General features: G+C 36.2%; 58 protein-coding genes (2 of these 58 only partly in view). 18 read left to right on the top strand and 40 right to left on the bottom strand.

Annotated elements, in window-relative coordinates:
- Positions 1-115: the beginning of a hypothetical protein gene (locus G6Q10_RS02565; RefSeq protein ID WP_163652531.1), read on the bottom strand. Its footprint begins 689 nt before the window's first position; the window shows 115 of its 804 coding nt (coding positions 1-115); it begins with the start codon at positions 113-115; the stop codon falls past the left edge of the window.
- Positions 116-223: 108 nt separating this feature from the next.
- Between G6Q10_RS02565 and G6Q10_RS02560 the strand changes: the two genes are divergently transcribed.
- From G6Q10_RS02560 to G6Q10_RS02545, 4 genes are all read left to right on the top strand, one after another.
- Complete coding sequence (locus tag G6Q10_RS02560) at positions 224-793, top strand: DUF5067 domain-containing protein (RefSeq protein ID WP_163652530.1); 570 nt, start codon at positions 224-226, stop codon at positions 791-793.
- Between the two features lie 285 nt (positions 794-1,078).
- Positions 1,079-1,375: an amino acid ABC transporter gene (locus G6Q10_RS02555; protein ID WP_163652528.1), complete on the top strand. Its 297-nt coding sequence runs from the start codon at positions 1,079-1,081 to the stop codon at positions 1,373-1,375.
- A gap of 26 nt (positions 1,376-1,401) precedes the next feature.
- Positions 1,402-1,815, top strand: coding sequence for a hypothetical protein (locus G6Q10_RS02550; RefSeq protein ID WP_163652526.1), 414 nt, complete (start codon positions 1,402-1,404; stop codon positions 1,813-1,815).
- A gap of 32 nt (positions 1,816-1,847) precedes the next feature.
- Positions 1,848-2,246 (top strand): hypothetical protein, encoded by a 399-nt coding sequence (locus G6Q10_RS02545; RefSeq protein WP_163652524.1) that lies wholly within the window; start codon positions 1,848-1,850, stop codon positions 2,244-2,246.
- 648 nt (positions 2,247-2,894) lie between these two features.
- Here G6Q10_RS02545 and guaA read toward each other — a convergent pair.
- The 10 genes from guaA to G6Q10_RS02495 form a co-directional block, all read right to left on the bottom strand.
- The gene (guaA, locus tag G6Q10_RS02540) at positions 2,895-4,439 is read right to left on the bottom strand and encodes a glutamine-hydrolyzing GMP synthase (protein ID WP_163652522.1); all 1,545 of its coding nucleotides are present in this window, start codon (positions 4,437-4,439) and stop codon (positions 2,895-2,897) included.
- A gap of 139 nt (positions 4,440-4,578) precedes the next feature.
- On the bottom strand, positions 4,579-4,887 hold the full coding sequence (locus G6Q10_RS02535) for an antibiotic biosynthesis monooxygenase family protein (protein ID WP_163655673.1): 309 nt from the start codon (positions 4,885-4,887) through the stop codon (positions 4,579-4,581).
- Positions 4,888-4,904: 17 nt separating this feature from the next.
- A complete protein-coding gene (nadE, locus tag G6Q10_RS02530; protein WP_163652520.1) occupies positions 4,905-5,726 on the bottom strand; it encodes an ammonia-dependent NAD(+) synthetase in 822 nt (273 codons plus the stop codon).
- A gap of 32 nt (positions 5,727-5,758) precedes the next feature.
- On the bottom strand, positions 5,759-7,249 hold the full coding sequence (locus G6Q10_RS02525) for a nicotinate phosphoribosyltransferase (RefSeq protein ID WP_163652518.1): 1,491 nt from the start codon (positions 7,247-7,249) through the stop codon (positions 5,759-5,761).
- Positions 7,250-7,319: 70 nt separating this feature from the next.
- The gene (gene tagD / locus G6Q10_RS02520) at positions 7,320-7,703 is read right to left on the bottom strand and encodes a glycerol-3-phosphate cytidylyltransferase (RefSeq protein WP_163652516.1); all 384 of its coding nucleotides are present in this window, start codon (positions 7,701-7,703) and stop codon (positions 7,320-7,322) included.
- Between the two features lie 6 nt (positions 7,704-7,709).
- Positions 7,710-8,831 (bottom strand): CDP-glycerol glycerophosphotransferase family protein, encoded by a 1,122-nt coding sequence (locus tag G6Q10_RS02515; RefSeq protein WP_255464958.1) that lies wholly within the window; start codon positions 8,829-8,831, stop codon positions 7,710-7,712.
- 97 nt (positions 8,832-8,928) lie between these two features.
- On the bottom strand, positions 8,929-9,954 hold the full coding sequence (locus G6Q10_RS02510) for a ribitol-5-phosphate dehydrogenase (protein WP_163652512.1): 1,026 nt from the start codon (positions 9,952-9,954) through the stop codon (positions 8,929-8,931).
- Positions 9,947-10,660 carry an IspD/TarI family cytidylyltransferase gene (locus G6Q10_RS02505; RefSeq protein ID WP_163652510.1) on the bottom strand — a complete coding sequence of 238 codons (714 nt, stop codon included), beginning with the start codon at positions 10,658-10,660 and terminating at the stop codon, positions 9,947-9,949. The genes G6Q10_RS02510 and G6Q10_RS02505 overlap by 8 nt, the downstream gene beginning before the upstream one ends.
- 78 nt (positions 10,661-10,738) lie before the next feature.
- Positions 10,739-11,743, bottom strand: coding sequence for a hypothetical protein (locus tag G6Q10_RS02500; protein ID WP_163652508.1), 1,005 nt, complete (start codon positions 11,741-11,743; stop codon positions 10,739-10,741).
- Positions 11,743-14,043 (bottom strand): bifunctional glycosyltransferase/CDP-glycerol:glycerophosphate glycerophosphotransferase, encoded by a 2,301-nt coding sequence (locus tag G6Q10_RS02495; RefSeq protein WP_163652506.1) that lies wholly within the window; start codon positions 14,041-14,043, stop codon positions 11,743-11,745. Before G6Q10_RS02495 ends, G6Q10_RS02500 begins: the two co-directional genes overlap by 1 nt.
- A gap of 178 nt (positions 14,044-14,221) precedes the next feature.
- On the opposite strand from G6Q10_RS02495, the gene galU reads away from it, so the two are divergent.
- On the top strand, positions 14,222-15,118 hold the full coding sequence (galU, locus tag G6Q10_RS02490) for a UTP--glucose-1-phosphate uridylyltransferase GalU (RefSeq protein WP_163652504.1): 897 nt from the start codon (positions 14,222-14,224) through the stop codon (positions 15,116-15,118).
- 137 nt (positions 15,119-15,255) lie between these two features.
- Here the strand turns inward: galU and G6Q10_RS02485 are convergent, their stop codons facing one another.
- The 4 genes from G6Q10_RS02485 to G6Q10_RS02470 form a co-directional block, all read right to left on the bottom strand.
- Entirely contained in the window at positions 15,256-17,289 is a 2,034-nt protein-coding gene (locus G6Q10_RS02485) for an SH3 domain-containing protein (RefSeq protein WP_163652501.1), read from the bottom strand.
- Between the two features lie 149 nt (positions 17,290-17,438).
- Positions 17,439-17,762, bottom strand: coding sequence for an EamA family transporter (locus G6Q10_RS02480; RefSeq protein WP_163652499.1), 324 nt, complete (start codon positions 17,760-17,762; stop codon positions 17,439-17,441).
- Complete coding sequence (locus tag G6Q10_RS02475; protein WP_232057777.1) at positions 17,759-18,115, bottom strand: EamA family transporter; 357 nt, start codon at positions 18,113-18,115, stop codon at positions 17,759-17,761. Before G6Q10_RS02475 ends, G6Q10_RS02480 begins: the two co-directional genes overlap by 4 nt.
- Positions 18,116-18,120: 5 nt before the next feature.
- Positions 18,121-19,062 (bottom strand): glycosyltransferase family 2 protein, encoded by a 942-nt coding sequence (locus G6Q10_RS02470; RefSeq protein ID WP_163652497.1) that lies wholly within the window; start codon positions 19,060-19,062, stop codon positions 18,121-18,123.
- A 211-nt stretch (positions 19,063-19,273) separates the two neighbouring features.
- On the opposite strand from G6Q10_RS02470, the gene G6Q10_RS02465 reads away from it, so the two are divergent.
- The gene (locus tag G6Q10_RS02465) at positions 19,274-21,259 is read left to right on the top strand and encodes a DUF6270 domain-containing protein (protein ID WP_163652495.1); all 1,986 of its coding nucleotides are present in this window, start codon (positions 19,274-19,276) and stop codon (positions 21,257-21,259) included.
- Positions 21,260-21,429: 170 nt separating this feature from the next.
- Here G6Q10_RS02465 and G6Q10_RS02460 read toward each other — a convergent pair whose 3' ends face one another.
- A complete protein-coding gene (locus G6Q10_RS02460; RefSeq protein WP_163652493.1) occupies positions 21,430-22,134 on the bottom strand; it encodes an SDR family NAD(P)-dependent oxidoreductase in 705 nt (234 codons plus the stop codon).
- Positions 22,135-22,267: 133 nt separating this feature from the next.
- On the opposite strand from G6Q10_RS02460, the gene G6Q10_RS02455 reads away from it, so the two are divergent.
- Positions 22,268-22,897, top strand: a complete 630-nt coding sequence (locus G6Q10_RS02455) for a TetR/AcrR family transcriptional regulator (protein WP_163652490.1) — start codon at positions 22,268-22,270, stop codon at positions 22,895-22,897.
- 170 nt (positions 22,898-23,067) lie between these two features.
- On the opposite strand, the gene G6Q10_RS02450 is transcribed toward G6Q10_RS02455, so the two are convergent.
- From G6Q10_RS02450 to G6Q10_RS02430, 5 genes are all read right to left on the bottom strand, one after another.
- Positions 23,068-24,009: an ABC transporter ATP-binding protein gene (locus G6Q10_RS02450; protein WP_163652488.1), complete on the bottom strand. Its 942-nt coding sequence runs from the start codon at positions 24,007-24,009 to the stop codon at positions 23,068-23,070.
- A gap of 12 nt (positions 24,010-24,021) precedes the next feature.
- Positions 24,022-24,831 (bottom strand): ABC transporter permease, encoded by an 810-nt coding sequence (locus G6Q10_RS02445; RefSeq protein ID WP_163652486.1) that lies wholly within the window; start codon positions 24,829-24,831, stop codon positions 24,022-24,024.
- 285 nt (positions 24,832-25,116) lie between these two features.
- Positions 25,117-28,557: a pyruvate carboxylase gene (gene pyc / locus G6Q10_RS02440; RefSeq protein WP_163652484.1), complete on the bottom strand. Its 3,441-nt coding sequence runs from the start codon at positions 28,555-28,557 to the stop codon at positions 25,117-25,119.
- 159 nt (positions 28,558-28,716) lie between these two features.
- On the bottom strand, positions 28,717-29,886 hold the full coding sequence (gene ftsW, locus G6Q10_RS02435) for a putative lipid II flippase FtsW (protein WP_163652482.1): 1,170 nt from the start codon (positions 29,884-29,886) through the stop codon (positions 28,717-28,719).
- Positions 29,887-29,979: 93 nt separating this feature from the next.
- The gene (locus G6Q10_RS02430; RefSeq protein WP_163652480.1) at positions 29,980-30,258 is read right to left on the bottom strand and encodes an Fpa/YlaN family protein; all 279 of its coding nucleotides are present in this window, start codon (positions 30,256-30,258) and stop codon (positions 29,980-29,982) included.
- Between the two features lie 161 nt (positions 30,259-30,419).
- Here G6Q10_RS02430 and G6Q10_RS02425 point away from each other — a divergent pair, with 161 nt between their 5' ends.
- Complete coding sequence (locus tag G6Q10_RS02425; protein WP_163652478.1) at positions 30,420-30,647, top strand: YlaI family protein; 228 nt, start codon at positions 30,420-30,422, stop codon at positions 30,645-30,647.
- A gap of 53 nt (positions 30,648-30,700) precedes the next feature.
- On the opposite strand, the gene G6Q10_RS02420 is transcribed toward G6Q10_RS02425, so the two are convergent.
- From G6Q10_RS02420 to G6Q10_RS02410, 3 genes are all read right to left on the bottom strand, one after another.
- Entirely contained in the window at positions 30,701-31,561 is an 861-nt protein-coding gene (locus G6Q10_RS02420; RefSeq protein WP_163652476.1) for a DUF5068 domain-containing protein, read from the bottom strand.
- Between the two features lie 93 nt (positions 31,562-31,654).
- On the bottom strand, positions 31,655-33,493 hold the full coding sequence (gene typA / locus G6Q10_RS02415; protein ID WP_163652474.1) for a translational GTPase TypA: 1,839 nt from the start codon (positions 33,491-33,493) through the stop codon (positions 31,655-31,657).
- Between the two features lie 267 nt (positions 33,494-33,760).
- Positions 33,761-34,543, bottom strand: coding sequence for an inositol monophosphatase family protein (locus G6Q10_RS02410; RefSeq protein WP_163652473.1), 783 nt, complete (start codon positions 34,541-34,543; stop codon positions 33,761-33,763).
- Between the two features lie 131 nt (positions 34,544-34,674).
- Here G6Q10_RS02410 and G6Q10_RS02405 point away from each other — a divergent pair, with 131 nt between their 5' ends.
- Both G6Q10_RS02405 and G6Q10_RS02400 read left to right on the top strand, forming a co-directional pair.
- Positions 34,675-35,289 (top strand): YktB family protein, encoded by a 615-nt coding sequence (locus tag G6Q10_RS02405; protein WP_163652472.1) that lies wholly within the window; start codon positions 34,675-34,677, stop codon positions 35,287-35,289.
- A 203-nt stretch (positions 35,290-35,492) separates the two neighbouring features.
- Positions 35,493-36,437 (top strand): magnesium transporter CorA family protein, encoded by a 945-nt coding sequence (locus G6Q10_RS02400; RefSeq protein WP_163652471.1) that lies wholly within the window; start codon positions 35,493-35,495, stop codon positions 36,435-36,437.
- A 107-nt stretch (positions 36,438-36,544) separates the two neighbouring features.
- Here G6Q10_RS02400 and G6Q10_RS02395 read toward each other — a convergent pair whose 3' ends face one another.
- From G6Q10_RS02395 to pdhA, 6 genes are all read right to left on the bottom strand, one after another.
- Entirely contained in the window at positions 36,545-37,075 is a 531-nt protein-coding gene (locus G6Q10_RS02395) for a DsbA family protein (protein ID WP_163652470.1), read from the bottom strand.
- 21 nt (positions 37,076-37,096) lie between these two features.
- On the bottom strand, positions 37,097-37,369 hold the full coding sequence (locus tag G6Q10_RS02390) for a UPF0223 family protein (RefSeq protein WP_163652469.1): 273 nt from the start codon (positions 37,367-37,369) through the stop codon (positions 37,097-37,099).
- Positions 37,370-37,579: 210 nt separating this feature from the next.
- Positions 37,580-38,983 (bottom strand): dihydrolipoyl dehydrogenase, encoded by a 1,404-nt coding sequence (gene lpdA / locus G6Q10_RS02385; protein WP_163652468.1) that lies wholly within the window; start codon positions 38,981-38,983, stop codon positions 37,580-37,582.
- A 4-nt stretch (positions 38,984-38,987) separates the two neighbouring features.
- Positions 38,988-40,610, bottom strand: coding sequence for a dihydrolipoyllysine-residue acetyltransferase (locus tag G6Q10_RS02380; protein WP_163652466.1), 1,623 nt, complete (start codon positions 40,608-40,610; stop codon positions 38,988-38,990).
- 80 nt (positions 40,611-40,690) lie between these two features.
- Positions 40,691-41,668 (bottom strand): alpha-ketoacid dehydrogenase subunit beta, encoded by a 978-nt coding sequence (locus tag G6Q10_RS02375; protein ID WP_163652465.1) that lies wholly within the window; start codon positions 41,666-41,668, stop codon positions 40,691-40,693.
- 2 nt (positions 41,669-41,670) lie between these two features.
- Positions 41,671-42,786 carry a pyruvate dehydrogenase (acetyl-transferring) E1 component subunit alpha gene (gene pdhA, locus G6Q10_RS02370; RefSeq protein WP_163652464.1) on the bottom strand — a complete coding sequence of 372 codons (1,116 nt, stop codon included), beginning with the start codon at positions 42,784-42,786 and terminating at the stop codon, positions 41,671-41,673.
- 698 nt (positions 42,787-43,484) lie between these two features.
- Between pdhA and def the strand changes: the two genes are divergently transcribed.
- The 3 genes from def to G6Q10_RS02355 are packed head-to-tail and all read left to right on the top strand — an operon-like array spanning position 43,485 to position 45,558.
- The gene (def, locus tag G6Q10_RS02365; protein ID WP_163652463.1) at positions 43,485-44,036 is read left to right on the top strand and encodes a peptide deformylase; all 552 of its coding nucleotides are present in this window, start codon (positions 43,485-43,487) and stop codon (positions 44,034-44,036) included.
- Between the two features lie 16 nt (positions 44,037-44,052).
- Entirely contained in the window at positions 44,053-45,057 is a 1,005-nt protein-coding gene (locus G6Q10_RS02360; RefSeq protein ID WP_163652462.1) for a ThiF family adenylyltransferase, read from the top strand.
- Between the two features lie 12 nt (positions 45,058-45,069).
- Entirely contained in the window at positions 45,070-45,558 is a 489-nt protein-coding gene (locus G6Q10_RS02355) for a MogA/MoaB family molybdenum cofactor biosynthesis protein (protein WP_163652461.1), read from the top strand.
- A gap of 138 nt (positions 45,559-45,696) precedes the next feature.
- Here G6Q10_RS02355 and moaA read toward each other — a convergent pair whose 3' ends face one another.
- The 7 genes from moaA to modA form a co-directional block, all read right to left on the bottom strand.
- Positions 45,697-46,698 (bottom strand): GTP 3',8-cyclase MoaA, encoded by a 1,002-nt coding sequence (moaA, locus tag G6Q10_RS02350; protein WP_163652460.1) that lies wholly within the window; start codon positions 46,696-46,698, stop codon positions 45,697-45,699.
- A gap of 29 nt (positions 46,699-46,727) precedes the next feature.
- Positions 46,728-47,201, bottom strand: coding sequence for a cyclic pyranopterin monophosphate synthase MoaC (gene moaC, locus G6Q10_RS02345; RefSeq protein ID WP_163652458.1), 474 nt, complete (start codon positions 47,199-47,201; stop codon positions 46,728-46,730).
- Between the two features lie 22 nt (positions 47,202-47,223).
- Positions 47,224-47,466: a molybdopterin converting factor subunit 1 gene (gene moaD, locus G6Q10_RS02340; protein WP_163652457.1), complete on the bottom strand. Its 243-nt coding sequence runs from the start codon at positions 47,464-47,466 to the stop codon at positions 47,224-47,226.
- Positions 47,453-47,875 carry a molybdenum cofactor biosynthesis protein MoaE gene (locus G6Q10_RS02335; RefSeq protein WP_163652456.1) on the bottom strand — a complete coding sequence of 141 codons (423 nt, stop codon included), beginning with the start codon at positions 47,873-47,875 and terminating at the stop codon, positions 47,453-47,455. Before G6Q10_RS02335 ends, moaD begins: the two co-directional genes overlap by 14 nt.
- Positions 47,872-48,360 (bottom strand): molybdopterin-guanine dinucleotide biosynthesis protein B, encoded by a 489-nt coding sequence (mobB, locus tag G6Q10_RS02330; protein WP_163652455.1) that lies wholly within the window; start codon positions 48,358-48,360, stop codon positions 47,872-47,874. Before mobB ends, G6Q10_RS02335 begins: the two co-directional genes overlap by 4 nt.
- Positions 48,339-49,556 (bottom strand): molybdopterin molybdotransferase MoeA, encoded by a 1,218-nt coding sequence (locus G6Q10_RS02325; protein WP_163652454.1) that lies wholly within the window; start codon positions 49,554-49,556, stop codon positions 48,339-48,341. Before G6Q10_RS02325 ends, mobB begins: the two co-directional genes overlap by 22 nt.
- Before the next feature lie 82 nt (positions 49,557-49,638).
- Complete coding sequence (gene modA / locus G6Q10_RS02320; protein WP_163652453.1) at positions 49,639-50,421, bottom strand: molybdate ABC transporter substrate-binding protein; 783 nt, start codon at positions 50,419-50,421, stop codon at positions 49,639-49,641.
- Positions 50,422-50,612: 191 nt separating this feature from the next.
- On the opposite strand from modA, the gene G6Q10_RS02315 reads away from it, so the two are divergent.
- The 3 genes from G6Q10_RS02315 to G6Q10_RS02305 are packed head-to-tail and all read left to right on the top strand — an operon-like array spanning position 50,613 to position 52,493.
- The gene (locus G6Q10_RS02315) at positions 50,613-51,284 is read left to right on the top strand and encodes a molybdate ABC transporter permease subunit (RefSeq protein WP_163652452.1); all 672 of its coding nucleotides are present in this window, start codon (positions 50,613-50,615) and stop codon (positions 51,282-51,284) included.
- A gap of 5 nt (positions 51,285-51,289) precedes the next feature.
- Positions 51,290-51,940, top strand: a complete 651-nt coding sequence (locus G6Q10_RS02310) for an ATP-binding cassette domain-containing protein (protein ID WP_163652450.1) — start codon at positions 51,290-51,292, stop codon at positions 51,938-51,940.
- The gene (locus G6Q10_RS02305) at positions 51,927-52,493 is read left to right on the top strand and encodes a molybdenum cofactor guanylyltransferase (protein WP_163652448.1); all 567 of its coding nucleotides are present in this window, start codon (positions 51,927-51,929) and stop codon (positions 52,491-52,493) included. Before G6Q10_RS02310 ends, G6Q10_RS02305 begins: the two co-directional genes overlap by 14 nt.
- A gap of 47 nt (positions 52,494-52,540) precedes the next feature.
- Here the strand turns inward: G6Q10_RS02305 and G6Q10_RS02300 are convergent, their stop codons facing one another.
- The 3 genes from G6Q10_RS02300 to G6Q10_RS02290 all read right to left on the bottom strand — a co-directional run bounded on the left by G6Q10_RS02300 (position 52,541) and on the right by G6Q10_RS02290 (position 55,774).
- Positions 52,541-52,882 (bottom strand): PqqD family peptide modification chaperone, encoded by a 342-nt coding sequence (locus tag G6Q10_RS02300; protein WP_163652446.1) that lies wholly within the window; start codon positions 52,880-52,882, stop codon positions 52,541-52,543.
- 11 nt (positions 52,883-52,893) lie between these two features.
- Positions 52,894-54,798 carry an OPT family oligopeptide transporter gene (locus tag G6Q10_RS02295; RefSeq protein ID WP_163652444.1) on the bottom strand — a complete coding sequence of 635 codons (1,905 nt, stop codon included), beginning with the start codon at positions 54,796-54,798 and terminating at the stop codon, positions 52,894-52,896.
- 205 nt (positions 54,799-55,003) lie between these two features.
- Complete coding sequence (locus tag G6Q10_RS02290) at positions 55,004-55,774, bottom strand: Cof-type HAD-IIB family hydrolase (protein ID WP_163652442.1); 771 nt, start codon at positions 55,772-55,774, stop codon at positions 55,004-55,006.
- A gap of 399 nt (positions 55,775-56,173) precedes the next feature.
- Between G6Q10_RS02290 and G6Q10_RS02285 the strand changes: the two genes are divergently transcribed.
- Together G6Q10_RS02285 and rnjA are read left to right on the top strand one after the other, a co-directional pair.
- The gene (locus tag G6Q10_RS02285; protein WP_163652441.1) at positions 56,174-56,383 is read left to right on the top strand and encodes a DNA-dependent RNA polymerase subunit epsilon; all 210 of its coding nucleotides are present in this window, start codon (positions 56,174-56,176) and stop codon (positions 56,381-56,383) included.
- A gap of 6 nt (positions 56,384-56,389) precedes the next feature.
- Positions 56,390-57,671, top strand: partial view of a ribonuclease J1 gene (gene rnjA / locus G6Q10_RS02280; protein WP_163652439.1) — the 5' portion only. It continues 386 nt past the right edge of the window; only the first 1,282 of its 1,668 coding nucleotides appear in the window; its start codon is at positions 56,390-56,392; its stop codon lies beyond the right edge, outside the window.

Genomic DNA, 57,671 nt, shown 5'->3' with positions numbered 1-57,671 from the left:
CTTTACTCTCCGTCTTAACTGTCAAATTTAATTCTCTTGCTGCTACAATTGATGGGCTTGAAATTAAACTGCACATAATTATCAAGATAAATACCACTCTTACATATTTTTTCATTTCTATTTTCTCCCTTCTCCACTTTTTTACCCGCTTCCATTTTATCCTAAAATAAGGTAAAATACCATTGTATACTATAAATAAAGAATATAAGGGAGTTGTCTCAAGATGAATGGGAAATTATTAGTTACAGTGGGAAGTATTGCTTTTTTAAGCGTGGGATTAGTAGCATGTGGCAATAGTGAGACAAAAAAACAAAATCAAGATGATAAAACAGAAACAGTCGCTGCTCCAAAAGCCGAAGCAAAAGACGAAGTTCAATTTAAGAATGATGTATTAAAAATTAGTCTGGCAACCATCAAATTGACTGGCTCTGAAGTCTTACCTCCTAACAAAGATTATGGCGAAGATAAGTCTTCTCTCGTTATTACATATGAGTTTACAAATACTAGCAAAAAACCGCTTGAACCTTCCACTGTTTTTATTGCTTGCTTTAAGGCAACCCAAAAAACAGATGCAACAATCGAGGACTTAGGGCTTGCAGTGGCACCTCAAGAAGTTAAATATGAAAAAATGAATGCTATGGCTAACATAGAAGTCCAACCTGGAAAAACAGTACAAGCTGTCATTTCATACTCGATAAACGATACCAAAAAACCCGTTAAATTAAATGCTACGCAAGGTATTGGTGGCAAGAAATTAGGCAGTAAAACTTATAAAAAAAGCGCTGCGCATTAACGTACAGCGCTTTTTCTACTCGACAAACAATCTGTTTCTATTCTCATGTATGCAATTACTTAAAAACGTATTAGGATCATGCTATTTTCACTACTGATATAGTCTGCAAATAATAAATACGCTTTTAAAACTATTTTCTTATTTCTTGGTACCACAACTAACTCTTAACATATGATATTAATAATTTCTTAGCAATATACTAAATTAAAATTGACTTTCACATAAGTGTACATTAAAATTTTAGTGAACGGATACAAAATATTATACAAAGATAGGAGGTTCGCAATGAAAAAAATATTAATCATAACTTATATATTGTTTATCATTTCTTTAATTTTAGGATTTCTTGGAATGAATGGTCAGTTTGATATCTTTTTCAATTCTTTTTTAGCTAGTGATTGGATAATTTTGATTATTTACGCAGGAATTCCACTTATGACATGTCTCTTATTTATCTATCTTTTACGTTTTAAAAAAAGGGGGGGTTTACATATTCTCTGCCTGACTATATCTTTTCTTATCTTCTTTACAAATACCCTCTCCATTTTAATCGGGATTGCCTCTACCAATATACACGCTTAATACTTTAGTCAAGGAGGACAAGATCTATGAAGAAATTAGAAGTATTTTTTATTTTGCTAATATTTTCTATTCTATTATCCGCAAATGTAGCGAAAGCAAATGATAACAAAAATTTAGATCTATATAATGAAGGCGTTAAGAATAACATTATAAATAAAGAAAAATATACTTATACTGTATGGAAAAAAACTATTTTATCTGAATTGAGTACAAATTATAATGAGATACCAACTAATGAAAGCGCTACTTTTAATGATTGGGTTAAATTAAATAATTATGGTATAGTTCCTAGAACTGATGACAATATTGTCAATACCCAAAAAAACACAGTTATGTTAAGGAGCGCTACAACCAATATTAACGCGTTTGTTAAATCTATAAAAGCAGGAGATATTATTTTTACAACAAAATATACGTTTTCCGGTTTTATTGGCCATTAGCTATAGCTAATGGAGATGGGCATATTTTAGAGATGCCTGGTGGAGGAAACTGGAAACGTGGTATCCCCGACAATAATCGTCAAGTAACTACAAAAAAGTACATTCAAGATCATATTTCCTATTGGAATTATGTATATAGGGTACCAAATAGTAGTTTAGCAAAAAAAGTAGCACAATATGCTGATAGGACCTTCTATTCATCAAAAGGCACTTCGAAAAAAGATAGACACATTGATTACGCTATTGATTTATATATGAAGCGAAAAGATCCAAATTATTGTTCTAAATTAGTTTACCAAGCATATTACTATGGTAGTGGTAGTCTACCTGTCATGAACCCTTATCCATCAATCAATGCACCTATACCTCCACAACAAGTTATTAATACTTTTTCTAACAGATACTTACCATATTGTATAGGAAAATATTGACCTTATAACTACTTTAACTTCATATTGCCCATTCAAAAAGATTCAATTGATATTGAGTCTTTTTTTATTTTAAAAACTTTACTATCGTAGTCTGAAAGTAAAGTTAGTCCCTATTCTGTTTTATCGCTAACCAAAATAGTCTCTATTTGCATTATCAATATCCAAAGATTTTGCAGATGTACAAGAAAATTAGCTAATAAAATGGATCTATATCATGATATAATGGAGTTCGTGAAAGTGGTTTATCCTCTTAATGAACGGAGGTGAGCCCATGACAGTTTCAGAAATCGTTTCATTTACAGCAATGCTTTTTACCGATGGACTTTTCATGCTGGTGCTGTTAACATTTTAACCGCCAGTGTTAGCGTACTGGTGACTTTTTTAATCGTCCAGTTCAGGAAAATAAACTTCTTCAAAAAAAGAGATGCGTTTATATTGTTCCCGCTCAAGCATTATGGATAGCTTTATCTCACAATCATTTAAAGTAAATAATACATTAAATAACAAATAAATTATAGAAATATCATTTTCTCAGCATGATTTTTAAATTTACTTCGACAAAAATTTAAAGTTTAATCCCATAATTTATATCATCCTATAAAAAAGCTTCGAAAATTCTATCAAAAAGTATTTCCGAAGCTTTGCTCTTTATTCCCACTCCACAGTCGCCGGCGGTTTGCTCGTCACATCATAAACTACCCGGTTCACGTGCTTCACTTCATTTACAATTCGTACCGAAATTTTCTCAAGTATCTCCCATGGGATTCTGGCCCAATCAGCTGTCATTCCATCGATGCTTGTTACTGCACGCACGACAACAGTATGATCATATGTTCGACCATCTCCCATCACACCAACGCTTCGAATGTTTGGTAGCGCAGTGAAATACTGCCAAATTTCTCGTTCAAGTCCTGCTGCTTTTATCTCCTCGCGTAAAATGTAATCAGAATTACGGACAATCTCAAGTTTTTCTTCCGTTACTTCACCTAAAATACGGATACCAAGACCTGGGCCTGGGAAAGGTTGACGCCATACAATGCTATCTGGCATACCAAGCTCTGTACCAAGCGCACGGACTTCATCTTTAAACAATGTATTTAATGGTTCAATTAGCTTAAACTGCATGTCTTCCGGTAATCCGCCAACATTATGATGCGATTTAATCGTTTGTGCAGTGGCCGTTCCGCTTTCAATAATATCTGTATAAAGTGTTCCTTGAGCTAGAAACTCTACGCCATCAAGCTTGCTTGCTTCATCATCAAAGACATAAATAAATTCATTCCCAATGATTTTACGTTTTTGCTCAGGGTCAGAAACACCTGCTAGTTTAGATAAGAAACGCTCTTTAGCATCTACTTTAATAATGTTCATTTGAAACTCACCTTGTAAGGTCGCCATGACTTGATCAGCTTCGCCTTTTCTTAACAAGCCGTGATCAACAAAAATACAAGTTAATTGATCGCCAATGGCTTGATGAATCAAGACGCCGACAACAGAAGAATCCACGCCACCAGAAAGAGCAAGTAATACCTTTTTGTTGCCTACTGTTTCTTTGATTTTAGCGATTTCTACATCAATGAAATTCTCCATTGACCAGTCGCCTTTGCAACCACAAATATTTAAAGTGAAATTTTTTAATAAATCATTTCCGTATTCAGAATGGCGGACTTCTGGATGAAACTGAACACCATATAGCTTACGTTCTTCATCTACAATTGAAGCAAAAGGGCAATGTTTGCTTGTTGCGACAACGTCAAAATGGTCTGGGGCTTCTACAACTAAATCTCCGTGACTCATCCAGACTGTTTGATCATGCGGGATCCCAGCAAATAGATGGTTTGGGATTTCCAGGTGAACGTTTGCTTTACCATATTCTCGGTCTTTTGCTGGCTCTACTTTTCCACCAAAATGAAGTGTCATAAGCTGCATACCATAGCAAATTCCTAAAATTGGAATCCCCAGTTCAAATAGATCCTCATCGCAGCGAAACGCGCCTTCGTCATAAACGCTGTTTGGACCGCCTGAAAAGATAATTCCCGTTGGATTTAGTGCCTTTAATTCACTGGCTGTAATTGTATGGGGGTGAAGCTCGCTATACACGCCAAATTCGCGAATTCTTCTTGTAATCATCTGGTTGTACTGGCTACCAAAATCAAGAACGATAATTTTTTCTTGCTCAATAAAATCTTCCATCTTTGCCCAAAACCACCTTAATCTATAAAATTAAGCCGAAATTGTTCGGCTCATGTATTTTCTATAAAGGTCCGAAGCTCCTTCAGACGTATTCTTCTTACATTTTAACTTCTTAAGCAGAAAGTTGCAACCTGCATTTTTATAATCCTTTGCCACCGATGAGTTGTAATTCTTGGTCTTTCTTCATTTCCCTGATGAGTGGTTTTGCTCTTTCAATAATTGTTTTGATATTTTCGTTATCCAATGAAGCAAGCTGATGCCCTTTATCTGCCCATACTTCTAGCACAGTTACTGATTCGCTATTTTCTTCAGAAGTTCCTACGACATATTCAATACAAGATGGTATATCTTCCAAAATAGTTGCTGCTTCAAATAAAATGTTAGCTAGCTCTGTTTGTTGGTCTTGATGTGCATAGAAAGTCGTAATTAAACCGTATCCTACGTTCATTTTCATCAAATCCTTTCCTATTTCCAAAAATCATCAAAAATAGTAATTGCTAGGTGACGTTTATGCTGGGTCTTTAAATACCAATACTCGATTTTTTCAGCTGCACTTTGTTCTACTTGCTTTCCTTCAAGATAATCATCAATTTGATCATATGTAACGCCTAATGCTATTTCATCAGGTAGACCTGGTTTGTCATCTTCTAAATCAGCTGTCGGTTTCTTTAAATAGAGATGTTTCGGGCAGCCCAATGTTTCTAAAAGTGCCCTACCTTGGCGTTTATTCAAGCGAAAAATTGGGTTAACATCTGCACCGCCATCTCCATATTTTGTATAAAATCCAGTAACAGCTTCTGCAGAATGATCGGTACCAACCACAGCGCCATTTGTCATCGCTGCAATAGAATATTGTGCTTTCATGCGCTCACGTGCTTTTTCATTTCCTTTTGCAAAATCAGATAGTTCAATACCCGCTTGTTTTAGCGTCATTTCACTGGCATCAACAGCTGCTTTGATATTGATTGTCATTATTTTATCTGGAACGATAAATGCTAGTGCATCTTGACGATCAGCTTCATCTAATTGATTGCCATAAGGAAGACTAACCGCAATAAACTGATAATCAGTTGCCCCTGATTCTGCTCGGATTTCATCAACCGCCATTTGTGTAAGTTTCCCAGTAAGCGTGGAATCTTGTCCTCCAGAGATGCCAAGAATAAGTGTTTTTAAAAATGAATGCTTTTTGAGATACTCTTTTAGAAAATCAATACTACGCCTAATTTCTTCGTTAGGATCAATGTTTGGTTTCACTTTCATTTCTGCTAAAATTTTTTCTCGTAACATACCTATTCCTCCAATAGCACACATGTTTCACTTTAAAATGGGATATCCAAATCGACTGGGGAATGCTGTTTAACACTCTTTCGTACTTTTTCGATATTGCGCATTTTATTTTTCCAGCATTTAATACTTAAATCAACTGGATATTGTTCAGGTCTGATCGTCCGTTTATATTCATCCCAAAGCAGAGCTAAATTTTCTTCTTGATAAGATTTGATTTCAGCAAGTTCTGGCTCCTCATAAACTTGTTTGCCATCGATAAAAATGGGAATAAGCAATTCTTTTGCCTCAAAATTCGTCACGGTTTTTGTGATGTAAGTATGCACTGGATGAAACATGGTCAACTCACTCACACTCTTAAGGGTTTCATCAGCAAGAGCAATATAATCTCCTTCTGCTTTAGGTCCTTGTTCAGACGTAATGATTCGATAAACTTTTTTCTTGCCTGGTGTGGAAACTTTTTCAGTGTTACTTGATAATTTAATTGTATCTTGTAGGTCATCATTTTCATCGGCAATTGCCACCATTTTATAGACAGCGCCTAGTGCGGGCTGGTCATAAGCCGTAATTAGTTTTGTTCCTATACCCCAATTGTCGATTTTTGCTTTTTGGGCTTTTAAAGAAAGAATGGTATGCTCATCTAAATCGCTTGAAGCAAAGATTTTTGTTTCCGTAAACCCAGCTTCATCCAGCATTTGTCGTGCTTTTTTTGAAAGAAAAGCCATATCGCCGCTATCAAGTCGGATGCCGACAAAATTAATTTTATCCTGCAGTTCTTGTGCCACTTTAATCGCGTTTGGTATCCCTGATTTCAACGTGTCATATGTGTCAACAAGAAAAATAACATCGTGATGAGCCTCAGCATAGCTTTTAAATGCTGTATATTCGTCACGGTAAGCTTGAATCATCGCATGAGCCATTGTTCCAGATACTGGAATCCCAAAAACTTTACCTGCACGCACATTGCTTGTTGAATCACATCCGCCAATGTAAGCCGACCTTGCTCCCCAAAGTGCAGCATCCATTTCTTGGGCTCTGCGTGTTCCAAACTCAGCAATCTGTTCATCTGGAGCAACCATGCGGATTCTTGCTGCCTTTGTTGCGATTAATGTTTGAAAATTAATAATGTTAAGCAGTGCTGTTTCAATAAGCTGTGCTTCAGCCAAGCTCGCTTCTACTTGCAAAATTGGCTCTGTTTTGAAAACAAACTCGCCTTCACGAACAGAACGAATCGTACCTTTAAACTTAAAATGACGTAAATACTCAATAAAGGCTCCGTTAAAACCTAATTCATTTTCTAAATAAGCGATATCCGTCGCTGTGAACTGAAGCTTATTCATGTAGTTAATAATCCGCTTAAGTCCTGCAAAAACGACAAATCCTGAATCAAAAGGCATCTCTCGAAAGAAAACTTCAAAGACACTTCTGCGTTCGTGAATCCCGTCTTCAAAATAAGCTTTCATCATATTTAATTGATATAAATCTGTATGTAGCAACAAGCTATCATCATTATATTGATTATTCATTACGTACCCCTTGTATCTAAATTATAATATCAACATGATAGCATAAAACGCGCCTTGTTACTACTCCTAGTTACTTTAAATCATCTTTTATTTGTGTTGTAGAAATACCCTTTGTCCGCGGCAAATAAACAACTTCACAATAATCTTTCAAAAAATCAAACTCGCCGCGCCAATCATCACCCATAACAAAAAGATCAATCCCATATTTTTTTACATCGGTAATTTTTTGATCCCAATTTTCTTCTGGAATGACCTGGTCAACGTAACGAATGGATTCAAGAATCAATTTACGATGCGGAAAACTATGATAGGCCTCTTTATGCTTTAATTGGTTAAATTCATCGGTTGAAATGGCAACGATTAGGTAATCACCCATTTCTTTTGCCCTTTTTAACAGCTCAATATGGCCCCAATGTAGTAAATCAAATGTTCCGTAAGTAATTACTTTCTTCATATAAATTTACTCCTTTGTTAATTTTTCAGCTACTAAACGAACGATGTTTTCACTTGAATGCCCGTTTGAATATTGATTCCAAGTACGCGCAAACTGAGCAATCTTCTCAAGATCAGCTTCATGATTTAAAATACCTTTTGCAAGATCGGTGGTTGTTCGGTAAATTTTCCCAGGGATAATATTTTGAAAAGACGAAACGAGTCCACGAGATTGATCGTATTTTTCTAAATCCGGTGTAAAGAAATAAATAGGACGTTTAAGTAGTGCAAATTCAAAAGGTGATGAAGAATAATCAGTAATAAGTATATCACAAGCAGCAAGCAAGTCTTTCATCTGAAAAGTATTTGGAACCTGCTTAACAAAGTCATTTTGAGAAATAGCTAATTCTTTTGTGATGGCGGGATGAAGCTTAAGTAAAAGGATATAATCAGATGCAAGCATTTCCTCCATTTTCTTAATATCAAGTAGCACAGTGGCTTTATTTAATTCATGATCACGAAAAGTCGGTGCATACAATATGATTTTTTTGTTAGGAAATTGTTTTAAAACCTTATGCTTACTAGTTTCCATTTCATTTAGGTTAAAAAAGAAATCAGTGCTTGGTACGCCAATCTTAAGTATCCGCTTTTCATCGAGTAAAAATGAGCGCTTAAAGATCGTGGCCATCTCATCTGATCCGGTAACTACATATTGAAATGCCTGATACACGCTTTTAAAACGTTCTTGCTCTTTTTTCTTACGATACGGAACGGATTTGTCCTCCCAAGCAAATTTTTTTAACGCACCATTTGCATGCCAAATTTGCAAACAAGTTACGCCTTCGCGCCACTTTACTGCTGCAAGTTCGGGAAAATAGTTATCGATAATGACCACTTTTGCTGTGCTTAAATGATAGAGCCTAGCAAGAATCGTTGTTACTTTTATTGGAATCATCGTTGTAAACGGCTTAGTCATTATCGATGGATTTAATCTTGGATCATAATAAATCACCGTTTCTGGGGTAACACCTAATTCCTCCATTTTTTTCGTGATTTGTTCTGGATTATCAGCAAAACTTATCAACATAACCATCTTGTTCCGTAACTTGAAACAACGGAAGAATTTCGCAAAAACTTTTACAACAAACATGTAAAAAGATGCAATGACTGCTTTCATAAATGTTTGACCTCTTCTCTTATATAAAAATGCCGCGATTAAAAAACTTTAACCAGCGGCATTTTTATTCTTAAATATTCCAGGACATGACGGTTTTACCCCATGGGCTTCTTAAATCTGCTTCAAATGCTTCGATGACATCTTGAATGCTTCTCACGTCATGAAGCTCCCCAACAAGCCTTGCTAAATATTCAACAGCGCGCTTGTTATTTGCTAAAAAGTCCACCGTCTCCTCAAAATCAACTCGACCACTACGACTGCTTCCATAAACGGTCAAGCCTTTTTCAAGTACCATTCGTGTATTAAATTCAATCGGATACTCAGATACACCTAGAAGCGAGATCGTACCTTCTGGCTTAATCAAGTCAATAATTTGGCTAACTGCATACTGACTTCCTCTTCCACCAGCACACTCAAAGGCTTGATCAATGACCAGGTCTTCTGGAATGCGATCAATATTATACGCAGCATCGACAAAAGAAAAGAAATCTAATTTATACGGTGTTTTACCGAAAATATAAACTTTTGCCTCAGGATATTTATTCTTAAGAAGAAGTGACATGATAAAGCCAAGATTTCCGTCACCCCAAACACCAAAAGATGAACGATTTTGATTGGCTTTTGTTTCAAAGCGGATGAGTGCGTGCATAGCAACAGAAATCAATTCAGAAAACGCAGCTACACTCATATCAAGATCCTCAGGAAGTGTTACTAAACGATCGCGGCGCATAAAGACATTATCCTGCATCAAACCATCAAACCCACTAGAGCGAAACTTACTTGAGCGTAAATAATTTTCAGCAATGATTGGATCCTCATCAAATGGCGTGTTTGGAACCATAACTACCTTTGTGCCAACTGGAAATTCTTTTTTCGTATCATAGACAACTTCCCCAACACCTTCATGAACCAGTGCCATTGGAAGTTTTTGTGCTAAAATTTCTTTTCCACGTGAACCTGTATAATAGCGCTGATCCGCGGCACAAATAGAAAGATAGGTTGGCCGTACAACGACAACATCGTCTGTCAATGTTTCATCAATATTAGCCACTTCAAACTGTCTTTCTGAAACGAGCCGATATACTTGGTTAATCATGATTTATCCGCTCCTGTACAATTGCATTAGCAACTTGTAAATCGTAAGGGGTCGTAATTTTGATGTTAAAAATTTCACCCTTTACAAGCCTAACTTTTTCACCAGCAAGTAAGCTGATTTTACAAGCATCGGTAAGAATTTCTTTTTGTTGCGCTGTCAGCTCGCTATAGTATTGATGGATTTTTTTCATATTAAAGCTTTGTGGCGTTTGTCCTTGATACATCACATCGCGAACAGGAATATCTGTAATAAACTCATGATTTACTGACTCAACAATGGTATCAGTTGCTGTTATAACAGTATCAACCGTTCCATATTTAAGAGCTGCATCAATATTTTCTTCAATAATTCGGTGGGTTAAAAATGGTCGAACTGCATCATGCGTAATAAGTACGTCATCTTCTTGAACCCCGTAATTTTTTTCGACAAAGCGAATACCGCTCATAATCGTTTCATTACGATCCATCCCGCCTTCAATAACGATAACACGCTCATCTTTAATATATTTGTTTAAAATATCTTCTGTGTGGTTCATCCATTCTTTTGGTGAAGCTACAAAGATTTTTTCAAAACGAGCATTTAAAATGAATTTTTCAACGGTGTGAACGATGATTGGCTTATCATTTAGTGATAAATACTGCTTTGGCATACTTACATTTCCCATCCGAGTACCTTTACCCCCGGCAAGAATTTCAGCATAAATCATTTTTTTATTCTCCTTTAATTCTAGAGTTTGAAAATCTATCATCTATAGTATTGTAACATAAAACAACGAAATAAACTTTTAATACATTGCGAGCCTTTTATCATTAAAGTAAAGTTCATTGCATTTTCGTATTGGCTTTTCTGATCTAGCACGACTTGCCTTATAAAGAGCATTTGTCGCTTGACGATAAAACCTTAAATAATATTGTTTTGAATTAAAGTGCAGCTGACTAAATAAATAATCGCTAAAATCCAAATAGCACTTCATGAAAGCCTTATCGTGTTTCAACAATTGATAATTTTCAACAGGACATTGAACAAAGAAGTAACCTAATGAAACTAAATTGGTAACGATCGTTTTATCAAATGTTTGCAGTTTTTTCATTAATGATTTAAGGAAATCTGTCGCTTTTGTTGTTTCACCAGCTTCAATAAAACTTTGAAAACAAGGTCCGATCTCGGTTCGAATAAAATAATTTAATAAGTTCGTACTAAAATCATTATTTAGCAGTTCAATAGCCGAATAACGCTTTTGATATCCACTCCAAAAATCATAGCGTGAAAAAGTTTGATCAATTTGGTTGTTTATAGGTGGACAATCCGTTAATTCTTCTATCGTTTCCAAGATTCGTTGTTTGACAATCTTTTCACTTTTTGAAAATAACACAAACAATACCTCTTCGATTGATTGTTTGGAATCTACTTGTCTACAAACTTCTAGTAAACGTTCCTTTCGTACCAAAATCAAATGATAGTTTTCTTTAAAAATCAAAAACGGTTCACGCTCAAGGTATGTCGGAACAGATAATTGCACTTCATCAATAAAATGCATATCCACTTTTTGATCACTTTCAAAGAAGAGCTTTTTTGTATTTTTTAAAAATACCGGGTTTTTTTGAAAGTAATGAATATCATATTGTTCGATTGCTTCTCTAAAATGAGTAGCAAAATATTCAATTTGTCTCGTTATTTCTGTATCCTTTGCGTCACCGAGCAAAACAAAATCGGTTTGAACCGCCTCTAAAGCTAAAATAAGCTCTTGAGTTGACTCTTTTGTAGGAGCTTGAATAATTGAAAAAAGCATTATAATTCCTCCTCATTATCAATAAACTTCTTAACGAATCTTTCAGTAGAATGTCCATCTATACTGGACATAAATTTTTCTCGAAATCGTGCTAACTTTTCGTAGTCATAATCGCTTTGTTTAATGGCTGATATTAGGTTTTCAGTTGTCTTATAGATGTTTCCCGGAATCATTTCTTCATAGTTAAAATAAAATCCTCGTTCATCAAAATAATGATCTACATCATAAGCAAAGAAAAACATCGGCTTCGTCATAATGCTGTATTCAAAAATGACAGAAGAATAATCTGTAATGAGCACATCACTAATAAGCATCAAATCATTGATATCACCTAGAGGACTCATCATCATAATAAATGGATCATCATGATCAATATTTAAGCTAATATTTTTAATTAGTGGATGAAATTTCAGCATTAAAACATACTCGTTGCCTAATTCTTCCTTCATTTTTTTTACATCCATTACAACAGAATAATTTTTCCGTTCGTCTGGACCGCCTCGGAATGTCGGCGCATAAAGAATAACTTTTTTGTGACGCAAAATGGGATACTGTTTCCGATAAACTTCTGTGATATATTTTTTGTATTCGGCATCAAAAAACATATCCGTCCTAGGAACACCAACTGGTATAATCTCGGTAGCTTTTTTATTGAATGCTTCTGCATATTGAGGAATGATATTTTTTGAGCTACTTAAAACGCAACTATACGGAGAGTGTGCTCTTTCCTCAAATTCTTCTGTATTGGAGTCTCCCGCACCTAAAGCACTAAAACCAAACTTTTTAAATGCACCTGCTGCATGCCATGATTGCACGACGTTTGTTTTTCGATTAAATTTCAAACCGTAAATTTTATTATAATAATCATCTAGCACAATCGTTTTAGCACGTCCAAGAACGTAATATAATTGAAGTATTTCCACCCAATTTCTTTGTTTCCGTAAAAATACATAAATACGCTCCTTGCGCTCACGTTCAAACATATAATCATAAATCGCAAGCAAATTGCCTTCTAATGAAGTGCTTCGTTCAGTAGCCAGGATAAGATTATTTTTTCGTGGTAATAAACTTGCCGTTTTAAATAAAACTTTACGTGCAAAAAACTGAACAAGCCGCGGTGTTTTTAATTTTGAACGCACAATAAAGCGTTTGGAAACACGTTTGGCTTTTTTCCAATTATTGGCGTCAATGATATCCATTGCTGCTCGATAATGCAGTGGATATGATTTTGCAAAAGCAGCTTTTGCTTCTGGTAATTGCTTTTCCCACAGGTAAGCAATTAAAGCACGATAATCATCTCGTACATCTTTTTGAATGTATGCTGACCGCTCAATTGTACTAAAGCATAAAAAATAACGAAACGAAGGAATTAAATTTAAGAATTTATCAGATTTTGATTGGAACCATGTCAAAATCATCTGGTAACATGTCTTTTGGATGTGGCTATCCTTACTTTCTGTAGAAGCTTTTAAAGATGCCCATAATTCAACGCTTGAAACACGTTTATAATATTCTAAAGCAATATTTTCTGGTACATTACTTTTTAAAATTTCCTTTTCGCCAAAATCAAAAACATCAAAAACAGATTGTAAAATTTGGACAGGATCTTTATAAACAGATTGAGTCAATGATTCGTTTTCGCCATCACGAAAACGATAATAGTAAACGACTTTTTCAACGGTATAAATCTTTTGAGCATTAAGGAGCGCATGCAAAACAAATGGTTGATCTTCCCCATAACGAATCGTTTCTGGAAAAAAACAGCCTTCAATTAGTGTATAATGATATAATTTTGCACAAGGGCCAATCGAGTAAAAAAGTTCTGGATTTTTCAAAATATTTTTTTCGCCTGGTTTTGCAATATTATATTGAATATGGGAAGGAATGAACCATTCAGTTTCTGAATTGAAGCGCTTTGTAGCACCTGTAACTAAATCGGCTTCATTTTTAATGGCTGCTTCATACATTAATTGAAGCGCAAAATCTGGAAGAATGTCATCACTATCGACAAAACAGATATATTCCCCTTTTGCTAGTTTTAATCCGTGGTTTCTAGCAACTGCTGGGCCTCCATTTTCTTGCTTAATTAGTTTGAAATTATTACTTTTTCCAATGAAATCAGTAACAATTGTTACTGTTTCATCAGTCGAGCCATCATCAATTAAAAGCACTTCATAATCATGAAATGTTTGTTTTTCTATACTTATTAATGTTTCTAAAACAATATCTGCTACATTATAAAGAGGTACAATAACACTGATTGCACAGTCTCTTTTTTCTTTTAAATCCATGTTGTTCATCCTTTTTCTCCTTATGTTAGCCTAATCATATTGATTTTAATTTTAGCTTATTAACTGAGTTTATGTCAACAAACTATTTTATAATGATTATTTCCAAATCAATAAACAATCTTGAATTTCTTTATACCTTTCGTTTATAATAAAAAACAAGATATCAAAATTAAGTGGAGGTTTCAAAATGAAAGTTAGAAAAGCAGTTATCCCCGCAGCAGGACTTGGGACAAGATTTTTACCTGCTACAAAAGCGATGCCAAAAGAAATTTTACCCATTGTCGATAAACCTACGATTCAATTTATCGTTGAAGAGGCAATGGCTTCTGGAATTGAAGACATTTTAATAGTAACGGGTAAAGGAAAACGTGCGATTGAAGACCATTTTGATTCCGTACCTGAACTTGAAGCTACACTAAAAGAAAAAAACAAGCTTGAGCTTCTTCATTTAGTAGAAGAAACAACCAACATCAATTTACACTTTATTCGTCAATCTAAGCCAAAAGGTCTAGGTGATGCTATTTTACAAGCGAAGGGGTTTGTTGGTAATGAACCTTTTGTTGTCATGCTTGGTGATGATATTGTTAAATCAAAAGTACCTTGCGTAAAACAGCTAATTTCCCAATATGAAAAGACACATAGCTCTGTTATTGGTGTCCAAACCGTTCCTCACGAAGAAACATATCGTTATGGTATTATCGATCCTGCTGATAAGTTAAGTGACCGTCTTTTTAACGTCAAAGGCTTTGTTGAAAAACCTAATCCTGCTGAAGCGCCTTCTGATCTAGCTATCTTAGGTCGTTACTTATTAACACCCCAAATCTTTGATTACTTAGCGACACAAGAAGCCGGTGCTGGTGGTGAAATCCAGCTAACCGATGCGATTAATCGACTAAACGAAATCCAACGTGTATTCGCTTATGATTTTGAAGGTCATCGTTTTGACGTTGGTGATAAGTTTGGCTTTATTGAAACAACATTGCAATTTGCGCTTGAACATCCAGAAATAAAAGAAGAAGTTAGTCAACTAATTGACAAGCTATATCATGACATCCATAAAAAAGGTAAATCAACCAAAGCATAAATAAAAAGCAAACGAATTTGGGGCATAAACGAAATAAATCGACGACAAACACTTGCTTGTGTTGTCCCATCCTTTTTAGATCACTTTTTTCTAAAAAGGATGGCGAAATCGATTTATGCCCCTTCTCGTTTGCATTTTTATTTAGATAAATACACTTCTGGGATGTAACCCTTTATTGTATTATATGTTACATAAAGCCAACCGTTTTTTGTTTTACTTAAGTCAACAGCCACTTTTGCTTTTGCAGGGATCACTCCTACAACCCCAGAATCCCAATTGCTATCTTTTCGTAAGTTTATTGCATTAATAGCATAATAAGTTGTATAAGGATTGGTACTAGCAACATAGCCCTCAGGAAGATATCCTCCCTTGCCGTTATAAGACATATATGCCCAGTCATTTTTTTCTTTGGCTGTATTAATTTGAACTTTTTCGCCTGCTGAAACAACAACACTCACATTTGAATCCCAGTTGCTATCTGAGCGAACATTTAATAGATCCTTAGCATAAGCATAGCGAATTGGATTGGTTTCTTGTAAATAGCCCCCTGGTAAATAACCGGATACACCTTTATAGATGATATACCACCAATTATTTTTAGTTAGTGCCGTATTTACCGTCACCACTTCACCTGTTGGAACAGCAACAACTACCTTTGAATCCCAATTACTATCTGCTCTTAAGTTTAACAAATCTTTGCCATAATATTTCTTAATTGGATTAGTTTCTTGTAAATAATCTCCCGGTAAATAACCAATTTTACCATTGTACGTAATATGCCACCAGCCATTTTTAGACAAAGCTGTATTTACCGTTACTGCCTTTCCAACAGGCACTGTAACTGTAGTACTTGCATCCCATTTACTATCTGCTCTTAGATTAAGGTCATTTTTTCCGTAATAGGTTTTAAGCGGATTGGTCGTTTGGAAATAAGCAGAAGGAATATATCCTGATATGTTTCCATTGCTTGTAACATATGTGACATATGCCCAGCCATTTTTAGCTTTTGCGCCATTAGATGTAATGGCTTGACCAGCAGGCACGACACCAGAAACACTTGAATCCCATTTCGCATCTGAACGGAGATTGAGCTTATCTTTAGCATAAACTTTCTGGAAAGTATTTTCTTTTTGAATATAAGTGTATGGAATATAACCAATTGTGCCTTTGTAATTTACATAGGCCCAACCATTTTTAGCTTTCGAAGGATCAACTTTCATTGACTCACCAATATTGATTTTTGCAGCAATACTTGAAGACCAGTTAGCATCACTTCGTAGATTGATTGGTGAAGAAGCATAATAAGTTGTACTTACATCGATACGTCCATACATATACTGTACTAATTGGAAAAACTCATTAAACGTATAATTCCATCTTGCAAAATAACCAACTGGGTCCCCGTGTGTTGTACCACCTAAATACCGTGATACTGCATCATGTGACCATACAGTCCCTGACCCTGAATTATGCGCATTTGTAGGAACTAAATTATATTTTTTTAAAATATAAGCCGCGTAATAAGCGTCATTATAAATGGAATGATAAAAATTATTAGCTGTTTTTTCACGAACTAATTCAACTTGTACAAAATATGGATTTGCTTTTGGCCCAGCTCCCCAAGAAGCATAATCAGTTGGATGAATTTCAATGACTTGATTTCGATCAACAAATGTTTGCACAAAAGCATTTTGCCAATTATTTGTCATGTAATTAATTTCTGATTGGATTGTGGAATTATCATTGGCTGTTTCATGAATGACTATACCACGCGGTTTCCCAACGCCATCTGCATAAGGAAAACGATCAAAATTTTTCAGTTGTTTTTCTATCTGTGGTGTAGCAAAGTTTTTGTTTATGATGGTTTGATTCAAGTTTGATAAGCTAGTCGTACTGGGTGTACTTGAATATTCTGGAAGAGTGATTGAGGAAAAAAAAGCTCGAATAGTTGAGGCTTCTTCTGTAGTTGGTTTTGCTTGATTTTCTTTTCTTTCTTTTTCGCTTTGGATTCTAGGCGTATATACTTTTTCATCGACTTTGTTATTCAAAATCTCATTTGCATCAATTCCTTGACTATCATCTTTAGCTGACACCTGGTTGATATTTACCCAAAAGAAAATTCCAATAATCCCTAAGAAGAATGCGCATTTCAACAAATTTTTTTTAAACATACTCTATCCTTTCAATATAATGATCAAAAAATTTAACATATCAATTTTATTATAACTCGTTGCATAAAAGCAATAGGCCAAATTATTTCTTTCAATAGTCCTACAAAAATAAAAAAAGAATATCATGTTCATGGCAGATATTCTAAAAATCAACCTTGTGAAATTAAGATGGCTCCAAAAATGATGAGCATAACTCCTATTACTTTATGCCGGTTTATTGTTTCTTTCATAAAAAGATAGGATAATAGTAACGTCCAAACATAGGTAAACGCAGTTAACGGAAAAACAATCGTATAAGGTAAAAACCGCAAAATAATTACATTTACAATGGCGCCTGCTCCGTAGAAAAAGCCTCCGATTAAAAACATATACAATTTCTTCTTACGAATACTCGTCAAGCTTACCATTTTTAAAAAGAAACCGCCTAGAGCTCCAAACAAGGTCATCATTAGCAAAGCAAGTAAATACATCATACTTCTTCTTCCCCAACTTTCCTGCGTCCACTAAATCCCAAGCAAATAGCACCTGCGATGATTAAGCAGTTTCCGATTAATTGTTTTGTTGTTAAATTTTCACCTAAAACAAAAGCTCCGATAAAAATGGCAAAGACATATCCTATAGAAAGCAATGGGTGTAACACTGAAAGCTCTCCAAAGTGAAAGGCAACGATCATTAAAATGGCACCCGCACCATAAAAAACAAAGCCAATATAAAGCTCTGGTGAAGCTAAACCGTTTTCTGCTAGTTTCCAAAACGCCTGTCCACATGAAGTGCAAAAAGCGGAACAAACCATCAGTACAATACCTATTAATAATCGTTGATTCACTTTTTTCACTCCATTATATTATTTTGTGTACAATATTTTGTAAGTTCTAAATAATACATTTGCCGATTTCGATACTGTAATGTGTCTAAAATCAAACCACAAATAAATAGCATCATAGCAAGTAAAATGAATCCGACAGCAAGTAAAGCACTTGGAAATTTAGGTACTAGTCCAATTTCAGCGTATTCAATAAGCACTGGTAAACCGATTAAAAAACCAATAACAAAGATAACTAGTGCTAAACTACTAAAGAACATTAGTGGCTTACAATTTTTAAATAAACGGATAATTGTATGAATAACTTTTATACCGTCACTAAAAGTATTTAATTTCGACTCACTGCCTTCTGGGCGGTCACGATAATCAATCGGGATTTCTTTAATCAAAAAGCGGTTTTCAAGTGCATGAATTGTCATTTCCGTTTCAATTTCAAACCCTGGACTCATCACGGGCATTGTTTTAACAAAATAACGATTAAAACCCCGTAAGCCTGTCATAATATCCTCAATATTACTTTTAAAAATTCGATTAATTGTATTTTTTACAAGGCTATTTCCAAATCCATGGAAATTACGTTTATTCTCAGCAGAATAAGTCCCATTACTGAGGCGATCGCCAATGACCATATCTGCTTGGCCACTTCTAAGCGTCTCTAAAATGGCATGTGCTGATTCTGCTGGATACGTGTCATCACCATCTACCATAATATAGTAATCTGCATCAATATCCGCAAACATACTTCGCACAACATTTCCCTTACCCTGTCTAAATTCAGCTTTTACAACCGCTCCTTCACTTTCAGCAATTTCGTATGTTTTATCTACAGAGTTATTGTCGTAAACGTATACGATAGCTTGAGGAAGCTCTTTTTTAAAATCTTGAATAACTTTTTTTATTGTAATTTCTTCATTATAGCAAGGTATTAATACAGCTATCTTCTCATGCATAATCTACTTCCTCCTGAATTTTTATCTTAAAATGTAATAGCTTCATCTAATATATCAAAAACACTAGCAATTATCAACACAAGACCTTAAATATAGCAAAAAATCGGATAATGGTCACATAAAAATATCTTTTCCCCCTCAACAGCTGTTCTTTATAATAATTTATGCTAAAATATATTTAATTAATTGAAAACCTATATAAAGGAGCTTGATGATGAAAATCTATGCAACTAAAATTATTTTTGATACAGACAAAAAAGAATGGCAAATAATAATTAAAACAGATCTTCCCATCTCTGTAATCAAAGCTTATTATAATACAACGATAAATTCTCCATTACAATTAATAAATCTCCCCTTCAAGAAAAACGAGCATGGTTACATTTTTTATATGAAACACGAATTACTCGTCGCAAAATCTTTCAGTAATACAAAAACGAATTGGCATTTTGTGGCTAGCTTTGAGGATACCCACTATACGATTTCAACAGATGGACCACTTCAATACGAGCAGATTTCATCACCTAACTCTTTATTTGATTATCACTTTGAATTCCCAGAAGGCATATTGACATTTATTAGTGAACCCAAAAAAATCAATATTTGGCTAGAAACATTTGAATTAAATAATGATCAAATTTCAGGAAAAATAAGAATCGAATCCAATATAACTTTAAATGATTTACCATGCAACATTGTATTATTGCGTCGATCTCAACCTGATTTATACTTATTTCATGAAGAAAGTCTTTCTTTCCCACTACCAAATGGCTCTGAAAAACATATACCGTTTTCAATCCCAACAGCAAAAATTCTTGGGACGCTTAACATTGACTCACACAATATCCTTGATGTATTGCTCGAAATTCCTACATCAAGCAATGGAAACCGTCTTGAATATTTACAAATCAGTGACCATTTAAAGGGAAAAGTTGCCTCTAAACTGATTTTTGCCGATCCGACTTATGCCCTTTTATCATCCTATGAAACGGGTTCAAATAGGCTCTCATTGACGCTGAAAAAAGAAGTAGAACAAGTTGCATGGCTTACTGAATTGAAAGAAGAGGATGAAACGCTTCATTTGCATTTCTCGTTAAAGAAAGAATTTTCACCTACTGAAATTGTATTAAAAAAACAATATACGAAAGGTGATTTCATTGAATATTTAAATGAAAAAAATTGGTTGCTCAAAAAAAGCTGGGGTTCTTTTAACATTTCCATCAAAAAAGAAGAACTTTTCGCAATAAATCAATCGATTGAAGAGAATTGGGCCTTTTTTGTTCGTTCCAAAAACAGACCAGACATGCCAATCTTTTCCCAAGGAGAGCATACCAAATTTACTTTAAGAGAAGCAGGACATTATCTTAAATTAATAACTGACCCTCTTAAAACATTGATGTTATCTTGTATAAATTTTCCAGAGAATACGTCACAAGCTACGTCACTGGGTTTATTTGGAAGTTGTATTAGTTTAGATGCTTTTTGTACAAACAAATACTACAATTTAGATGCTAACAACTTTTTTGCCTTAAAAACCGTCACGCAAGATAGCTCACTAATTAGTCTGATGTCTAAACAGATTGATATACCCGAGCAGTCAGCAACGATTCCAGAAACCGCTAAGTCGATCATTCAAGCCGATCTCACGAAAAATTTCTTCACAAAGCTTCAACAAGAAAAACCTGATTTTCTACTTATTGATTTAGCAGCTGATGCAAATTGGCCTATCTTATGGCTTAAAGAGGATGCTGCCATTACCTATAATCCTACTTTTGAAAACAGTATGTTAATCGAGCAGCTCCCATTCGAACGTATGTTAGATCATCAAAATAATCAAGCGTATTTCAACGTATGGAAAAGCTATGCTGATCAGTTTATTGCTACCCTTTTAGAAATTATGCCAGCTGAGCGAATTATTTTAAATCGTGGTAAATTAGCCACTTCTTACTATAATAAAGAGGAAAAAATACTGCCCTTTAAAAACGCGATGGCCATCAAACATACAAATTTACTTTGGGACCAAATGAACAATTACTTTGAAGCAAAAATTCCAGCGATTAGAATCGTAAATATGTCAAAGAAAAATTATCTTGCCTCAGAAATGCACCCTAACCAATTAAGCCCAGACCACTACATCTCTAGCTACTATCAAGACTTATTAAAAGAGTTAATTTATATTAGGGAAAGTACAAATTAAAAAATAAATGCGTTTGTGGTGTCATGTATTTAGCGCTATTTTTAAGAAATAGAGCAAAAAGAGGTTTGCCAGAATCCGGAAATAGAGCGTACGACTGGTACGTTAGAACCGGAAGTCTGGCAAGCCTCTTTAAATATGAACTACGAGCACTTTTCGCTGATTTATTTTGTTTAAAAAGGAATAACTCCTTCAGAACTAGCATATACCCCATTCGGCGCGTGATCAGAAAAGTCTAGTGCATATTTAAGTGGAGCGGCTGCACCTTCTTGTGGTGTTTTCGTGCCACGATGGCCATTAAAATCTGTATCAACAAAACCTGGGGCAATCATATTAAAATGCAAATGACTATTTTTAAACTCAGAAGCATAATGAACGGTCAGCGCATTCACTGCTGTCTTGGAAGATGGATAAGATAGTGGAAGATCAGCAGATTCTTTTTGTAATTGAAGCGAAGCCACATCACTTGAAAGATTTACAATATTGGCATGCTCAGCTTTTTTTAAAAGGGGTAAAAATCGATTTGTCATACCAACGATTGAAAAAACATTTGTTTCAAATACAGTGCGCATTTCTTGAACAGTCACTTGGCTTGAAGCCGCCGCACCTAAATTCATTGCTGCATTATTTACCAAAATGTCTAAACACTTTTCATTTTTATTGATCGCTTCATAAGCAGTATCAATACTGGCTTCGTCTGTTATATCTTGCTGTATAATCTCAATTTCAGCAGCAATTTCTTTTGCAGCCACTCTTCCTCTTTCTAAATTTCTTGCGCCAAGGTATACTTTTACGCCCGCTTCATATAAACCACGGACGATTTCCTTTCCGATACCTTTATTCCCACCTGTAACAAGAGCTACTTTCTTTATCATCATTTTTCCTCCTCCAAACATTTAACGTTTACAAAATAAGTGTATGCCAGATTTAAATTGCATTCAATCATCAATTTAAGACAAAGTGTTGCATTTTAGTCGTTATATCCTTAAACTAATAGCGGAGGTGAACCAGATGACGAAATATAAAAAAACAATCCAAACAAAAAAGCGACTTATCTCTTCTTTCGCTCAACTAGTCGAGGAGAAACCGATCGCTAAAATTACAGTCGATAATATTTCAAAACAGGCTAAAGTTAATCGTTCTACTTTCTACAGGCACTTTATTGATAAGTATGAACTGATTGAGCAAGTTGAAGCAGCAATTTTTACTGAACTTGATCAAATTCACGTAGATGGTTCCGCTATTTTTGCTAAAGTTGATGCCACAAATCCAGCTCTAACACCTTATATCATTGCATCAATTGCTGTTTTGGAAAAAAATACTGCGTTTATAAATGCAATGCTAAGCATAAACGGCGACTTAGGATTTGAAACGCGCATGCAAAACCACTTAATCTCTTTAATGAAAGAGACAACGCTTTCAATGGAAAAGATAAAAAATGCGGATCCTCGGATGGTCGATCTTGCCGTCCATTATGAAGGTCTTGCGTTATTTGGTGTTTTAAAAAGCTGGTTACAAAAACCATTAGAAAGTGCCGAAGAACTTGCACATATTATCTTAGGGCTACAAGCTCACGGAAAAAAATTCATCTTTGGGTTTGGGTATACACAAAATAAATCGACGACAAACGCTCACATTTAAAAAGTTTGCCAGACTTCCGGTTCTCACACGTACAGTCGTACGCTCCGCTTCCGGGTTCTGGCAAACTTTTTAAATATAAATACTTTCGCTCGATTTGTCGTTATTCGACATGTAGCACTTACGCTTTATTTTTTATCGCATGGTGTCCCTAGATTCACCATTTTAGCCTTCTAAAATAGACTGATAAACGATTTTCCTAAAGCTACTAATGTTCCAAAAAGACCTGTTAAGCCTAGAAGAGCAATTAAAATAACTTTATCGGGAATACTAAGTTTATATCTACCTAACGCCGGGTTTTTAGAACGCTTTTTAGGTGGTGTCTTTTGTGCTTCTTTTTTTTCGATTTGGTACTCTTTTTTGAACTTACGTGGTTGGGTATTAAACCACTTAACGAATTCATCGTAAAGTACAGCTACATCTTTTGACGTGCCAATTTCACGAACTTCCCCATAATGCATCCAAATAATTCGGTCACATAAACTTTTCACCTGGTTTAATGAGTGGCTCACAAAAATAATCGTTTTTCCACGTGCTTTAAACTCTTCAATTTTATCCACACATTTTTGGTAGAAAGTTTGATCACCTACAGACAAGGCTTCATCAATAACCAAAATATCAGGATCAATATGTGCTGATACTGCAAAACCCAAGCGTGAGCGCATTCCACTAGAATAGTTTTTTACTGGCTGATTAATAAAGTCTCCAATATCAGCAAAATCGATAATGCTTGGAATAATTTGATCGATTTCACTATTTTTAAGACCATGCATCAAACATTTTAAACGAATATTTTCAAGCCCGGTAAGTGGGCCTTTAAAACCAACATTGATAGCGATCAACGAGGCTTCCCCATTAACATTAACTTCGCCTTCACTTGCAGGAATAACGCCAGAGATGATACTTGAAATAGTTGATTTGCCTGAACCATTAATACCAATTAGTCCAACCGCTTCACCTTCATAAATATCAAAACTCACATCTTTGAGCGCCCAAAAAGAAGGGATACCTTTTCCCCCTGGTTTAATTAAAGCTTTAATACTATCTGTTTTATTTTGAAATAAATCATATTCTTTTGAAACGTGTTTAAATGAGATCTTTAACGCTTTAGCCATTTGTTTTTCCTCCTATACAAAGTCAACAAAACGTTCACGGAATTTCATATGAAGTGCTGAACCCGCGAATAAGAAAAACGCAGTAAGCATCCAGAAGTATAATGCATACGAAGGCGAATGCCAAAACCAGTTTTGCATCAAGAACGTATCACGGAAACCATTAACGAGATACATAAATGGATTTAATTTTAGCAAATCTGAAGCCCAGCCTGGAAGCAACTTCGGAATGTTCCACACGATACCAGTTAAGTAAAATAACACGCGCATAACACTTTGTAAGAACATTGTATAATCTCGTACCAATATTGTAATCGTTGAGTTGAAAAGTGAAAAGCTAAATAAAAAGATCATCATCGCCAAGAAATAATAAATATATTGTAACCAATAAACTGTAATTGGAGTACCTTTCAGTATAAAGATCACGATTGTAATAATGGTCATAACGACATAACTCATTAGGTTAGAAACGATCGTAATATTAGGCAAAATACTCATTGGAAAATTCATTTTTGAAACTAAATGGATTTTATTAAGGATACTATTTGTCCCTTGCATGACGATGCTATTAATAAAAAACCAAGGAACAATCCCTGCTAACATCCATTCAAGAAAGCCAACGTGCCCACTGATCATTGCATTCCCTCTTAGTCCATATCCAAATACAAGGAAATAAATAGCAACTTGAATAAGTGGATTTAATATCTCCCAAAGCAAACCTAGATAGTGACTTTGATAATTCGCTCGATCTTCATATCTCGAGATTCGAAACATCATTGGAGTATATTTAATTTGTTCTTTCAAAACCTCAATTACTTGTCTCACACAAACACTTCTTTCTAAATTTAATAAAATTTATAAAAGCCGGCCATTTCTTATACTTATCATCCCTTGCCTGAAAGTCATACTGAACCGCTGCCTATTCAGTGAATTCTTTTGTCAAAACTTCCATTTCAGATCACTTATTTATTTTCGAAGTTTAGAAGCAACTCCTTATGTTAAGTTACATTAAAAAATGTGTTTTGTAAAGAGTTTTTACATAACCAGGTCATATACAGAAAACTAGACATAGGCTCTTTTAAAAAGAGTTTATGCCTAGTTTTTTTAGCACTATATACGTGAAACTTCAATTAATAAATCACCAGACTCAATCGTATCGCCATCTGAAACATAAATTGTTTTGATTTCACCATCAAATGGCGCTTGAATGGTTGTCTCCATTTTCATTGCTTCTGTAATGAGGAGTGGATCACCTTTTTTAACTTGATCGCCTTTTTTAACGACAACTTGGATAACAGATCCGGTCATTGTTGCACCAACATGCTCTGGATTTGTTGTATCAATTTTACGACGAGCGACTACGGTTGATTGAACGTTGAAATCCTGAATATTGATTTCGCGTGGCTGCCCATTTAATTCAAAATAAATAACACGCGTTCCATCAGCAATAGGTTCGCCAATTGAATTTAGTTTAATAACTAAGATTTTGCCACGTTCTAGTTCAACTTGAACGGTCTCACCTAAACGCATGCCTTTGTAAAATGTTGGTGTATCAAGTACGGTTATGTCACCATAAGTCGTATTCATCTCTTGATAATCAAGAAATACTTTTGGATATAAAAGATAAGCAATTACATCACGTTCAGAAGGTTCATAACCAATTCTTTCCTGCAATTCTTCTTTTACTTTAGCAAAATCAGCAGGTGACATAGAAGCTCCTGGTCGTTCTGTTAGAGGTTTTTGACCTTTCAACACAAGCTTTTGCAATTTTTCGGGAAAACCGCCATATGGTTGACCAAGCTCGCCTTTAAAGAATTCAATAACCGAATCAGGAAAATCGATCGAATTGCCTTTTTCATAAATGATTTCCTCAGTTAGATCGTTTTGCACCATAAACAAAGCCATATCGCCAACAACTTTAGAAGATGGGGTAACTTTAACGATATCTCCAAACATTTGATTCACCGTAGCATACATTTCTTTCACTTCATCAAAACGTTCACCAAGACCAACTGCTTTTGCCTGTTGTTGTAAATTCGTATATTGACCTCCTGGCATTTCGTGAATATAAACTTCTGTTTGTGGTGAGTTTAATGCGTTATCGAAGTCTTTATAATATTTACGAACATCTTCCCAGTAATGATTTAACACTTGGGAATTATGCGCATTTAAATTCGTTTGGCGGTTGCCGTTTTCAAGACCATAATAAAGTCCTGTCATACTTGGTTGGCTCGTTGCACCACTCATCGCACTTGTTGCAACGTCGACAATATCAACACCAGCACTCACTGCAGCAGCATACGTATAAATGCCATTCCCGCTTGTATCATGTGTATGCAAATGAATTGGGACATCAACGGTATCTTTTAATTCACTGATCAAACGATACGCGGCTTGTGGTTTAAGTAACCCAGCCATATCTTTAATCCCTAGAATATGTGTTCCTTGATTAACAAGTTCTTTTGCCATATTTTTATAATAATCGACCGTATATTTCGTTCTTGTTTCGTCATCAATATCACCGGTATAACAAATAGCTGCTTCAATCACTTTCCCTGTTTCACGAACGGCATCAATTGAAACTTCCATACCTTTTACCCAGTTTAAACTATCAAAAATACGAAAAACATCAATTCCTGATTGCGCCGATAATTTAACAAACTCGCGAATAACATTGTCTGGATAGTTTTTGTAACCAACTGCATTTGCTCCGCGAAGTAGCATTTGGAACATCACATTTGGAATCTGTTTACGCAATGTTTCAAGGCGTACCCATGGATCTTCATTTAAAAAGCGGTAAGCTACATCAAACGTTGCCCCTCCCCACATTTCGAATGAAAACATATTTGGTAAAAGATGCGCCATCGCTTCAGCAATTTGAAAAATATCTTTCGAGCGAACACGGGTTGCAAGTAATGATTGATGGGCATCACGAAGCGTTGTATCGGTTAGCAGCACTTCATCTTGTTGTTTTACCCAATCGACAATACCCATAGGCCCCTTTGCTTCAAGAATTTGTTTTGTTCCAGGTGGTATTTTTGCATCGTATGGAATTTTAGGGATACGCGGCGCTGCATACACTGGTTTATCATCTTGTTTTATTCCAGGAAAACCATTAACCGTTATATTACTAATATAGCGCAATGTCTTTGTTCCTCGGTCACGTTCATGTGGGAATTTAAACAATTCTGGTGTTGAATCAATGAATGATGTATTATAATTTCCGCTGATGAAGTCTGGATGACGAACAACATTTAACAGAAAAGGAATATTTGTTTTTACACCACGAATTCGAAATTCAATTAAGTTTCGTACCATTTTACGGACAGCTTGTTCGAACGTCATGCCCCAAGTTGAAAGCTTAACAAGTAATGAATCATAAAAGGGTGTGACAACCGTACCTTGAAAGCCATTACCAGCATCAAGTCGAACACCAAATCCCCCTGTTGAACGATATGTATTAATCCGTCCAGTATCAGGCATAAAACTATTTAAAGGGTCTTCTGTTGTAATTCGGCACTGAATAGCAGATCCAATAATCCGAATATCTTCTTGCTTTGGAATCGCAACAAGTTGGTCATGAAGTGCATAACCATCTGCAATAAAAAGCTGTGATTGGACAATATCAATTCCAGTAATCATTTCAGTAATGGTATGTTCTACTTGGACGCGTGGATTAACCTCGATAAAGTAGAAATCCTCTCCTTCAACAAGAAATTCCACTGTTCCAGCATTTAAATAATCAACGTTTTTCATTAACTTAACGGCTGCTGAACAAATTTTCATACGTAGTTCTGAAGTGATCGCATTACAAGGCGCTACCTCAACAACTTTTTGATGCCTTCTTTGAACGGAGCAATCCCGTTCAAACAAATGCACGATATTTCCATGAGAATCGCCTAAAATTTGGACTTCAATATGCTTTGGATTTCTCACACATTTTTCAACATACACTTCGTCATTACCAAAGGCCGCTTTAGCTTCTGAAGCCGCACGTTCAAAAGCTTCTTTCACATGTTCTTCTGATTCAACGACACGCATACCACGTCCGCCTCCACCAAGAGAAGCTTTAATCATTAATGGGTAGCCATTTTCTTTCCCAAATTGAACAACTTCGGAAATTCCAGAAACTGGACCGTGACTTCCGGGAATAACAGGGATACCTGCTAATAATGCCTGCTCTTTTGCCTTGATCTTATCACCAAACATATCAAGATGCTTTGATTTTGGACCAACAAAAATAATTCCTTCTTCCTCACAACGTCTAGCAAAATCAATGTTCTCAGAAAGAAAACCGTAGCCAGGATGGATAGCATCTACCTCTGCTTCTTTAGCAATTTCGATAATATTTTCGATATCGAGATAAGCATCAATTGGTTTCTTCCCTTCACCAACAAGATACGCTTCATCCGCTTTATATCTGTGAAATGCCCCAGTATCTTCTTGTGAATAAATCGCTACTGTTTTAATTTTCAGTTCAGTGCATGCACGCAGTACACGAATCGCAATTTCCCCGCGATTAGCAACTAATACTTTCTTGATCCGATTCATTTTGTTCCTCCTAACTGACGTGTTCGTTAATTAAATAAAAGACAAATGTCTTATTCTATTTGTGGTATGTAAATTCAATTATAATCTTACAAAAGCATTATGTAAATTCTTTTCCTTTTAAAAATCAGGAAAGTGAAAGTTCACTTCCCTGACTACTTGTTATTCTCGTCTTTCCCCGTACTTCCGCTGATAATTATTGAACATTCCAATGTTAGAAACGATCCCAACTAAGATCGATAACACCATCAATGAGGATCCGCCATAACTAATAAACGGAAGAGTAACCCCAGTAATCGGAATGATCCCTGTAGCACCGCCTAAATTGATAAATGCCTGAATCCCAAGAAGCGCAGCCGTACCATAACAAATTAACGCTCCAAATGAATTCTTAGTACGGAGCCCAATCATAATCGTTCTAAAAACAATAAAGAAAATTCCCCCAACCACAAGCATTACACCAAAAACACCCAATTCTTCAGAAATCACAGCGATAATAAAATCGGTATGCGCTTCTGGCAAATAGCCGAGTTTTTGAACACTTTGTCCAAGGCCTTGTCCAAAAAAGCCCCCTGAACCAATTGCAAAATAGGAATTAACCAGCTGATGCCCTGTTGTTCCCCTGTCCTTAAATGGATCAGTAAAGCCAGTTAAACGCCCCATACGTGTTGGTGAAATGATCTTACTTTGAATATCATCTGGCAATAAAAAAACGATGAGCGCTAAAATTAAAATAACAGCAATTCCAATACCCAATAATTTTAATATTGTCTTAAGTCGCATTCCTGAACAGATAATAATACAGCTTCCCGTCAAAAAAATGATAAAAGCTGTCCCAACGTCTGGTTGGATGATGATTAAAAAACAAACAAATGCCATAAAGAAAATAGGTGGTAAAACAGCTCGGTTAAAATCGTCAATATATTTTTGTTTTTTAGCATAAATCGCGGCCAAATAAACAATCACCGAGATTTTAACGAATTCAGCAGGTTGGAGCGATGCTGTCCCAATTCGGAACCAACTTTGCGCATTATTTGCTGTATGTCCAAGTGAAAAAATAAGAAAAAGCAGCACGACAGAAAATAACATCATTGGTATTAAAAATTTATTTCGTTGATAAAACTTATATGGAAAAAAAGTAAAGAATAAGAAAAAAACAACGCTGATAACGATATTCTTCATTTGCTTCACATAAAAATAATCGGCCGGCAGATCTTTACGATAAGCAAGCGGCCAGCTAGCGCTATACACCATAATTAAACCAAAAATAAGCAGTACAACATAAACTACAATTAAGGAATAATCATAAGATTTTATTATTTTTTTAAACATAATTCTCTTTCATTCCTATCCACTGCTTCTTTTTTACCTTGCTTATCCGAAAAAAAGGAACTCTTTAGCGTCCTTGAGCCCCTTTACTATTTATTATTTATTCATTGACATATCATGTAATGTTGATAGTTCTTTTTCTAAGGCAACAAGTAGTTTTTTGCCCTCTTCCTGCTCGATTAAACCAAGTTTTGTCGCAAAATGAATTTCACGTGATAATCCGTACATCTGTGTATCAAGAACTTCTTCATAAGCTGGACATTTTGGCAAAGTTAAATTATCCATTTGCACTTTAATAAGTTGTAAGATTCGTTTAGCGTCTTCTTTTAAAAGTAACACGGCCTCTTCCCTGTGATCTTTCTTTTTATTCGGCATCACAGAACCTCCTGTCATACGCAAAATGAGCGCTTTATTTTTTGTAATTAAAGTATAGCATAAATTATGGCTACTGCAAACAGATACTTCATTTTGCTTATCATTTGTTTACATGTCTATTATCTCTAAAAAATGCTATAATAACTTGAGAGGTGAAAAACATGAAAGCAAAATGTGTCTTATGTGATCAGACCCATGAACTTGACGATAAGAAATTCAAAACAAAACAATTACGCAATAAGCCTGTTCGTCTTTATCTTTGCGATGAATGTAATGATCGGATTTCAGCGAACACAATTCGCCGCGTTAATTCTGGAAACTTCCATTTTAATAAACCTTATACCAAGCCTTTTAGCCAACTAAAAAAAGAGCTTGAAAAAGATGGTTAAATAAAAAAGCTTTTCTCCTTCACAAATTGTGCGAAGAGGAAAAGCTTTTTTTATTAGCTAATTTTAAAATTTAAAACGGCATCTTTTGAATCTGTTGATTTAGGTGAATTGCTGTCGATGCTGTTTGGGTTTGGTAAAACAATTTTAGTCTCTTTTTTGAGTGCATTATATTTTGGTACATCAAGCATATAAGTCACTAAACCACGTGTGGATTTTCCTGCGAGAAATTGGTACGGATCTTTGCTCCCTGAAAGATGAAAAGCACTAGGTACAAAATTGTCCATGCTTCCACCTGCGCTTTGTGTCGCACTCTTGATGTTGATCATATCAGGTTTATACATTATATTTTTTGATGTTTTATTTTTAACGGTTAGATCAATCGTAACTAGGTAGCCCTCACGTTTTGCTAAATAGCTTTCTGGAGTGGTTTGTGGAACCTGCTTCGTTGCATTTTTAACATGTTCGACTTTATATTGATTGATTTCAAATACCAAATTGCCAAAATCTTTTTTTAGCGCTGGTGTGCTATTAAGATATGCTGTACGAACTGTGCCACCAACAACAGGAAGTAAGTTAGAAACTTTAAAACCTTCTGTACTTAAAGAAAAACTAGTCGCTGCTTTTTGTTTTGCTGCTTTATTGTCTTCATTCGTTTGGTTAGCATCAGCTGAATCGTTTGTTTTGTTGTTTTTTGAATCAGCTTGCTTTTGTTCTTCTTGGCTATTATCAGTAGAAGACTTTTGTTCTTCTTTTTTTGATTCATCGCTATCTTTATTGCTATTCTGCTCATTTTTTTGTGATTCTTTTGGTGTCGATTCACTGCTGGATTTGCTTTTATCCTCACTTTTATTTCCACAAGCTACTGCAAAAAGTGACAATAGAAGTAATAGTGATACTAAACTAACTTTTTTCAACGCTAACACGCCCTTTCTATTTTTATTATAACAAAAGTTTATTAATATTACAATTACATTACAAAAAAGATGAGGCCATCGCCTCACCTTTTTTTATTCAGCGCTCTTTGCACGCTTAGCTGCTTTTTCACGTTCATTTTTGTTAAGAATTTTTTTACGTAAGCGAATATTTTCTGGTGTAATTTCGCAATATTCATCATCATTTAAGAACTCAAGAGATTCCTCAAGTGACAAGTGACGTGGCTTCTTAATGACATTTGTTTGATCTTTTGTTGCGGAACGGACGTTTGTCATTTGTTTAGCTTTTGTAATGTTTACCGCAATATCATTTTCACGGTTATTTTCACCAACAATCATTCCTTCGTAAATTTCAGTTCCTGGCTCTACAAAGATTGTACCGCGATCTTCAATTTGCATGGTACCATAAGTTGTTGACTTACCTGTTTCCATGGAGACAAGTGCTCCATTACGACGTCCACCAACACGTCCAGATTGTAATGGCTCATAGTCCGCAAAAGTATGATTAATAATGCCATAACCACGCGTCATGGATAGGAAATCAGTTGTATAACCAATTAAACCCCGCGCTGGCACTTTAAATTGCAGACGTACTTGTCCGTTGCCATCATTTATCATATTTTGCATTTCACCTTTACGTTGACTAATGGATTCGATAACCGTACCCATATATTCTTCTGGTGTATCAATTTGGACATCTTCTACAGGCTCACACTTAATGCCTTCGATTTCACGGATAATGACTTCTGGTTTAGAAACTTGTAGTTCGTAACCTTCACGGCGCATCGTTTCAATTAAAATAGATAAATGTAGTTCCCCACGACCAGACACAACCCAAGCATCAGGTGAACTTGTTGGCTCAACACGAAGCGATACATCGGTTTGAAGTTCAGCGAGCAATCTTTCCTCAATTTTTCGGCTAGTTACATGTTTTCCTTCACGCCCAGCAAATGGACTATTATTTGTAACAAAAGTCATCTGAAGCGTTGGCTCGTCAATCCGTAAAACAGGAAGCGCTTCTTGCTCCTCAAAAGGAGTTACTGTTTCCCCAACAAAGATATCTTCCATTCCAGAAAGCGCCACAAGATCTCCTGCTTTTGCTTCTTTAATTTCTTCACGCTTTAAGCCAAAGAAACCAAACATTTTTGTAACACGGAATTGTTTCACAGTACCATCAAGTTTCATTAGAGCAACGGTTTGTCCTACATGCATCGTCCCGCGGAAAATACGACCAATTCCAATTCGTCCTACATAATCATTGTAATCGAGTAATGATACTTGAAATTGTAGTGGCTCATCACTATTATCAATAGGCGCTGGAATATGCTCAATAATCGTATCAAGAAGGGGCGCCATTGTTTTTTCTTGCTTCATAGGATCAGAATCCATACTTGAAGTTCCGTTAATTGCTGAGGCGTAAATGACAGGGAATTCAAGTTGATCATCGTTTGCACCAAGCTCAATAAATAATTCTAAAACTTCATCAACGACTTCTTCTGGACGCGCAAAATCACGGTCGATTTTATTCACAACAACGATAGGTGTAAGATTCTGTTCGAGTGCCTTTTTTAATACAAAACGAGTTTGTGGCATTGTTCCCTCGTAAGCATCAACAACAAGCAGAACTCCGTCAACCATTTTCATAATCCGTTCTACTTCCCCACCAAAATCGGCGTGTCCAGGTGTATCCATGATATTTACACGCACATTTTGATAATTAATGGCCGTGTTTTTAGCTAAAATGGTAATGCCACGTTCTCTTTCAAGATCGTTATTATCCATTGCACGTTCGTCAACATGTTCATTTTCACGAAATGTGCCAGATTGCTTTAATAATTCATCAACAAGCGTTGTTTTTCCGTGGTCAACGTGAGCAATAATGGCAACGTTGCGGATATCTTCTCTTAATTTCACTTTCAATTTCCTCCTACAAAATGGGTCAAGTTTTTATTAGCAAAAGCTTGAGACATAAAGCGATTTAGCTATCTTTCGACATAAGCACTGTACTGCAAGCACAACAAATCGAGCGAAAGCATAACTTTAGCAGAAGCTAGAAGTTGATCAAGTCTGCAAATATACCGCTTACCACTGATTTATTTCGTTTATGTTCCAAACACATTGAAATCATTTAGTTTTCGTTAACTTATCAATTATAGCATAACTAATTTTATTTTTCACCTTTTATTTTTCATCGACAAGATAATTCGCACGGAGCTCGTGATATACTTTTGGTAAAGCTACAATAGAACTGCCCTTTGCTAAAAGGTTTATCTTTGAACCGTCAAGCTTTGAAACGATACAGCCAGTCTCTTCAGCAATGATTTTTCCAGCAGCTAAATCCCACGGCGAAAGTCCAGCTGATAAATAAGCGCCAACGCGTCCGGTTGCAACAGCCATATACTCAAGTGAAGCAGCTCCGTATAATCTAAGCCCTCGTGAATCTTTTATTGCCTCCCATACCTTTGGATATTTTCTCGTTGAACTTAAATTAGCAATTAACAAGTTATCCGCTAAACCGCTATTCTCTTTAACAGAAGTTAATTTTTCACCATTGACAAAAGCGCCTTTCCCTTTTTCTGCTGTATAAAGCTCATCTTTGGCAACGTCCAAGATATAGCCAAGTAAACCGATACCATTTTCATAGACACCAATTGAAATGGCAAAATCACGTGATTGTTCAATAAAATTAAGCGTCCCATCAATGGGGTCAATGATCCATACCACACCATCCAAATCAAAGATATCTTCAGCCATACCCTCTTCGCCTAATAAACGATGTTCAGGAAAAGTGGCTTTAATTTTTTCCAAAAAGTAGCTTTCTGTTTCTTTATCCACATTTGTCACAAGGTCATTTCGTCCAGATTTTATATCAATATTGAGCCTCGTTGAAAATGAAGCGCGGATCATTTCCGCTGCTTCGTTTAGCCACATTCGCGCAAAATGATCAATTTTTTTTCTATCCATTGTTTTCGCTCCTTCATTTATTTTCATTGCTATTTTAACATAAAATATCACTGGCTAATAGTAATGCAAGTTGCTTTCTTCATAACTATAGTTTACGTATAATAAAAAGGAACATGAGTCGAGATGGAGGAATGACAATGCAAGGTTTCACTGCAAAAGATTTTAAAATAATGAATATAGAGGGTCTTACAGCACGCATGGAAGGCATTCAAACAGAAATTCAACCAAAATTCCAAGCACTTGGGCAAACACTTACCGATTACTTAAGTCTCAAACTCGGGGATGAGATGCATCTACATATCGCACGCCACGCCAGACGCTCTGTTAACCCGCCAGAAAGTACTTGGTTCGCCATTTCAAGTGATAAGCGTGGCTATAAAAAACACCCCCATTTTCAAGTTGGTTTATACGATGATTATTTATTCGTCTGGCTTGCTTTTATTTATGAAAATCAAAATCGGATAAACATCACTTCCCAATTTTTAAATAATCTAGCACTCTTTAAAAAGCTACCACAGGATTACGTTTTGTCTAAAGATCACACTGTAAAAAAAACCTACCCACTACACAGCAGTGAACTTGAGCAAGCGCTGATGCGTTTTAAAGATATAAAAAAAGGGGAATTTTTAGTTGGTAAAAAGTTCTCAGCAACTGATCAATTATTAGCAAATGGCACTGAACTTGAACGCCAAATTAAAGTTGTGTTCGCTTCTCTTTTACCCCTTTACAAACTCGCTTTAAAATAGTCATGTACAAAAACAGTTAAAATGGTTATAATAGTAAAGTTGCAAACGAATTTATTTGTAAAAAGGAGTGTGAAATCGTGGAAGAAGTCCAGATAAATCAAAGCGAACCTGAACCACATCGAAGGCTAAAAATAGTTGATTCCACGCATTTCTACTCTAGCGTGTGATCTTAGCCTATAGATCAAAAAAAGGAGGTTATCATCATGCATCAAATTTTTAAATCTAACCAAGATGGCAAACTAGAAGAATTAGAACAAGTTGAACGCAATTCTTGGATTAATATAGTCGCACCAACAGCAGAAGAAATTAATCAACTTGCGGCTGAATACAATATTCCGCTCGAATTTTTAGAAGATCCCCTAGATAAAGATGAAAGTGCTCGGATCGAACGCGATGACGACACAGATTCTGTCCTTATTATTTCCGACTTTCCGATCGTGGATGAAGATGATATTCACTATGCTTCATTTGAAACCATCCCACTCGGTATTATTATTACAAAAGATCATTTTATTACGATTTGTACGATTGACTCCTCGATTATTCAATCGTTTGTAAAGCGCCGTATCAAAGGATTTTACACACACATGAAAACTCGTTTTGCTTTACAAATTCTTTATATGATTTCAACGCAATTTCTGCGTCATTTAAAGCGTTTAAATCGCCAAACAGACACAATCGAAAAAGAATTACACGAATCAATGAAAAACAAACAACTTTATGATCTAATGGGTATTGAAAAAAGCCTTGTTTACTTCGTTACAGCGCTTAAATCAAATAAGCTTGTGCTTGATAAAATGATGCGTCAAAATATTGTTAAAATGTACGAAGAAGATCAAGAGCTTTTAGAAGATGTTACCATTGAAAACCGTCAAGGAATTGAGATGGCAGAAGTCCATTCGAATATCTTAAGTGGGATGATGGATGCTTATGCTTCAATCATTTCTAATAACATGAATATCGTTATGAAATTTCTAACGAGCTTTACGATCATTTTAACGATTCCAACAATGGTGTTTAGTTTTTACGGGATGAATGTTAAACTTCCATTTATGAATACTCCACTTGCTTGGGTCTTAACATTAGGAATCTCTTTTGGAATTGCTGGACTTTTAGCGCTTGTATTTTGGCGTAGAAAGTTCTTTTAAAATAAATTAGCGACAGCGTTTGTATTTATAGGTTCCATTACCTATAGATACAAACGCTGTCGCTTGTTTGTCATGTTCAAATGTAGCGCCCCACCACATTTTTCACCTCATTTCTGATATTCCATTTCAAGTAGCTCGGTTAATTCACTTGGTGTGATGTGTTCGTCAAAGATATGTTTACCGACAATGACTGTAGGAACAAATACGATATTCGCATCGTTTGCTTCGGCAACGATTCTTTTAGCAGCTGCTTCATTGTTTTGTTTGGTTAAGCCAAGTGTCGTTTCCATATATTTCGCGACATCTTCAAGTGATAAGTGGCCCCACTCATCTTGTGTTTCATAAATGCGATCAATTGTCTTTAGTGTTTCTTCTTGCGCTTCATAGTTTAAATAACGGTGTGTGATGTTCCCTCGCTGAAGTGATTCTTTTTCTTTGTCAAAAGGCTTAATAATTAGCTCTATTTTACCAGACTGGATAAATTGATCCAAAACTTCACGTGATTCTTCATGCCACTTACGACAATAAGGGCAACGCAAATTAACAAAACTAATGACTTTAACTTTTGCATTTTCTTGGCCAATATGAATTCCTTCTTTTGAGGTTACAGCATCTACAACGATTTGACTAATATCCAATGGTTCATTCCTCCTTTAAAATTAAGGCTGCATTTTCACTCTACTTGTTGTAGCGTTCTTGATATTTTGCATAACTTGATAAGGTGAGTATCCACTTGCTTCTTCAAATTGTTTCCCAATACGCTTTTCTTCTCCAATTGAGGGTACGACCTCTTTAAACGCATGGTATTTTTCTTTAACTTCTTGCACGCTTATCCCTTTTTCATAAGCTCTTTCAACAGCTTCTAAAAAAGCGATGACTGTTGTAATTTCTTCATTTGTCCAGTCAGGATTAAGCGGATAACCATATTCCAATCAAAAACCCCTCCTTTGATAAATCTTTTATCTTCTCTTATTTTATCACGAAAACAAAGGATGTAAAAATATTCAGTTTTAAAAAGCGATAGGCTTTCAAGCTGTTTACAAGCAAAGAAGTGCATGTCTTTATGTGAAAATTTTTACTAGTTTATTATAAATAAAAATACTAGAAGGTTAAGATGAAAAACCCTCTAGTATTGATTTCATTTAGATATGAATTGGACGCCCTAAAGCAAGTTCAGCAGCTTCCATTGTTAGCTCGCCAAGTGATGGATGGGCATGGATGACTAAAGCGATATCTTCTGCTGACATTCTTGTTTCAATCGCTACGCCAACTTCAGTAATAATGTCTGAAGCATTCATACCGGCTACTTGTGCGCCTAATACTAAGCCATCTTCTTTACGTGTAACAAGACGAACAAAACCTTCAGGAGCATCAAGTGAAAGGGCACGACCGTTACCACCGAACGGGAACTTAGCTGTTTTTACATCAAAGCCTTTTTCTTTTGCTTCTTTTTCAGTTAGACCAACTGTTGCAAGTTCAGGATCACTAAACACAACAGCAGGTAATGCAGTATAATCATTTTCTGATTTTTCACCAGCAATTGCCTCAGCAGCAACTTTTGCTTCGTAGCTTGCTTTATGAGCAAGGGGAACACCCGGAACGATATCTCCAATAGCAAATACATTAGGGACATTTGTGCGTCCTTGTTTGTCTACTTCAATCAAGCCGCGTTCACTTACTTTTACACCTAATTGTTCTAAGCCAAGCTCATCTGTATTTGGGCGACGACCGACTGTGACTAACACATAATCAGCATCAATGGTTTTGGTTTCACCAGCAGCTTCGTAAGTAACTTTTACGCCATCTTTTGTTTCTTCGGCTGATTTAGCCAATGCTTTTGTTACGATTTCAACATCTTTATCTTTTAAATTACGTTTAACAAGCGAAACCATATCTTTTTCATATGTTGGTAAAATTTCAGGTCCACCTTCAAGGATGGTTAATTGTGTACCTAGATTGGCAAATGCTCCGCCAAGTTCAGTACCGATATAACCGCCACCAATGACAACGAGTTTTTTCGGTACTTCTTGAAGAGCAAGTGCGCCAGTTGAGCTTAACACGCGTTTGCCATATTTAAAGCCAGTTATTTCGATTGGGCGAGAACCTGTTGCAATGATAGCATTTTTAAATGTATACGTTTGTGCAGAATCAGGATGAATAACACGAAGGGAATGCTCATCAACAAAAAACGCTTCTCCTTCTAACATTTCTACTTTATTTTTCTTAAGAAGAGCACGCACGCCATTTGTTAACTTACTAACGACGCTACCTTTCCATTCTTGCGCTTTGGTAAAATCAAGCTCAACGTCTTTGGCTTGAATTCCCATATTATCAGAATTTCTGGCTTCTTTAAAACGGTGACCAACTGTAATTAGTGCTTTAGAAGGGATACACCCTACATTTAAGCAAACACCGCCAAAATATTCTTTCTCAATAATTGTTACTTTTTGCCCTAGTTGTGCAGCGCGAATAGCAGCCACATAACCACCAGGTCCAGCACCAATAACTATCGTATCTCTTTCTTCTGGAAAATCTCCTACAACCATTATTTTACGCCTCCATTAGTAATAATTCTGGGTCATTTAGTAAACGCTTGATGTTATTCATTGCTTTTTGTGCTGTAGCGCCATCAATGACACGATGGTCGAAGCTAAGTGATAAAGCAAGTACAGGAGCTGCTACAATTTCACCATCTTTAACAATCGCTTTTTCAGCAATACGTCCTACACCTAAAATAGCGACTTCAGGATAGTTGATAACTGGTGTGAACCACTGGCCACCAGCAGAACCAATATTAGAAATCGTTGCTGAACCGTGACGCATTTCATCTGCTGTTAATTTTCCATCGCGTGCTTTGCCGGCTAATTCATTAATTTCACCTGAGATGGCGAAAACAGATTTCATATCGGCATTTTTAACAACGGGTACGTATAATCCGTGATCTGTATCAGCCGCAATACCGATATTGTAATAATGTTTGTAAACCAATTCTTCCGTGCTGTCATCCATTGTTGTGTTAAGCACAGGGAATTCTTTCAAAGTAGCGACGAGCGCTTTGACGATATATGGTAAGAATGTTAATTTAACACCTTTTTCAGCAGCCACTTCTTTGAAACGTTTTCGATGAGCCATCAGAGCAGAAACTTCAATTTCGTCCATAAGTGTTACATGCGGAGCGGTATGTTTAGAATTGACCATTGCTTTTGCAATTGCACGACGAGTTGGTGAAAGTTTTTCGCGTGTTTCTGGATAAGCTTCACCTGTTGACACAGTTTTTGGTGCTGCTTTTGTCGTTTCGGTTCCAGCGGTAGTAGCTGCTTTATTTGCTGTTGATGCACCATTTGGTTCTGAAACTGCTTCACCGTTTAAGAACGCATCAATATCAGTTTTTAGGACACGATTGTTTTTACCGGTACCAGCAATTTCTTGAATGTTAACATCTTTTTCACGAGCATATTTACGTACAGAAGGCATTGCGATAACTAAACCGTTTGGATCTCTTTTCGCTGAAGGCACCTGATTTGTACCGATAGCTGATGGTGATGGTTGTTTTTCTTCCATTTTAGGAGACTCAGCAGGAGATTCTGGTGTAGATGAGTGATCTTCGGAATCAGAAAAGTCACCTGTAAAAGTAATAAGCACTTGGCCTACTGTTGCTACTTCACCTTCATTTACTAAAATATCTTTTACCGTTCCATCTACTGGAGAGGTAATTTCTTCTACTGATTTATCATTTTGGACTTCAAAAATAGCTTGGTCTTCTTCGACACTGTCGCCAGATTTTACAAACCATTTAACAATTTCGCCTTCATGAATCCCTTCGCCAATATCTGGTAATTTAAATTGGTAAACACCTTGATTTTGACCTGAAGCTTTTGGTGCTTCTTCTTTTTTAGGTTCTGCTGGTGTTTCTTCAGCATCATTTTCATGGCCACTTACACCATCAAATGTAATAAGCACTTGGCCTACTGTTGCTACTTCGCCTTCTTGGACTTTGATTTCTTTTACTGTTCCACTTACTGGAGAAGTAATTTCTTCTACTGATTTGTCATTTTGGACTTCAAAAAGCGATTCATCTTCTTCAATTTTATCGCCAGGTTTTACGAACCACTTAACGATTTCGCCTTCATGGATACCTTCACCAATATCCGGTAATTTAAATGAATATGCCATTATTAATTAAGCCTCCTGTTTTCATTAAAACTTTAAAACTAAAACGATTTGACCCGAATGTCACGAGCCAAACAAAAAATCTAGAATGCTACTACTTCTTTTACACATTCGATAATGTCATTGTGATTTGGAAGCCATACCGTTTCCGCTTGAGAGAATGGGAAAACGCTATCCGGCGCCGTAACACGCATAACAGGCGCTTCTAAAGAGAGAATTGCACGATCATTGATTTCTGCAATGACGTTTGCTGCAACTCCGCCTTGTTTCTGTGCTTCTTGTACAACGACTACACGATTCGTTTTCTTAACAGAAGCAATGATTGTATCTGTATCAAGTGGGCTAATTGTACGTAAATCAATAATTTCAGCAGAGATATTTTCTTTTTCAAGTGCTTCTGCTGCTTTTACTGATTCTTGAACCATTGCACCATAAGCAATAATGGTTACATCAGTGCCTTCGCGTCTAACAGCTGCCTTACCAATTTCAACTGTGTATTCACCTTCTGGCACTTCTTCACGAAATGAACGATAAAGCTTCATGTGTTCTAAGAAAATAACAGGATCATTATCACGGATAGCTGAAATTAATAGGCCTTTTGCGTCATAAGGTGTAGATGGGATAACCACTTTTAGACCTGGTGATTGAGCCATCAAACCTTCTAAATTATCAGCGTGAAGCTCTGGTGTATGAACACCGCCACCAAACGGAGCGCGAACAGTTATTGGTGCTGTACGTGTGCCGCCTGTCCGGTAACGCATACGTGCCATTTGCCCAACAACTGAGTCCATGACTTCAAAAACAAAACCGAAAAATTGAATCTCAGCAACTGGACGAAAACCTTCAAGCGCAAAGCCAATAGCAAGGCCACCAATACCAGATTCTGCAAGAGGTGTATCAAACACGCGCTCCTCACCAAATTCATCTTGAAGTCCTTCAGTAGCACGGAAAACTCCGCCATTTTTACCTACGTCTTCACCAAAAACCAAGACGTTTTCGTCAATTTTTAGTTCATCTGCAAGCGCATCTGTAATCGCTTGAATCATTGTTTTTTGCGCCATGATTATTTCGACTCCTTCGCTTCATAAATTGCCAATTGTTCTTTTATGTTGTTTGTTGGCACTTCATACATATTTTTAAGAAGATCAGATACTTTTTGTTTTGGTGTGGCATCTACTTCTTTAATAGCTTGTTTAATTTCTTCTTTTGCACGTTCGATCACTTCATTTTCTTTTTCTTTATTCCAAAGGCCTTTACCTTCTAAGAAAGCACGGAAACGAACAATTGGATCTTTAAGCTCCCATTCACCGTCAAGTTCTTTTGTACGGTAACGGGTTGGATCATCACCGGAAAGCGTATGTGGTCCGTAACGATAAGTCATTGTTTCAATTAATGTTGGGCCTTCACCACGTACAGCACGATCGCGAGCAAATTTTGTTACTGCATAAACAGCTAGAGGATCCATACCGTCAACTTGAACACCAGGAATCCCTGCTGCTACAGCTTTTTGCGCAAGCGTTACAGCAGCTGTTTGTTTTTCGCGTGGTGTTGAAATAGCAAACATATTATTTTGGACAACAAAAATAGCAGGAGCACGGTAAGCGCCGGCAAAGTTCATTCCTTCATAGAAATCACCTTGAGAGGAGCCACCATCACCTGTATAAGTGATAACAACAGCATCTTTTTTACGTTTCTTAAGTCCAAGTGCAACACCAGCTGCTTGAACAATTTGTGCGCCGATAATAATTTGTGGTGGCAACGCCTTTAAATCTTCTGGATACTGATTTCCAGCAAAATGGCCACGAGAGAATAAGAATGCCTTTGTAAGTGGCAAACCATGCCAAATAAGTTGTGGCACATCACGATAGCCAGGAAGAATATAATCTTCTTTTTTAAGTGCATACTCAGTTGCTAGTTGAGAAGCTTCTTGACCAGCAGTAGGTGCATAAAATCCGAGTCTTCCTTGACGATTTAAAGAAATCGAACGTTGATCAAGCACACGTGTCCAAACCATACGCGTCATTAATTCAACAAGTTCTTCGTCTGTTAAATCAGGCATAATACTTGGGCTTACAATTTCCCCTTTTTCATTTAGGATTTGTACCATTTCAAATTGTTTGGCGATCGCGTCAAACTGTTTTTTTTCATCAATAACTGCCTTCTTTGTTTTAGAAGCCATTTTAGAATCTCTTCCTTTCATTCGTCAATTTAGCGGTTAAAATAAATACGTAAGCATTTATTTTGCTAGATAATTTTGATTGCGTATTAATGTTCCTTTATTTAGATGCCTCTAAATGATCAGACTTTTATCATTTTCCCATAACAAAGCGATGGAAAACATCATCCATCTGTGAAAAAATGTATTTAGCAGATTGTTTCACAAACACCAATCAACATGCGTTTTATTTATAGAGAAAAACTGTTTTAAAAGGATTTCATTTGAACTAATACACTAATCTCCTTCTTTAAATTTACACTATGCTTTGAATGAAGTCAATACAATGAACTTAAATACTCCCGCGCTTACAAACGTTGAAATATCAATATTATTCGGTTTCTTTCTCTGTATTATAAATCAGCTTATTCTAATGAATCTGTTATATAATATTACAAACCGCAAGTTATCTCATTTATATTGAAACCCCTATCATTACGTCAATTTAGTTTGTGAATTCACAAACTACTATTATTTTTACATCGATAATTTAACGAACAATTAAAGCCGCTCCTATTGTTAAGTTCGTTTTTATTCTATTGTTATTTTTTAAAATAAAGTTGGAATAAGAAGACTTGATGAATAAAAATCAATCCATTCCTTTTTTTAATACTTTTTGTTAGAATAAGAAATAAGTCAAGATGAACAGGAGAGATTAATGAATGATCCTTATGAAAGATATTGTTCGCGAAGGTAACCCCGTGTTACGTGAAATTGCTGAACCAGTTACCTTTCCGCTTTCAGACGAAGAAAAAAAACTCGGGCATGAGATGCTTGCATTTTTAAAAAATAGCCAAGATGAAGAATTAGCTAAAAAATATGGACTTCGTGGCGGCGTTGGTCTTGCAGCACCGCAGCTTGGTGTTTCTAAACGAATAATCGCGATTCATCTGCAAGACGAAAATGACAAAACCTACAGCCACGTGCTATATAACCCTAAAATCCGCAGCTATTCTGTACAAGAAGCTTGCCTTGCAGGTGGTGAAGGTTGCTTGTCTGTAGATCGTGAAGTCCCCGGATATGTCATCCGAAATGAGCGGATAACAATTGAAGCGTTTGATGAAAATGGTACACCACTTAAGTTTAAACTTCGTGATTACCCAGCAATCGTTGTCCAGCACGAAATTGATCACATTAATGGCATTATGTTCTATGACCACATTAACAAAGAAAATCCGAACCATTTGCCACCAGATGTCGATGTTTTAAGTTAACGATGGAGGAAAGATAATGAACCGCTACGATAGACAAATACGCGTAAAAGAAATTGGCCTAGCTGGTCAGGAAAAATTAGCGCAAGCAACGATCCTTATTGTTGGCGTGGGGGCCACTGGTTCTTATGCTGCTGAAATTTTAGCAAGAATGGGTGTTCATAAACTAATTTTAATTGATCGCGATTTTGTTGAGCTCTCCAACTTGCAAAGACAATCGTTATTTACAGAAGCTGATGTCGCTATGAAATTGCCAAAAGCCTATGCCGCTAAAGAACATTTACAAGAAATAAATCACGAGATTGCCATTACTGCTATTGTTGATGAAGCCACGATGGAAACATTGTCACTTCTAAAAAATGAAGTTACTGCAGTGCTTGATTGCACAGATAATTTTTCTACGCGAAGGATGTTAAATGACTTCTGCCTCGAATTTGAGATTCCTTGGGTTTTCACTTCTTGTGCGGGAAATTTTGCTAATGTGATGCCAATTTTACCCAACAAATCAGCTTGTCTGACTTGTTTGATTGGTGAAACGCCTCAAACCAATGAAGCAAGTTGTGATATTATTGGCGTAAACGGTGCATTAATCCCTATTCTTGCTGGATTCCAAGTTTCGCTTCTTATGCGGATGCTGATTGATCCTTCATTCAAATACAATCTTTATTATCAGCTTGATAATTGGCAAATGACATTTCAAAAACTGAATGTACTGAAGCGTTCCGATTGTCCTAGTTGTGGGCTTAATCGAAAAAAAAGAGCCATTAATTTTTTTGACCAACCTACTTCACTTTGTGGTCGTGATACGGTTCAGTTTAGGTTGCAAGAAGGAGCAGAAGCAGATTTTAAGGAAATTAAGCGATTACTAAATAAGGAACAAATCCTATTTACGGAAAATCCTTTTATCCTTACTTTTTCTTACCAAAATTATCAATTTTCTATTTTTAAGAATGGACGTGTATATCTTCACGGGACGTCTGACTTACTGCAAGCAAAGAAAATATATCAACATTTTTTTAATTAGGGAGGTCTTGCTTTGGAAGTTCAAACATTTACCTCGGTTCAATGTGGTGTTTTGACGATTAGTGATACACGCGATCTAGTAACTGACCAAAGTGGAGCGCTAATTGAACAGAAATTAAAAAATGCAGGACATACTTGTCTAGCACGCATTGTCGTTAAAGATGAGCTAAGGGAAATTCATACCGGTTTGACACAATTAAAAGACAAAGGTGTTTTTTGTTTAATTACAAATGGCGGTACAGGGATTGCTAGGCGTGATGTGACCTATGAAGCTTTAAAAGACCAAATACAACAGGAAATTCCAGGATTTGGCGAAATTTTCCGGATGTTGAGTTTTAACGAAATTGGGAGTCGCGCCATCCTTTCACGAGCCTTTGCTGGATTTACTGCAGAAAATGTATTGCTTTTTTGTTTACCTGGTTCAAAAAATGCTTGTTCAACTGCAATGGAACGGTTAATTTTGCCTGAGCTCCCTCATGTTTACTTTGAACGGCATAAATAGATTTAATGCCACATCTTGAGAACGACATGTTTGGATTTGCAGGTCTTGATAGCAGCCGGAAACAGAGCATATAACGCAAACGATCAAAACCTGCAACTGTGAACGTTTGTTATCGGTATATTTCGTTTATATTCATCTTTAACCACCAATTTGGCTCATTCGGCGCCAAGTTGGTTTATGGCTTGTTTCTTCACCTTGAAGTTTAAGAGCCATTTCATGATTTTCAGGCTTTGTATCAATGGCTTCTTGAACAATTGCTATCAACTTTTCTGGCTCTTTAATAAAGGGTCTAATATTTAATTCTTCATCCCAATAAAGACACGCCTTAATATAACCATCTGCTGTTAAGCGTAACCGATTGCAGCGATCACAAAAATGAGAACTTACGGGATGAATTAAGCCAAATGTCCCTTTGGCACGGTTTAAACGGAAATTTTCGGACGGACCATTTCCAGAAATTGTATCCACCGGCTCATAAGATAATCCTGCTTTTTTACATACATCAAAAATGGTTTCAAGCGAAAGGTATTTTTCTTTCCAACTATCTCCAGATTGCCCAATTGGCATATATTCAATAAAACGAATATTGATCTCTTTATCCTGAGTAAACTTAAGAAAATTAAGGATTTCATCGTCATTTTGTCCTTTAATTAAGACGACATTTAATTTAATAGGAAAAAAGCCAATTTCCTCTGCTTTATTAATGCCTTCAATCACTTTTTGAAGTCTGCCGCCGCGTGTTATTTCCTTGAATCGGTCAGCTTGAAGTGAATCCAAACTGATATTAACACGTGTTAAACCTGCTTCTTTCAATGCTTTTGCTTTTTTTGCCAAATACATTGCATTTGTAGTGATAGCAATATCCTCCACTTCAGGTATAGCGCTAATCCCAGCAATAATCTCAACGATATCCGTTCTAAGAAGAGGTTCACCGCCTGTAATCCGCACTTTTTTTATACCAAACTGAACCATAATTTTCATAAAGTCAATAATTTCTGTGCTTGAAAGTACTTTTTCATGTGGTAAAAATTTTAAGCCTTCTTCTGGCATACAATAAACACAGCGTAAATTGCAGCGATCTGTAACAGAAATTCGAATATAATCATGACGCCTTCCGAAACGATCATTTAATTCTTGCATAATGTTTACCTCCCCAAATGGCCAAATTTTTATTCGGCACGAAATGTGCCGCTTTTGCCACCTGTTTTTTCGATTAAATACGTCTTCTCAATGATCATGCCTTTATCCATGGCTTTACACATATCATAAATCGTTAAAGCAGCTACTGTAACAGCAGTGAGAGCTTCCATTTCAACGCCGGTTTTGCCAACGGTTACGACTTCGCTTTGAACGATGATTGTATCTATGCCATTGTCAGAAAAAGAAATATCAGCTTTTGTTGTCATCAATGGATGGCACATCGGGATAAGTTCACTCGTTTTTTTAGCAGCCATAATCCCAGCAACTTGAGCAACGGCAAGTACATCTCCTTTTTCAACTCGACCTTCAGTGATGCGTTTTAGGGTTTCACTTTTCATTTTAATCACGCTACTAGCTATTGCTTTTCGATTTGTTTCATCTTTTTTTGTGACATCAACCATTTGTGCTCGATTTTCTTGATTAAAGTGGGTCAGCTTATCCATTTTTCCCTCCGTCTTTTAAAGTTTAACCACCGCTCACTGGTGGAATGACAGCTATTTCACTTGGGTGATCCAATACATCACTATCTTGTTTAAATTCCATATCAACAGCAATCATACATTTTGCTAGATCAATGGCGATTTCAGGGAATTCTCGACTGATTAGATCACGTACTTCGCCAACTGTATTACACCCAGCTAAATTTAAGTTAACTTCTTGCTTACCAATCTTTTCTGGCAAAAAAGCAAAAAATTTAATTGTTGTCATCTCTTATGCCACCCCATCTTATTTTATCCGTATCAAATTCTTCTTTCCAAATTGGCACTTTTTCTTTCAAGCTCTCAATAATAGAGCGCGAGGCTTCATAACTTTCTGCTCGATGTCCTGTTGCAACACCAATAAAAACAGCAATATCCGTAAGATTCAACAACCCAAGGCGGTGAACAATGACTACATTAGCTTGATATTTATCTGCTACCTCATTAGCCATTTTTTCTAGTTCAGAAAGAGCCATCGCTTCATAAGCAGTATAGCGTATACGCTTTGTCTGCACGTCACCTGTCCATTCGCGAATCGTCCCACAAAAAACATTCATTCCACCAAACTTCGGGTCAATTAATTTTTGATAAAGCGGCTCTATCTTAATTTCTGATGTTGTTAATTCAACGTGGATCATCGTGAAAACTCCTTGACAATTTTTTTTGCTAATGCTACTTTTTGAGACGTTTCAGCAATGTTGATAATTTCTTTTTTATTTAATGAATATCTTGAGGCAAAATAAAGAGGGGTTGTAACTTTTGCCTTCAGTTCCAAATAGTCTGCTTCGCTATTAACTAATACAACTTTAGGAAATGGGGCTTCTTTATATCCTTCAATTAAAACAATATCTGTTTTGGGTAATTTATTGAGTAGTTCTTTTAATGGAACAGCTCGGGTTTCCATTAAAGCATAATGACTGGAAGAAGCGATTAAAACTGCATCAGCACCACTTACATGAAAACTGTATGAGTCTGTGCCCTCATGATCGATGTTAAAGTCATGATAATCATGTTTTAATGCAGCCACAGTATAAGACTCCTGCTTAAATTCATGGATTAGCTGATTTATAAATGTCGTCTTTCCGCTGTTTTTAAAGCCTATCACTTGGATAATAACAGCCATGCGTCTACATCTTCCCCTCTTGTTTTACCTACTTTACCATATGGAATTTTAACCAAGCAAGTGGCTTTTTGTAAATTTCCAAGCGAACTTGAAGCATCACTTCCAACTGGCTTGACTTGATAAATACCATCTACTTGTTTATAAGTTGCGCGCAAGAAGCGATCAAAACCATTGTTTTTTAAGTAATCACTTGCCATGATCATTTTCACTTTCAAAAGCGACGAATTTTTCCCTACGAAACTTTTTAAAGCTTTTTCAACAAACAAATAAAAACCAATAAAGCATGCACCTGGATTTCCTGACAAAGCAATGACTGGCTTTTCTTTAAATAAAATCGCCGTTGTTGGGCTACCAGGGCGCATCCTAACTTTATTAAATAAAAGTTCATCTGCTTCTTCTTTTGCGATTTTTGCCATAAAATCAAAGTCGCCTACAGAAACGCCACCAGTTGTAATGATCATATCAACTTCTTTCGCCACTTTTTCTAAACGGCGTAAAGTCAACGCATAGTCATCGGGTAGTTGTTCTTGGTAGGTCACAATACCTCCATGCTCAACGACAAGCGTTTCTAGTAAAACTTGATTGCTATTATAAATTTTCCCATCTGGGAGTGGGGCACCAGGTGTAACGAGTTCACTTCCAGTGGAAAAAATCGCTACACGTGGTTTTTGATAAACTTCTAACTCCGTAATTCCAAAAGCAGCACACAAACTTAATGCTCCTGCGTTTAATACTTCAAAGCGGTCGAGTAAAAGATCACCTTTTTCAAATTCTGCCCCTACCTCTGTAATATTGCTATTTTTTTGTGTATTAATTAAAGTAATTGTCCCCTCTTCTTGCTCTCTTGATTGTTCTAGCATGATGATTTTACTTGTATTCTCGGGGACTTTGGCGCCAGTCATAATGCGAACTGTTTCACCTTTTTTTAAAAAAAGATCATACGTTTCACCACAAGGGACTTCAGCGACAACTTTTAATGTAATCGGATAATTCCCATCATCTTCTTCGCAAATTGCATAGCCATCATAACCAGCTCTTCTGAAGTTCGGATAGGAGTAAGGCGCGAAAATGGGCTTGGCTAAAACTCTTCCACTCGCAAATTCTAAAGCTATTTTTTCTGAATCAACCTGTTTTATCCTTCTTAAAAGCAGTTCTTGTGCTTCTTCAAACGAAACGGTCTTTCTTCTTTCAATCATTCTCCCAAGCATCCTCTCTTCATTTAAGCAATTAACATCAATATACAGGAAAATTCACTAAAAAAACAGGAAACAGCTTGAATCATTTTACTGCTTGGAAACCGTATTTTTTAAGGGTATTTTGAGCTTCTTTATCAACAAGTGTTTTCATAAAGGTTTGAACTGCTTTTTTATTTTTTGAGTCGGTAACAACACCTGAATAGTAACCAATTGGTGAATGTAAATTTTCGGGTATTTTCGCAGTAACTTTTACTTTTTTAGAAATTAGCGCATCGGTTTGGTAAACGAAACCAGCCGGAGCATTTCCAGAAGCAACGTAAGCTAAGACTTGACGCACATCTGAGCCTAGTACAAGTTTACTTTTTACTTGATCTTCAATTTTTAAATTTTGAAGTGTTTCCTGTGCGTATTTCCCAGCTGGTACAGAATTTGGATCACCAATTGCCAGCTTATTGTAACTTTCTAAGCTTGCTTTTAAATCTTGCTCTTTTTTCTGTTCAGCGTCTTTTGGCTCAATTAAAACCAATGTATTTTTAGCAAATTGTTGTTTGTCTTCTGCTTTGTTTTTCTTAGTTAGCTTATCCATATCTTGTGCGCTAGCAAAAAGCACACCATCAATTGGCGCTCCGCTTTCTACACGCTCTCTAATTTGACCAGAGCCACCAAAGTCAAAAGTCACCTTAATATTAGGGTGTTCCTTTTCAAATTGTGGCTTAATATCATCGACTGCTTCCTTTAAACTCGCTGCCACTGAAATGTGTATTTCAGTTGGCTTATTTGCCTTTTTATCAGCTTCTTTTGCACCAGAACATGCTGATAAAAGGACAATTAATACTAACAAACCAGACAATGCTAACTTTTTCATTGTAAAGCCTCCTCTTTTATTCTTCTTTTCTATTCTACTTAATATTGACAATTTATGCTAGCCCTGTTCTAATATAAGTGTAAGCCTTTTTAAACTAGTGCAAGAGCTAATTTGGCTGTTTACAAGGTGGTTTTGAAAATAAATATAGGGAATCTCCCTAGTTTTTTACTTAATTTGGAGGCGCTTAGGCTATGTTCATCCCTGTTTTACACTCGCTTATTGTAGCGATCTTATCTACATTTTTTTCTTTTTTACTGATGTTACCTGTAAGCTATTATTTTGCTCGAAAAAAGTCTACATTACAGTTACCTATTGAAATTATTATTTTACTCCCTCTGGTCTTACCGCCTACTGTTGTTGGCTTCATCTTACTTGCTATTCTTGGGAAAAATCAGTGGTTTGGAAGTTTTATTTGGGAGACATTTGATTTTAGTTTTATCTTTTCTTTAGCAGGCGCTACCGTTGCTACAACCATTATTATTTTACCGATCATGTACCAAGGCTTAAAAGCTGCATTTCTATCGATTGATCACGAACTCATTTGGGCTGCTGAAACGTTATCCGCTAGTTCAAGACAAATTTTTATCAAGGTGATTTTACCTAACTGTTGGCAACCTATTTTAGCTGGGATTCTGCTTAGTTTTTGCCGTGCAATGGGCGAATTTGGAGCAAGCTTAATGGTTGCTGGCTATATTGAAGGGAAGACAGATACCATCGCTTCAAGCATTTATTTTATGGTTCAGCAGGGCGATATCAAGGTCGCATTTTATTTAGGGATTTTGAATGGTTTAATTGGTATTATTGCCCTTTTACTCATTCATATCCTTACAATCCGGCAACGAAATTTAATGAGGGGAATGTAGCCTAAATGACTTTAAACTTAAATTTCACGAAAAAAATGCCTTTTCATGATCTAAAAGTGAACTATACTTTCACCTCACCAATCACGGCAATCATGGGAGCAAGCGGTGTTGGGAAATCGACGTTATTCCAATGTGTTAGTGGCTTAAAACGCATTGATTCTGGAAAAATCGAATTTACTAATAAAGTTTGGAATGATGGATCGCTTTCACTTCATTTGCCTACTTCAGAAAGAAAAGTAGGCTATCTTTTTCAAAATTTAGCCCTTTTCCCCAATATGAACGTATATCATAACATTGCCTTTGGATTACGCGTTCAAAAAATAGCTAAGGCAGATATCGATAAAAATGTACGCCACATTAGTGATTACTTGAAAATATCACATTTGCTGTATTCTTCTATTCAAAAGCTGTCCGGTGGCGAAAAACAGCGCGTAGCTATGGCACGAGCGATGATCACTGAGCCTAATTTACTTTTACTTGATGAACCTTTTAACGGCTTAGATGAGGAAACACGCGAAATATGTATGAATTTAGTTGGCCAGATGGCTGCTGATTTTCGCATTCCCGTTATCTTTGTTACGCATTACCGTTTTGAAGCTGAAAAAATGACAAATGATATTTTAATGATAAAGGATGGTCAAATTGGAAAAGCTTAATGTCGCAGGGGTTGTTCTTGCTGGCGGACTTTCAAGGAGGTTTGGTGAGGATAAAGCGATGTATCATGGACAAGATGGCAAACTCTGGGCTGAAAAAATGATCTCAAAATTAAAACCATTTTGTAAAACGATCTTTTTGTCAGTTAATCAAAACCAATTCGCTTTTTTTCAGCAATTTTTTCAAAATGACCCTACCATCCACGTCATTGTTGATCTTGAGAGCATGACTGCTTTTGGCCCTTTAGCTGGACTTTATAGCGTTATCCAACAAGCGAGTTCCTTCTCCTCGTTTTTAATTGTTCCAATAGATACACCTCATCTTAAGCAAAGTGAACTTAAATGTTTGCTCCGCCATCCTAATCATTTTGCAAAAACAACGAGCCAGAATCATTATCTAATTGCTCATTTACCTAGTTATCATGAGGCTTTAACTGAAACGTTAAGCCAAGATAAAAACCGCGTACGTGATCTCTTAAAAAGACTTGGTACAAAACCGCTTTTATTTACTCAAGAAGCTGCTTTTAAAAATTATAATAACAAGCCAGAAATTTAAAAAATGCACAAACTTCCATTTTTAAAATAGAAGTTTGTGCTTTTTATTTATGTTTTTTTCCACTCTAGCCAACCGTAAGAGTCAACAATTTGTAAAAAACGTACTAAACGAGCAAGGCTCATATCATCTTCATTACCAAAGTGTTCGTTAAAAACTTGTTCTAGATCGGTTACTTTTTTTACGCCATCTAAGCTGTTTAGGATTAAAGCTCCTTCTTCATCCAATTTGATTGTTCGCGTAGCTCGTTGCTTCATGAAGCGAATCGCAAATTTTTCAATTGGATTTTTTCTTGGAACCAGTAAGAAAGCTTGTCCCTCTTCTGTTGTTAACTTTAGATGTGCTTTTAACGTAGGAATTTGATCTAGTAAATTCGCTTTTTTTCGTACCACTTTATCACTTCCTAAGATAATTTTTTCTTACGTGGCACAGTTGCAATATAAAGAAGTCCACAAACAATGATAAAGACGATGAAAGGTAACCATTCGTTTTGAATCAAAACATCTTTTGGAATGATGTTTGCGTTAATTGAAATGACAAAAGCAATAATGACCCCTAATAACGATTCACCTGCGATTAAGCCTGAAGCAAACAATGTACCGCGTTCAATTCGATCACCGGCTTCTGCTTGGGTTTGTTTTTTACGTTTAATGACACCGTTAACGATCATACGTACAAAACCACCAAACATAACCGTTGCACTAATATTAAGTGGTAAATAAAGTCCAACAGCAAAAACAAGTGAGTTCATACCCATAAATTCAACAACAATGGCAATCGACACCCCAATAAAGATAAGCGTCCATGGTAAGTTTCCATTCAAAATACCTTCTGCTAAAATTTTCATTAACATGGCTTTTGGTGCTGGAAGTTCAGCTGATCCCATTCCATAAGCATTATCAAGAAGTGTCAAAATATATCCCATCACAAGACCGCTTGCAAGCACACCAATCATCATTGCTACTTGCTGCTTCCAAGGTGTTCCTCCAACTAGATAACCTGTTTTCAAATCTTGGGAAATATCACCAGCAACAGCAAGTGCCGAACAAACAATGGCAGCGACTGTTAATGTCAACAAGATCCCTTCGTTGCCTTGATAACCAAACGATTTATATACAAGTGCTACAATAAGTAATGTTGCAATGGTCATACCAGATACTGGCGAAGAAGAACTTCCGACAATCCCAACAAGACGAGAAGCAACTGTTACAAATAAGAAGCCAAAGATGCCAATAGCAATAGCACCAATGATGCCAACTTTCGTAAATGGATCAAAAGCAATGATAAGTAGCAAAATAATAATACAAATCGTAACCCATTTCATCGGAATATCTCTGTCTGTTCGCTCAAGCTCAAGTATGTGACTTCCTTTGTTTTTACTCATACCTTGCATCGTACTTCTTAACGTTGCTAAAATCGCAGGGAGTGTTTTAATAAGTGTAATGATCCCACCAGCAGCAACTGCACCTGCACCAATGTAGCGTACATAGTTATCCCAGATACCAGCTACATCAATGTTTTTTAAAGCTTCAGTTGCCGGAAAAATAATTTGTGAGCTTTCTCCGCCAAAAAAGGCAATCGCTGGAACAAGAACAAGGGAAGCCATCAAACCACCGGCAACCATTTGCCCGGCAATCCGTGGTCCAATGATAAAGCCTACACCAAGAAGCGCTGGATAAATTTGTGTCCCAATAAACGCATTTTGAAATTTATAAACACCAACAGAGACTTCGCTTTTAAACAGCTTTAAGCCGTCTGTAAGAACTTTAACAAGCCCACCTGCAAGAAAGCCAAATGCGACTAATTTAGCTTGTGAGCCACCAGTTTCACCTGATTTTAAAACTTCTGCACAAGCCGTTCCTTCTGGATAAGGAAGTGTTTCATGTTCATTAACAATTAACATCCTTCTAAGTGGAACCATCATGAAGACACCAATAAAGCCCCCTGTTAGGACAATGAAAATCAACATAATTTGTTTGATTTCAATCCCCATTAGAAAAAGTGCTGGTATTGTAAATACGGCACCTGCACCTAATGCTTCCCCTGCTGTTGTCATTGTTTGTACAATATTGTTTTCTAAAATTGAGTCCCGCTTAAAGATTCCACGTAAAATCCCCATTGAAATAACTGCAGCCGGAATGGATGCTGACACAGTCAACCCTACTTTTAACCCTAGGTAGGCATTTGCAGCACCAAAAAGAATGGCTAAGATAATACCTAACACAATGGAAGTAACAGTTAATTCTGGCAGGGATTTTGATGCTGGAACATAAGGAACGAATGTTTTGTTGCTTTTTTGATCACTCATGTTTATTACCCCTTTAATTTTTTATACTACTTCGTTCATTTAAAGCAGTCCCTTTATAGTAACCTTTTCAAAAGCGATTTACAATGTATTTCGCAAAATGATGTCGAAATCACTCCAAATTTACCTATGCAAAAAGAACCGTTTTCGCACAAAATAGGTCTTTAGATTTAAAAAGTTTTTTTATCACTTTTTTATCAGAATTGTCTCACAAAAGACCGACATGTTGTAATCCTTTTAAGATCCCATCATCATCGACAGAAGTTGTGATATGATTAGAAACGCGTTTTACCTCGTCGCGCCCATTTCCCATGGCAATGCCAACGCCTGCTTCTTGCAACATTTCAATGTCATTTAACCCATCGCCAAACGCATAAGTATCTTCCATCTTAAAACCTAACTTTTGGATCAGTTTGCGGATCCCATTTGCTTTTGAGCCATTTGCCGGGCAAACATCCACAGAAACATCATGCCATCTCATAAAGCTATATTGTGGAAACTCTTGCCGGTAAAATGAATCTGCTTCCTCACCACAAAATAATAAGCATTGATAAATTTTGCGTCCTTTGTAAAATTCAGCGTCCACCTTTGGATATTCATGTTTAATTGAAGCCATTCCTTCCGAAACGCCAGGATGATCTGGTAAATTGGCACGTAATTCATCCTGTGCCGAAAAAATGATTGGATGTTCATTTTCAGTCGCAATGGTAATTAATCTTTCCAATGATTCTTGCGGCAAAGGATTTTCATAAATTTTTTCTCCTTCAAAAATAACATATTGGCCATTATAGCTGATAAAAGAAGTAATCTCTAACTTGCTAGCAATCTCATGTAACATAAACGGGGCTCGACCAGTTGCAATGGCTACATATATCCCCTTTTCCTTCAATTTACGAATCGCTACAATTGCAGAATCTGGAAGTTCTTTTGCATCATTTACTAGTGTTCCATCAACATCAAAAAAGACAATTTTACTCATTTTAAAACCCCTCATTTTGAATTCACCCTACCAGTATAGCAGAAATAGTGAATAAATAGACTAGTTTTAAATTTTTTCTTAGAAATAAAGTTATTCTAGTAGCATTTCTGTTAATTTGTGGTATATTAGAGAATAAGGATATAGATCGGACGAAACAGATAACTTGATTAACAAAAGTGTGAAAAGAAAATATTATATTGAAGCGATCACTTTTCATTTTTTTTAAATGAGTTGTATCATTGTTTTCAATTAATTTTTCTAAAGGAGAACGATGCAGAATTGATTTCATTCTGCTATCTTTTCTTTTGTCTTAAAATAATTTTAACCCCGTATATCCGTATTTCAAAGACGAACAAATGTTTTATTTTAAAATAAAGTTAAATAGAAGGAGCGAAAAATATGATTTTTAAAGTATATTATCAAGAAACAAACACAGAAACACCTGTAAGAGAAAAAACGCAATCACTTTACATCGATGCAAACGATGAAGTTGAAGTACGCCAAAGTTTAAAAGCCAAGCCTTTTCATATTGAGCACATTGAAGCTCTTAGCGACAAACACCTTGAATACGAACAAAGCCAACCTGATTTTAGGCTCTGGGAGAAGTAGACTTATATGAAATTTGTAAAAAATAATGAAACGGCTGTTTTTGCCTTAGGTGGACTTGGTGAAATTGGTAAAAATACGTATGGCGTACAATTTCAGGACGAAATCATTTTAATTGATGCTGGAATTAAGTTTCCAGAAGACGACCTTCTTGGTATTGATTATGTTATTCCTGATTATGATTACCTTGCAAAAAACAAAGAAAAAATTAAAGGTCTTTTTATCACACATGGTCACGAGGATCATATTGGTGGTGTCCCGTATTTATTAAGAGAAATCAATATTCCGATTTATGCAGGTAAACTTGCTAGCGCGCTTATTCGAAACAAACTAGAAGAACATGGCTTGCTTCGTCAAGCAAAAATTTATGAATTTGAAGAAGATGACGTTTTTAAATTTCGAAAAACAACGGTTTCTTTTTTTGAAACGACTCATAGTATTCCTGATACTTATGGTATCGTCGTTAAAACACCTTCTGGCAATATCGTGCATACCGGTGATTTTAAATTCGATTTCACTCCAGTTGGTGAACCTGCCAATTTAACTAAAATGGCAGAAATTGGAAAAGATGGTGTCCTTTGCTTATTGTCAGATAGTACCAATGCTGAAGTTCCTAACTTTACAATGAGTGAACGCATTGTTGGTGAAAGTATTAAAAATATTTTTCGTGATGTGGAAGGTCGAATTATTTTTGCGACATTTGCTTCAAACATTTATCGCTTGCAACAAGTTGTTGAATCTTCCATTGAAACTAACCGAAAAATAGCTGTTTTTGGACGTAGTATGGAATCTGCTATTGATATTGGACGCGAACTCGGCTACATTAAAGCACCAAAAGACCTCTTTGTTGAATCGAATCAACTGCAACGAATTCCAGCGAATGAAATCACGATCCTTTGCACCGGAAGTCAAGGTGAACCTATGGCAGCTTTATCCCGTATTGCTAACGGAACGCATCGTCAAATCCAAATTCAACCAGGTGATACGGTTGTCTTTTCCTCATCTCCTATACCTGGAAATACGATTAGTGTAAACCGGACGATTAATTTACTTTATCAAGCGGGTGCTGAAGTCATTCATGGTAAAGTGAACAATATTCATACATCAGGTCACGGCGGGCAACAAGAACAAAAACTGATGCTTCGCTTGATAAAACCAAAATATTTTATGCCTATTCATGGTGAATATCGCATGCAACGAATTCATGCAGAGTCAGCAGAAGAATGTGGTATTCCTGCTGAGAATAGCTTTATTTGTGGAAACGGTGATGTTCTTGCCTTAACAAGCGATT

Origin of the sequence: Listeria sp. PSOL-1, assembly GCF_902806445.1 — a bacterium.
Lineage (GTDB): Bacteria > Bacillota > Bacilli > Lactobacillales > Listeriaceae > Listeria.
Note: the sequence above shows the minus strand (reverse complement) of the source record. Positions and strands in the feature narration are given on the sequence as shown.

Bases quoted from the DNA above. Each gene is read 5' to 3' on its own strand.
- G6Q10_RS02560 (WP_163652530.1), top strand. From the start codon at position 224: ATGAATGGGAAATTATTAGTTACAGTGGGAAGTATTGCTTTTTTAAGC.
- G6Q10_RS02555 (WP_163652528.1), top strand. From the start codon at position 1,079: ATGAAAAAAATATTAATCATAACTTATATATTGTTTATCATTTCTTTA.
- G6Q10_RS02550 (WP_163652526.1), top strand. From the start codon at position 1,402: ATGAAGAAATTAGAAGTATTTTTTATTTTGCTAATATTTTCTATTCTA.
- G6Q10_RS02545 (WP_163652524.1), top strand. From the start codon at position 1,848: ATGCCTGGTGGAGGAAACTGGAAACGTGGTATCCCCGACAATAATCGT.
- guaA (WP_163652522.1), bottom strand. From the start codon at position 4,439: ATGGAAGATTTTATTGAGCAAGAAAAAATTATCGTTCTTGATTTTGGT.
- G6Q10_RS02535 (WP_163655673.1), bottom strand. From the start codon at position 4,887: ATGAACGTAGGATACGGTTTAATTACGACTTTCTATGCACATCAAGAC.
- nadE (WP_163652520.1), bottom strand. From the start codon at position 5,726: ATGTTACGAGAAAAAATTTTAGCAGAAATGAAAGTGAAACCAAACATT.
- G6Q10_RS02525 (WP_163652518.1), bottom strand. From the start codon at position 7,249: ATGAATAATCAATATAATGATGATAGCTTGTTGCTACATACAGATTTA.
- tagD (WP_163652516.1), bottom strand. From the start codon at position 7,703: ATGAAGAAAGTAATTACTTACGGAACATTTGATTTACTACATTGGGGC.
- G6Q10_RS02515 (WP_255464958.1), bottom strand. From the start codon at position 8,831: ATGTTTGTTGTAAAAGTTTTTGCGAAATTCTTCCGTTGTTTCAAGTTA.
- G6Q10_RS02510 (WP_163652512.1), bottom strand. From the start codon at position 9,954: ATGATTAACCAAGTATATCGGCTCGTTTCAGAAAGACAGTTTGAAGTG.
- G6Q10_RS02505 (WP_163652510.1), bottom strand. From the start codon at position 10,660: ATGATTTATGCTGAAATTCTTGCCGGGGGTAAAGGTACTCGGATGGGA.
- G6Q10_RS02500 (WP_163652508.1), bottom strand. From the start codon at position 11,743: ATGCTTTTTTCAATTATTCAAGCTCCTACAAAAGAGTCAACTCAAGAG.
- G6Q10_RS02495 (WP_163652506.1), bottom strand. From the start codon at position 14,043: ATGAACAACATGGATTTAAAAGAAAAAAGAGACTGTGCAATCAGTGTT.
- galU (WP_163652504.1), top strand. From the start codon at position 14,222: ATGAAAGTTAGAAAAGCAGTTATCCCCGCAGCAGGACTTGGGACAAGA.
- G6Q10_RS02485 (WP_163652501.1), bottom strand. From the start codon at position 17,289: ATGTTTAAAAAAAATTTGTTGAAATGCGCATTCTTCTTAGGGATTATT.
- G6Q10_RS02480 (WP_163652499.1), bottom strand. From the start codon at position 17,762: ATGATGTATTTACTTGCTTTGCTAATGATGACCTTGTTTGGAGCTCTA.
- G6Q10_RS02470 (WP_163652497.1), bottom strand. From the start codon at position 19,062: ATGCATGAGAAGATAGCTGTATTAATACCTTGCTATAATGAAGAAATT.
- G6Q10_RS02465 (WP_163652495.1), top strand. From the start codon at position 19,274: ATGATGAAAATCTATGCAACTAAAATTATTTTTGATACAGACAAAAAA.
- G6Q10_RS02460 (WP_163652493.1), bottom strand. From the start codon at position 22,134: ATGATGATAAAGAAAGTAGCTCTTGTTACAGGTGGGAATAAAGGTATC.
- G6Q10_RS02455 (WP_163652490.1), top strand. From the start codon at position 22,268: ATGACGAAATATAAAAAAACAATCCAAACAAAAAAGCGACTTATCTCT.
- G6Q10_RS02450 (WP_163652488.1), bottom strand. From the start codon at position 24,009: ATGGCTAAAGCGTTAAAGATCTCATTTAAACACGTTTCAAAAGAATAT.
- pyc (WP_163652484.1), bottom strand. From the start codon at position 28,557: ATGAATCGGATCAAGAAAGTATTAGTTGCTAATCGCGGGGAAATTGCG.
- ftsW (WP_163652482.1), bottom strand. From the start codon at position 29,886: ATGTTTAAAAAAATAATAAAATCTTATGATTATTCCTTAATTGTAGTT.
- G6Q10_RS02430 (WP_163652480.1), bottom strand. From the start codon at position 30,258: ATGCCGAATAAAAAGAAAGATCACAGGGAAGAGGCCGTGTTACTTTTA.
- G6Q10_RS02425 (WP_163652478.1), top strand. From the start codon at position 30,420: ATGAAAGCAAAATGTGTCTTATGTGATCAGACCCATGAACTTGACGAT.
- G6Q10_RS02410 (WP_163652473.1), bottom strand. From the start codon at position 34,543: ATGGATAGAAAAAAAATTGATCATTTTGCGCGAATGTGGCTAAACGAA.
- G6Q10_RS02405 (WP_163652472.1), top strand. From the start codon at position 34,675: ATGACAATGCAAGGTTTCACTGCAAAAGATTTTAAAATAATGAATATA.
- G6Q10_RS02400 (WP_163652471.1), top strand. From the start codon at position 35,493: ATGCATCAAATTTTTAAATCTAACCAAGATGGCAAACTAGAAGAATTA.
- lpdA (WP_163652468.1), bottom strand. From the start codon at position 38,983: ATGGTTGTAGGAGATTTTCCAGAAGAAAGAGATACGATAGTTATTGGT.
- G6Q10_RS02380 (WP_163652466.1), bottom strand. From the start codon at position 40,610: ATGGCATATTCATTTAAATTACCGGATATTGGTGAAGGTATCCATGAA.
- G6Q10_RS02375 (WP_163652465.1), bottom strand. From the start codon at position 41,668: ATGGCGCAAAAAACAATGATTCAAGCGATTACAGATGCGCTTGCAGAT.
- pdhA (WP_163652464.1), bottom strand. From the start codon at position 42,786: ATGGCTTCTAAAACAAAGAAGGCAGTTATTGATGAAAAAAAACAGTTT.
- def (WP_163652463.1), top strand. From the start codon at position 43,485: ATGATCCTTATGAAAGATATTGTTCGCGAAGGTAACCCCGTGTTACGT.
- G6Q10_RS02360 (WP_163652462.1), top strand. From the start codon at position 44,053: ATGAACCGCTACGATAGACAAATACGCGTAAAAGAAATTGGCCTAGCT.
- moaA (WP_163652460.1), bottom strand. From the start codon at position 46,698: ATGCAAGAATTAAATGATCGTTTCGGAAGGCGTCATGATTATATTCGA.
- moaC (WP_163652458.1), bottom strand. From the start codon at position 47,201: ATGGATAAGCTGACCCACTTTAATCAAGAAAATCGAGCACAAATGGTT.
- moaD (WP_163652457.1), bottom strand. From the start codon at position 47,466: ATGACAACAATTAAATTTTTTGCTTTTTTGCCAGAAAAGATTGGTAAG.
- G6Q10_RS02335 (WP_163652456.1), bottom strand. From the start codon at position 47,875: ATGATCCACGTTGAATTAACAACATCAGAAATTAAGATAGAGCCGCTT.
- mobB (WP_163652455.1), bottom strand. From the start codon at position 48,360: ATGGCTGTTATTATCCAAGTGATAGGCTTTAAAAACAGCGGAAAGACG.
- G6Q10_RS02325 (WP_163652454.1), bottom strand. From the start codon at position 49,556: ATGATTGAAAGAAGAAAGACCGTTTCGTTTGAAGAAGCACAAGAACTG.
- modA (WP_163652453.1), bottom strand. From the start codon at position 50,421: ATGAAAAAGTTAGCATTGTCTGGTTTGTTAGTATTAATTGTCCTTTTA.
- G6Q10_RS02315 (WP_163652452.1), top strand. From the start codon at position 50,613: ATGTTCATCCCTGTTTTACACTCGCTTATTGTAGCGATCTTATCTACA.
- G6Q10_RS02310 (WP_163652450.1), top strand. From the start codon at position 51,290: ATGACTTTAAACTTAAATTTCACGAAAAAAATGCCTTTTCATGATCTA.
- G6Q10_RS02295 (WP_163652444.1), bottom strand. From the start codon at position 54,798: ATGAGTGATCAAAAAAGCAACAAAACATTCGTTCCTTATGTTCCAGCA.
- G6Q10_RS02290 (WP_163652442.1), bottom strand. From the start codon at position 55,774: ATGAGTAAAATTGTCTTTTTTGATGTTGATGGAACACTAGTAAATGAT.
- G6Q10_RS02285 (WP_163652441.1), top strand. From the start codon at position 56,174: ATGATTTTTAAAGTATATTATCAAGAAACAAACACAGAAACACCTGTA.